This is a genomic window from Aeromonas sp. ASNIH1, assembly GCF_002934285.1.
In the GTDB taxonomy this organism is placed as follows: Bacteria; Pseudomonadota; Gammaproteobacteria; order Enterobacterales; family Aeromonadaceae; genus Aeromonas; species Aeromonas caviae.
Window position 1 is genome coordinate 621,078 of the sequence record NZ_CP026228.1, and the last position, 56,423, is coordinate 677,500.

At 61.8% G+C, this 56,423-nt stretch carries 47 protein-coding genes, 2 rRNA genes, 2 pseudogenes and 1 riboswitch (2 of these 52 cut by a window edge); of the genes and pseudogenes, 21 read left to right on the top strand and 30 right to left on the bottom strand.

Translation table 11 applies throughout. From position 1 onward, the window contains the following. Nucleotides 1-755, top strand: the 3' portion of a protein-coding gene (gene queG, locus C2U37_RS02990; protein ID WP_104451794.1) for a tRNA epoxyqueuosine(34) reductase QueG. Its footprint begins 400 nt before the window's first position; 755 of the gene's 1,155 nt are visible here — the last part of the coding sequence; its start codon lies beyond the left edge, outside the window; its stop codon occupies nt 753-755. A gap of 83 nt (nt 756-838) precedes the next feature. Then, nucleotides 839-1,582 (top strand): polyphosphate--glucose phosphotransferase, encoded by a 744-nt coding sequence (gene ppgK, locus C2U37_RS02995; protein ID WP_010673187.1) that lies wholly within the window; start codon nt 839-841, stop codon nt 1,580-1,582. Nucleotides 1,583-1,634: 52 nt separating this feature from the next. On the opposite strand, the gene C2U37_RS03000 is transcribed toward ppgK, so the two are convergent. Continuing rightward, nucleotides 1,635-2,090, bottom strand: coding sequence for a hypothetical protein (locus C2U37_RS03000; protein WP_010673186.1), 456 nt, complete (start codon nt 2,088-2,090; stop codon nt 1,635-1,637). A 472-nt stretch (nt 2,091-2,562) separates the two neighbouring features. On the opposite strand from C2U37_RS03000, the gene metN reads away from it, so the two are divergent. The 4 genes from metN to rfaH all read left to right on the top strand — a co-directional run bounded on the left by metN (nt 2,563) and on the right by rfaH (nt 5,655). After that, nucleotides 2,563-3,606, top strand: a complete 1,044-nt coding sequence (metN, locus tag C2U37_RS03005; protein ID WP_104451795.1) for a methionine ABC transporter ATP-binding protein MetN — start codon at nt 2,563-2,565, stop codon at nt 3,604-3,606. Continuing rightward, complete coding sequence (locus tag C2U37_RS03010) at nt 3,587-4,240, top strand: methionine ABC transporter permease (RefSeq protein ID WP_029313844.1); 654 nt, start codon at nt 3,587-3,589, stop codon at nt 4,238-4,240. The genes metN and C2U37_RS03010 overlap by 20 nt, the downstream gene beginning before the upstream one ends. 26 nt (nt 4,241-4,266) lie before the next feature. Then, nucleotides 4,267-5,067, top strand: coding sequence for a methionine ABC transporter substrate-binding lipoprotein MetQ (gene metQ / locus C2U37_RS03015; RefSeq protein WP_010673183.1), 801 nt, complete (start codon nt 4,267-4,269; stop codon nt 5,065-5,067). A 99-nt stretch (nt 5,068-5,166) separates the two neighbouring features. Continuing rightward, a complete protein-coding gene (gene rfaH, locus C2U37_RS03020) occupies nt 5,167-5,655 on the top strand; it encodes a transcription/translation regulatory transformer protein RfaH (protein WP_104451796.1) in 489 nt (162 codons plus the stop codon). A gap of 167 nt (nt 5,656-5,822) precedes the next feature. On the opposite strand, the gene C2U37_RS03025 is transcribed toward rfaH, so the two are convergent. The 6 genes from C2U37_RS03025 to arcB form a co-directional block, all read right to left on the bottom strand. After that, entirely contained in the window at nt 5,823-7,799 is a 1,977-nt protein-coding gene (locus C2U37_RS03025) for a methyl-accepting chemotaxis protein (protein ID WP_104451797.1), read from the bottom strand. A 37-nt stretch (nt 7,800-7,836) separates the two neighbouring features. Continuing rightward, nucleotides 7,837-9,048 (bottom strand): EAL domain-containing response regulator, encoded by a 1,212-nt coding sequence (locus tag C2U37_RS03030; RefSeq protein WP_029313841.1) that lies wholly within the window; start codon nt 9,046-9,048, stop codon nt 7,837-7,839. Continuing rightward, nucleotides 9,041-13,315, bottom strand: coding sequence for a transporter substrate-binding domain-containing protein (locus tag C2U37_RS03035; protein WP_199770502.1), 4,275 nt, complete (start codon nt 13,313-13,315; stop codon nt 9,041-9,043). The genes C2U37_RS03030 and C2U37_RS03035 overlap by 8 nt, the downstream gene beginning before the upstream one ends. A gap of 144 nt (nt 13,316-13,459) precedes the next feature. After that, nucleotides 13,460-13,663: a hypothetical protein gene (locus C2U37_RS03040; RefSeq protein ID WP_080768051.1), complete on the bottom strand. Its 204-nt coding sequence runs from the start codon at nt 13,661-13,663 to the stop codon at nt 13,460-13,462. 293 nt (nt 13,664-13,956) lie between these two features. Further along, nucleotides 13,957-15,333, bottom strand: a complete 1,377-nt coding sequence (gene dgt, locus C2U37_RS03045) for a dGTPase (protein WP_041211123.1) — start codon at nt 15,331-15,333, stop codon at nt 13,957-13,959. Nucleotides 15,334-15,362: 29 nt separating this feature from the next. Beyond that, a complete protein-coding gene (gene arcB / locus C2U37_RS03050; protein ID WP_039040952.1) occupies nt 15,363-17,675 on the bottom strand; it encodes an aerobic respiration two-component sensor histidine kinase ArcB in 2,313 nt (770 codons plus the stop codon). Nucleotides 17,676-17,877: 202 nt separating this feature from the next. Between arcB and C2U37_RS03055 the strand changes: the two genes are divergently transcribed. After that, a complete protein-coding gene (locus C2U37_RS03055; RefSeq protein WP_042881204.1) occupies nt 17,878-18,876 on the top strand; it encodes a DUF2860 family protein in 999 nt (332 codons plus the stop codon). Between the two features lie 61 nt (nt 18,877-18,937). On the opposite strand, the gene C2U37_RS03060 is transcribed toward C2U37_RS03055, so the two are convergent. The 4 genes from C2U37_RS03060 to C2U37_RS03075 all read right to left on the bottom strand — a co-directional run bounded on the left by C2U37_RS03060 (nt 18,938) and on the right by C2U37_RS03075 (nt 21,868). After that, entirely contained in the window at nt 18,938-19,630 is a 693-nt protein-coding gene (locus C2U37_RS03060) for a DUF3334 family protein (protein WP_029313837.1), read from the bottom strand. A 118-nt stretch (nt 19,631-19,748) separates the two neighbouring features. Further along, nucleotides 19,749-20,195, bottom strand: a complete 447-nt coding sequence (locus C2U37_RS03065) for an HIT domain-containing protein (protein ID WP_039040966.1) — start codon at nt 20,193-20,195, stop codon at nt 19,749-19,751. Between the two features lie 72 nt (nt 20,196-20,267). Then, entirely contained in the window at nt 20,268-20,891 is a 624-nt protein-coding gene (locus tag C2U37_RS03070) for a DUF2057 domain-containing protein (protein ID WP_104451798.1), read from the bottom strand. 74 nt (nt 20,892-20,965) lie between these two features. Then, nucleotides 20,966-21,868, bottom strand: coding sequence for a LysR family transcriptional regulator (locus C2U37_RS03075; RefSeq protein WP_042016837.1), 903 nt, complete (start codon nt 21,866-21,868; stop codon nt 20,966-20,968). A 97-nt stretch (nt 21,869-21,965) separates the two neighbouring features. Here C2U37_RS03075 and C2U37_RS03080 point away from each other — a divergent pair, with 97 nt between their 5' ends. After that, nucleotides 21,966-22,568 (top strand): short chain dehydrogenase, encoded by a 603-nt coding sequence (locus C2U37_RS03080; RefSeq protein ID WP_042016682.1) that lies wholly within the window; start codon nt 21,966-21,968, stop codon nt 22,566-22,568. Between the two features lie 123 nt (nt 22,569-22,691). Here the strand turns inward: C2U37_RS03080 and C2U37_RS03085 are convergent, their stop codons facing one another. The 3 genes from C2U37_RS03085 to dapA form a co-directional block, all read right to left on the bottom strand. After that, a complete protein-coding gene (locus C2U37_RS03085) occupies nt 22,692-23,795 on the bottom strand; it encodes a phosphoribosylaminoimidazolesuccinocarboxamide synthase (RefSeq protein WP_039040947.1) in 1,104 nt (367 codons plus the stop codon). Nucleotides 23,796-23,964: 169 nt separating this feature from the next. Then, nucleotides 23,965-25,083 carry an outer membrane protein assembly factor BamC gene (bamC, locus tag C2U37_RS03090; RefSeq protein ID WP_029313833.1) on the bottom strand — a complete coding sequence of 373 codons (1,119 nt, stop codon included), beginning with the start codon at nt 25,081-25,083 and terminating at the stop codon, nt 23,965-23,967. After that, nucleotides 25,076-25,963 (bottom strand): 4-hydroxy-tetrahydrodipicolinate synthase, encoded by an 888-nt coding sequence (gene dapA / locus C2U37_RS03095; RefSeq protein WP_029313831.1) that lies wholly within the window; start codon nt 25,961-25,963, stop codon nt 25,076-25,078. The genes bamC and dapA overlap by 8 nt, the downstream gene beginning before the upstream one ends. A gap of 188 nt (nt 25,964-26,151) precedes the next feature. Here dapA and C2U37_RS03100 point away from each other — a divergent pair, with 188 nt between their 5' ends. The 3 genes from C2U37_RS03100 (at nt 26,152) to C2U37_RS03110 (ending at nt 27,868) form a co-directional block, all read left to right on the top strand. Beyond that, on the top strand, nt 26,152-26,685 hold the full coding sequence (locus tag C2U37_RS03100) for a glycine cleavage system protein R (protein WP_010673166.1): 534 nt from the start codon (nt 26,152-26,154) through the stop codon (nt 26,683-26,685). A 23-nt stretch (nt 26,686-26,708) separates the two neighbouring features. Then, the gene (gene bcp, locus C2U37_RS03105) at nt 26,709-27,173 is read left to right on the top strand and encodes a thioredoxin-dependent thiol peroxidase (protein ID WP_010673165.1); all 465 of its coding nucleotides are present in this window, start codon (nt 26,709-26,711) and stop codon (nt 27,171-27,173) included. Nucleotides 27,174-27,367: 194 nt separating this feature from the next. Beyond that, a complete protein-coding gene (locus C2U37_RS03110) occupies nt 27,368-27,868 on the top strand; it encodes a YfbU family protein (protein ID WP_039040945.1) in 501 nt (166 codons plus the stop codon). 52 nt (nt 27,869-27,920) lie between these two features. Here C2U37_RS03110 and yfbV read toward each other — a convergent pair whose 3' ends face one another. Further along, nucleotides 27,921-28,361: a terminus macrodomain insulation protein YfbV gene (yfbV, locus tag C2U37_RS03115; protein ID WP_029313829.1), complete on the bottom strand. Its 441-nt coding sequence runs from the start codon at nt 28,359-28,361 to the stop codon at nt 27,921-27,923. A 301-nt stretch (nt 28,362-28,662) separates the two neighbouring features. Here yfbV and C2U37_RS03120 point away from each other — a divergent pair, with 301 nt between their 5' ends. Then, nucleotides 28,663-29,865 (top strand): acetate kinase, encoded by a 1,203-nt coding sequence (locus C2U37_RS03120; protein ID WP_104451799.1) that lies wholly within the window; start codon nt 28,663-28,665, stop codon nt 29,863-29,865. A gap of 70 nt (nt 29,866-29,935) precedes the next feature. Further along, nucleotides 29,936-32,089: a phosphate acetyltransferase gene (gene pta, locus C2U37_RS03125; RefSeq protein WP_104451800.1), complete on the top strand. Its 2,154-nt coding sequence runs from the start codon at nt 29,936-29,938 to the stop codon at nt 32,087-32,089. Nucleotides 32,090-32,567: 478 nt separating this feature from the next. Here pta and ilvN read toward each other — a convergent pair whose 3' ends face one another. From ilvN to C2U37_RS03155, 6 genes are all read right to left on the bottom strand, one after another. Then, entirely contained in the window at nt 32,568-33,062 is a 495-nt protein-coding gene (gene ilvN / locus C2U37_RS03130; protein ID WP_010673160.1) for an acetolactate synthase small subunit, read from the bottom strand. Then, the gene (locus C2U37_RS03135) at nt 33,062-34,780 is read right to left on the bottom strand and encodes an acetolactate synthase 3 large subunit (protein WP_010673159.1); all 1,719 of its coding nucleotides are present in this window, start codon (nt 34,778-34,780) and stop codon (nt 33,062-33,064) included. The genes ilvN and C2U37_RS03135 overlap by 1 nt, the downstream gene beginning before the upstream one ends. Before the next feature lie 390 nt (nt 34,781-35,170). Beyond that, nucleotides 35,171-35,323: a hypothetical protein gene (locus tag C2U37_RS03140; protein ID WP_010673158.1), complete on the bottom strand. Its 153-nt coding sequence runs from the start codon at nt 35,321-35,323 to the stop codon at nt 35,171-35,173. A gap of 35 nt (nt 35,324-35,358) precedes the next feature. Further along, nucleotides 35,359-36,468 (bottom strand): MJ1255/VC2487 family glycosyltransferase, encoded by a 1,110-nt coding sequence (locus C2U37_RS03145; RefSeq protein ID WP_029313827.1) that lies wholly within the window; start codon nt 36,466-36,468, stop codon nt 35,359-35,361. Then, the gene (locus tag C2U37_RS03150) at nt 36,465-36,968 is read right to left on the bottom strand and encodes a phosphatase PAP2 family protein (protein ID WP_104451801.1); all 504 of its coding nucleotides are present in this window, start codon (nt 36,966-36,968) and stop codon (nt 36,465-36,467) included. Before C2U37_RS03150 ends, C2U37_RS03145 begins: the two co-directional genes overlap by 4 nt. Nucleotides 36,969-37,093: 125 nt before the next feature. Next, nucleotides 37,094-37,717 (bottom strand): TetR/AcrR family transcriptional regulator, encoded by a 624-nt coding sequence (locus tag C2U37_RS03155; protein WP_010673155.1) that lies wholly within the window; start codon nt 37,715-37,717, stop codon nt 37,094-37,096. A gap of 405 nt (nt 37,718-38,122) precedes the next feature. Between C2U37_RS03155 and leuA the strand changes: the two genes are divergently transcribed. From leuA to C2U37_RS03180, 5 genes are all read left to right on the top strand, one after another. Then, a complete protein-coding gene (leuA, locus tag C2U37_RS03160) occupies nt 38,123-39,685 on the top strand; it encodes a 2-isopropylmalate synthase (RefSeq protein WP_010673154.1) in 1,563 nt (520 codons plus the stop codon). A 111-nt stretch (nt 39,686-39,796) separates the two neighbouring features. Beyond that, a complete protein-coding gene (gene leuB / locus C2U37_RS03165; RefSeq protein ID WP_041211114.1) occupies nt 39,797-40,882 on the top strand; it encodes a 3-isopropylmalate dehydrogenase in 1,086 nt (361 codons plus the stop codon). 32 nt (nt 40,883-40,914) lie between these two features. Then, on the top strand, nt 40,915-42,312 hold the full coding sequence (leuC, locus tag C2U37_RS03170; RefSeq protein WP_041211113.1) for a 3-isopropylmalate dehydratase large subunit: 1,398 nt from the start codon (nt 40,915-40,917) through the stop codon (nt 42,310-42,312). A gap of 12 nt (nt 42,313-42,324) precedes the next feature. Then, complete coding sequence (gene leuD / locus C2U37_RS03175; protein WP_104451802.1) at nt 42,325-42,924, top strand: 3-isopropylmalate dehydratase small subunit; 600 nt, start codon at nt 42,325-42,327, stop codon at nt 42,922-42,924. Nucleotides 42,925-43,036: 112 nt separating this feature from the next. Then, nucleotides 43,037-43,966 carry a hypothetical protein gene (locus C2U37_RS03180; protein ID WP_042016676.1) on the top strand — a complete coding sequence of 310 codons (930 nt, stop codon included), beginning with the start codon at nt 43,037-43,039 and terminating at the stop codon, nt 43,964-43,966. Nucleotides 43,967-44,017: 51 nt separating this feature from the next. On the opposite strand, the gene C2U37_RS03185 is transcribed toward C2U37_RS03180, so the two are convergent. Then, the gene (locus tag C2U37_RS03185; protein WP_039041182.1) at nt 44,018-44,308 is read right to left on the bottom strand and encodes a PilZ domain-containing protein; all 291 of its coding nucleotides are present in this window, start codon (nt 44,306-44,308) and stop codon (nt 44,018-44,020) included. Between the two features lie 91 nt (nt 44,309-44,399). Further along, nucleotides 44,400-44,490, top strand: a riboswitch (TPP riboswitch). Nucleotides 44,491-44,573: 83 nt separating this feature from the next. On the opposite strand from C2U37_RS03185, the gene thiB reads away from it, so the two are divergent. From thiB to thiQ, 3 genes are all read left to right on the top strand, one after another. Next, nucleotides 44,574-45,554 carry a thiamine ABC transporter substrate binding subunit gene (gene thiB, locus C2U37_RS03190; protein WP_042016675.1) on the top strand — a complete coding sequence of 327 codons (981 nt, stop codon included), beginning with the start codon at nt 44,574-44,576 and terminating at the stop codon, nt 45,552-45,554. Next, nucleotides 45,530-47,158 carry a thiamine/thiamine pyrophosphate ABC transporter permease gene (thiP, locus tag C2U37_RS03195; RefSeq protein WP_104451803.1) on the top strand — a complete coding sequence of 543 codons (1,629 nt, stop codon included), beginning with the start codon at nt 45,530-45,532 and terminating at the stop codon, nt 47,156-47,158. Before thiB ends, thiP begins: the two co-directional genes overlap by 25 nt. Before the next feature lie 63 nt (nt 47,159-47,221). Further along, on the top strand, nt 47,222-47,926 hold the full coding sequence (gene thiQ / locus C2U37_RS03200; RefSeq protein WP_104451804.1) for a thiamine ABC transporter ATP-binding protein: 705 nt from the start codon (nt 47,222-47,224) through the stop codon (nt 47,924-47,926). Between the two features lie 69 nt (nt 47,927-47,995). Here thiQ and C2U37_RS03205 read toward each other — a convergent pair whose 3' ends face one another. The 8 genes and pseudogenes from C2U37_RS03205 to C2U37_RS03240 form a co-directional block, all read right to left on the bottom strand. After that, nucleotides 47,996-49,366 (bottom strand): PhoH family protein, encoded by a 1,371-nt coding sequence (locus tag C2U37_RS03205; RefSeq protein WP_010673145.1) that lies wholly within the window; start codon nt 49,364-49,366, stop codon nt 47,996-47,998. Between the two features lie 206 nt (nt 49,367-49,572). Continuing rightward, complete coding sequence (locus tag C2U37_RS03210; protein WP_042078268.1) at nt 49,573-50,256, bottom strand: TSCPD domain-containing protein; 684 nt, start codon at nt 50,254-50,256, stop codon at nt 49,573-49,575. Between the two features lie 9 nt (nt 50,257-50,265). Next, nucleotides 50,266-51,912: pseudogene (locus C2U37_RS03215) on the bottom strand (adenosylcobalamin-dependent ribonucleoside-diphosphate reductase); the annotation flags it as partial. Between the two features lie 32 nt (nt 51,913-51,944). Next, a complete protein-coding gene (locus tag C2U37_RS03220; RefSeq protein WP_043171239.1) occupies nt 51,945-52,892 on the bottom strand; it encodes an IS30-like element ISAs2 family transposase in 948 nt (315 codons plus the stop codon). A gap of 104 nt (nt 52,893-52,996) precedes the next feature. Then, nucleotides 52,997-53,500, bottom strand: a pseudogene (locus C2U37_RS03225) (ribonucleotide reductase N-terminal alpha domain-containing protein); the annotation flags it as partial. A 204-nt stretch (nt 53,501-53,704) separates the two neighbouring features. After that, entirely contained in the window at nt 53,705-54,157 is a 453-nt protein-coding gene (locus tag C2U37_RS03230; RefSeq protein ID WP_029313820.1) for a pullulanase, read from the bottom strand. Nucleotides 54,158-54,466: 309 nt separating this feature from the next. Beyond that, nucleotides 54,467-54,581: ribosomal RNA gene (gene rrf, locus C2U37_RS03235) — 5S ribosomal RNA — on the bottom strand. Nucleotides 54,582-54,705: 124 nt separating this feature from the next. Then, nucleotides 54,706-56,423: ribosomal RNA gene (locus C2U37_RS03240) — 23S ribosomal RNA — on the bottom strand (it continues 1,171 nt past the right edge of the window).

Sequence of the window (56,423 nt, forward strand, 5' to 3'; positions counted from 1 at the left end):
CGGCGGGACAAACCCTGGGCGAGTGGCGCCCCTTCGTCGACTCGGCCCCTATTCTGGAAAGGCCGCTGGCGGCCAAGGCCGGCCTTGGCTGGGTGGGCAAGCACTCGCTCCTGCTCAACGAGTCCGCCGGTTCCTTCTTCTTTCTGGGGGAATTGCTCATCGCCCTGCCGCTGCCCGTGGATGCCCCGGTGGAGAAGGGGCTGTGTGGCAAGTGCGTGGCCTGCATCAACATCTGCCCCACCGGTGCCATCATCGCCCCCTATGTGGTAGACGGACGGCGCTGCATCTCCTATCTCACCATCGAGAATGACGGCCCCATTCCCGAGGAGTTCAGGCCGCTCATGGGCAATCGCATCTATGGCTGTGACGACTGCCAGCTCATCTGCCCCTGGAACCGCTATGCCAATGCCAGCCCGGAGCCCGACTTCAGCCCGCGCCCCAATCTGCACCGCCCGCCCCTCTTGACCTTGTGGGGCTGGAGCGAGGCCGAATTTCTCAAGCACACGGAAGGCAGCCCCATCCGCCGCATCGGCTATCAGCGCTGGCGCCGCAACCTGGCGGTGGCCCTTGGCAACGGACCGGCCAGCAGCGAGGTCCTGGCCGCCCTGCAACAGGCGCTGCCTGAGGCGGCGCCCATGGTGGCCGAGCATATCGAGTGGGCGCAGGCGACCCTGGCCAGGCGTCAGCAGGAAGAGAATAAAAAGACGCGATTGCTGATCCGCTGCATCGAAAAAGGTCTGCCGGATCACGCATAAGTGATCTGGCACTTGCCGGATCGCAGCCATTTTTTCATGCTCTGCCGACCATTGAACATCGGCACAATAAAAGGAAGATTCTGATGCAGATGCTGGGAGTAGATATTGGGGGGTCCGGGATCAAGGGCTGCCTGGTCGACACCGAAACCGGGGAGCTGATTGGCGAACGCCACCGCATCGCCACACCGCAACCGGCAACCCCGGCCGCCGTGGCACACACCCTCAAGGCGCTGGTCGAGCACTTCCAATGGAAGGGGCCCGTGGGGTGCGGTTTTCCCGCCACCATCCACAACGGCATCGCCAAGAATGCCTCCAACATCGACAAGAGCTGGATTGAGACCGATGCCGCCCACCTGTTTGCCGATGTGACCGGCCTGCCCTGCCATGTCCTGAACGACGCCGATGCGGCCGGTCTGGCGGAGATGCGCTTTGGCACCGGGCAGGATCGCCAGGGGGTCATCATTCTCATCACCGTCGGCACCGGCATCGGTACCGCCGTCTTCGTCAATGGCCAGTTGCTGCCCAATACCGAGCTGGGCCACCTGATGCTGGAAGGCATGGTGGCCGAACACTATTGCTCCGATGCGGTGCGCAAGCGCGAGGATCTCTCCTGGGGCCGCTGGGGCAAACGTTTCAACAAATACCTGGCTCGCCTGGAGTTTCTGTTCTCCCCCGACCTCTTCATCCTGGGGGGCGGCAGCGCCGCCAAGCTCGACAAGTTCATCGACAAGATTGAGACCCGGGCTCCCCTGGTGGCGGCCGCGAACCTCAACCAGGCCGGCATCATAGGCGCCGCCCTCTATGGCGCGGCCCGGCAAGGGGGCTGACCGCCAGCAACATCAGAAGACCCGGCCCGTGCCGGGTCTCTCTCATCCGGGCTCAGAGATCGTCGAGGCGATGAGCACCGTGTACCAGACGGGTCAGGCGGGATTGGGCCATGGAGGCCAGGGCTTTCAGCAGCGCCGCCGTGTCGGGCGTGGGGCACTCCCGGGCCAGACGTTCCAGCTCGCCGATGAGCCTCTCCTCCTGGCGTGACACCAGGGCCACTATCTCCGCGGGCTGGGTTGTGGCGGGCAGCGCCAGACGATCCCCCTCGGCCAGCAGATCCTCGCCAAATCCCTGATCCAGCCAGGTCTCCTTCACCGCGCTTCCCATCTGCTCGCGATAATCGTGCAGATGAGCCGCCGCGGCATCCTCCCGCCCTTGCAGATAGGCCAGCAACATCCTGCTGCGCTCAGCATCCACCCGGGGGATCTGGCGCCCGTAAATGTGCCCTTGCCGATGATGAAGCTCCTCGAGATAGAGCATCAGGTCCTTGATCTGTTGGAATCGCATCTCGCCTCCCTCCTGGCATCTACCTGCAGCCAGTATAGGGAGCTGGCAAGTCGACACGGCCACGAACTGGTCATTTATTGTTCTGCATCAAGGAGATGGAAAAGAAAACAGAAAAAGAGACGGCAGGAGGAAGGGGAAACCGGCAGCGATGCTGCCCGGACGACCGGGCACCTTGTCCGAAGGGGAGACATCAAATCGACGACATAAAAGATATTTACCAGCTTATATTCGGACTAGAGTCACCAAATCGGGATCTTATATTGATACTGGTGGTGATACCTCCACACCATAGTCAAATGGCGGGAATCCTTATCCATTTTTTAGACGTCTAGACGTAAAAACATGCGTTGACACAGCCATCCGGACATCTTAGCATCATCCTCCATGATGACAGAGCTACCCAGTGAAACCTCTGCCCAATTTACCCGCCTGTAGCGCCCTGTGCTTTAAGGCTGTTAGCACGGAAGAATCCATGATTAAGTTGATCGGTCTCAACAAAGTCTACGGTAAAGGCAGTGATGCCGTGCACGCCCTGCGTGACGTGAGCCTGCATGTGCCCCAAGGCAAGATCTTCGGGGTGATCGGTGCCTCCGGTGCCGGCAAGAGTACCCTCATCCGCTGCGTCAACCTGCTGGAGCGCCCCACCGAGGGGCAGGTCATCGTCGATGGCCAGGACCTGGTCGCCCTCAGCGAGCGGGATCTGACTCAGGCTCGCCGCCAGATCGGCATGATCTTCCAGCACTTCAACCTGCTGGCCTCTCGCACCGTCTCCGCCAACATCGCCTTCCCGCTGGAGCTGGCGGGCTGGAGCAAGGACAAGATCCAGAGCCGGGTCAGCGAACTGCTGGCCCTGGTCGGGCTGGAAGCCCGTGCCCACGCCTATCCGTCCGAGCTCTCCGGCGGGCAGAAGCAGCGCGTCGCCATCGCCCGCGCCCTGGCACCGGCTCCCAAGGTCCTGCTGTGTGACGAGGCCACCTCGGCCCTCGACCCGCAGACCACCCGCTCGATCCTGACCCTGCTCAAGGAGATCAACGTCAAGCTGGGGCTCACCATACTGCTCATCACCCACGAAATGGACGTGGTGAAGGGGATCTGCGACGAAGTGGCCATCATCAGCGACGGCCGTCTCATCGAGCAGGGGGAAGTGGCCTGGTTCTTCAGCAATGCCAAGACCCAGCTGGCTCGGGATTTCATCCACTCCACCATCCACCTGGAAGTGCCCCAGGAGTATCAGGATCGGATGAGTAGCGACCGGGTGCCCGGCAGCTATCCCCTGGTGAAGCTCGGCTTTACCGGGACCACGGTGGATTCGCCGCTGATTTCCGAGGCGAGCCGCCGTTTCAACATCGACATCAGCATCCTGAGCGCAGACATCGAATACGCCGGTGGCGTCAAGTTCGGCTTCCTGCTGGCGGAACTGTTCGGGGACGAGACCCAGTGCGAGGCCACCCAGCAGTTCCTCATCGACAACCACATTCAGCTGGAGGTAATGGGTTATGTCCGAAGCAATGATTAATCTGCTGATTTCGGCTCTGGGCGACACCCTCATCATGGTGTTTGCCTCCGCCCTGTTCGGCTGCCTGCTCGGCCTGCCGCTCGGCGTGGCACTGCACGTGACCAAGGCGGGCCAGATCCTGGCCAATCCGCTGCTCAACAAGGTCCTGGGCGTCATCGTCAACGTCGGCCGCTCGGTGCCCTTCATCATTCTGCTGGTCGCCATCATTCCGTTGACCCGCTTCATCGTCGGCACCAGCATCGGCACCATCGCCGCCATCGTGCCGCTGACCGTGGGCTGCATTCCCTTCATCGCCCGCCTGGTGGAAGGGGCCCTGATGGAGGTGCCTGACGGCCTGCTGGAAGCGGCCAAGGCCATGGGGGCCAAGCCCCTGCAAATCATCGCCAAGGTGTTGCTGCCCGAGGCCCTGCCGGGGATCCTCAACAGCGTCATCATCACCCTCGTCACCCTGGTGAACTACTCCGCCATGGCAGGTGCCATCGGAGGCGGTGGTCTCGGTGATGTGGGTATTCGCTACGGCTACCAGCGTTTCGATCCCACCGTCATGCTGGTCACCGTGGTCATTCTGGTGGTGCTGGTTCAACTCATCCAGAGCGCGGGTGAGCGCCTGGTCAAACAATGTGATCATCGTTAATCGTCGATTTCTGACAGGAGGTTTTTATGAAATTGGGCATCAAATCCGCAGCAGCTGCGCTGCTGGCAACCCTGGTACTGGTCGGCTGCGGCCAGAAGGAAGAGAACAAGACCCTGAAGGTGGGCGCCATCGCCGGTCCCGAGACCGAGCTGGTTGAGACCGCGGCCAAGGTTGCCAAGGAAAAATACGGCCTGACCGTCGAAGTGGTCACCTTCTCCGACTACGTCACCCCGAACGTGGCCCTGAACGACGGCAGCGTCGACGTCAACGCCTTCCAGCACAAGCCCTACCTGGATGCCCAGATCCGTGATCGCGGCTTCAAGCTGGTGCCGGTCGGCAACACCTTCGTCTACCCGATCGCCGGTTACTCCAAGAAGGTCAAGGCCCTGTCCGAGCTGAAAGACGGTGCCCAGATCGCGGTGCCGAACGATCCGACCAACCTGGGTCGTTCCCTGATCCTGCTGGAGAAGCAGGGCCTGCTGAAGCTTAAAGAGGGTGCCGGTCTGGAAGCGACTGTACTGGACATCGCCAGCAACCCGCGTAACTTCAAGATCGTCGAGCTGGAAGCCGCACAACTGCCGCGCTCCCTGGAAGACGTGGACTTGGCCATCATCAACAACACCTTCGCTGGTCAGATTGGTCTGACCCCGACCGAGAATGGCCTGTTTGTCGAAGACAAGGAGTCCCCCTACGTCAACCTGATCGTTGCTCGCGAGAACAACAAGGACGACGAGAAGGTCAAGGAGTTCGTCCAGTCCTTCCAGACCGACGAGGTCTTCAAGAAGGGGACCGAGCTGTTCAAGGGCGGTCTGGTGAAAGGTTGGTAATCACTCACTCTGGAAAAAAAAGGCCACGTCAAGCGTGGCCTTTTTTTTTACCCCCGTTATGATAGCCGCAAGCACGGCAACACGAAAAACAGAACAACAATGAAGAAATGGTATCTGGCCTACTGCAAACCCAAGGAAGAGGCCCGCGCCCGCGCCCATCTGGCAGCCCAGGGCGTTGAATCCTATTACCCCATGGTCGAGATTGAAAAACTGCGGCGAGGCAAGCGCGAGCCCATGTTCCCCAACTATCTCTTCATCTACGTGGATCTGGAAGAGGTCACCCCGGTCACCCTGAAATCGACCCGGGGCATCAGTCGCATCATCCACTTCGGCAAGGAGTGGACCCCCGTCAGCAGCCAGCTGATCTACCGGCTCATGAGCCGGGACGACAGCGACGAGGCGCGCGCCAGCTATGCCCGTCTGCCGACCCAGGGAGACAAGGTACTTATCGAATCCGGCCCCCTCGCCGGGTTTGAAGCCATCTATCTGGAGCCGGATGGCGAAAAGCGGGCCATCCTGCTGGTCAACCTGCTCAACCAGGAGACCTGCAGCAGCTTCGAAAACCAGGCCTTCCGCCGCCTGGAGTGACCCGTCCTGTCGGCAGAAAGAGCCACAGGGCAGTACACAAGACACCATCCCTCTGCTCCCGATCGGTCAGGACCGCACCTGCGACGTGCATCCTTCCACCACCAGGTTATCGGGCCGAAAAAAACGGGGCAGACCCAGAGGTCTGCCCCGTTTTTCTCTCCCTTGCGTCAGGCATCCAGTTCGAAGCGGCTGATGGCCGATGTCAGTCTCCCGGTCTCCCGGGTCAGGCGGGCGGCGATCTGCTCCCCCTGCTGGCCATGCTCGCTGGACTGATGGCTGAGCCCGGCAATCTCCTCCAACGTGCCCGCCACCTCCTGCGCCGCCCTTGACTGCTGCTCGGTGGCGGTGGCGATGGCGGCAAGCTGGCCGCTGAGATCCTGCACCAGCGTCGCCATCGACTCCAGGGTTTCGGTCACCGAGGCCACGGCGCCGCGCCCCTGCTCCACCAGCAGGGTACCGCTGCCCACGGTATCCGCGGTCTCCCGGGTTTGCTGCTGGATGCTGGCAATGGTCTGGTTGATCTCCATGGTCGATGCGCTGGTGCGGCTGGCCAACTGCCTCACTTCATCGGCCACCACGGCAAATCCCCGTCCCTGCTCACCGGCTCGCGCCGCCTCGATGGCCGCATTGAGTGCCAGCAGATTGGTCTGCTCGGCGATGGTGGCGATCACTTCGGTGACCCTCCCCACCTGCTCGCTCTGGCTGCTGAGCTGCGTCATCGCCTGGTTTGCCTGGGCAATCATGGCACCAATCTGCGCCATGGTGGTCCCCATGCGGGCGAGGGCCTGCTCTCCCTCCCTTGCCTGTTGCTCGGTCTGGCGAGCCGCTCCCGCCGCGTCCGCAATGTTGCCCGCCACATCCCGGGTACTGACCGACATCTGCTCGATGGCGGCTGCCACCGCATCGAGCCGCTGATTCTGGCTCGCCAGATCATCCACGATGGCATTGGTGGTCTGGCCCACCTCACGGCCAGCCCCTTCCACCTGACCGACCGCCCCCTGGATCTCCCCCACCAGCTCGCGCAACTGTGCCGACATCCGGTTGATGGAGCCCGTGAGCCCTCCCAGCTCATCCTGACGAAGCACGGGCAAGGGGGTGACGGGGAGGCGGCCATCGGCCACCAGGCCCGCCCGTTTCACCAGGCTGGCGATGTCCCGGGTCAGGCGCCGGCTGAACAGCAGGGCCACCAGGGTGCCCAGCAGGATGACACTGGTGGTGGCGAGCAGCAGGGTGCGGTGAATGGTCTGACTGGCGGCCGCCATCTCCCCAGCCATCTTGTCCACCTCGGCACGGGTATGGGTCACCTGGGTCGCCAGCTGATCCGCCAGCCGGGTCAGGGCGGGCTCTATCTCGGTGGCCATCAGGTGGTTAGCCCTGTCCCAGTCCGGGGCCTGGCGCTTCTCGATCACCTGGCCGACCAGCTCGGCAAAGGGGGCTGACATCTCTTCAAAGAGCGTCCAGAGCCCCTTTTGTGCCTCGGTGAAGTTGGCCTCTTGCTGTTTCAGCTCGGCCACCCGCTGCTGGTGAAACTGGTAGTAGTCCCGGTACTTGTCCAGGTACTCCTTCTCCCCCGAGATGAGGAAATCCCGCAGGGCGGAGAGCGCATTGCCCAGGCTGTTGTAGGCATCCCCCACCTGCTTGAGCAGCAGGCGCCTGTCACCGGGCAACGTCGCCTGGGGCGTCGCCACCTCTTCATTGGCAAAAGACTGCAACTGATCGAGGGCCGACTCCGCCAGGGGGCCGGCCTCCAGCAGCATCAGGGTGTGGGCGGGCAGGTTCTCTTCGGTGTGAGCCAGGGCCCACACCTGTGACTGTGCCCCCTTGAAATCCTTGAGTGCCCGGGTCAGGTCGGGAGTGAAACGCTGGCGCTCGATGGCGTGCCAGGCCTCTTCCCACTCCTGCTTGATGCGATCACCCTGTGCCGGATCCTTGCCGAGGATGAGATAGGCCCGCAGGGATGAAACGGTGGCAATCAGGGCTTTCTGGCTCGCCTCGTCCCGCTGCAGGGCGGGCAGGGCCTGGGCCAGCAAGGCATCTTGCGAGCCTTCGATCCGGCCGAGCTGATGATAGACAAGGGCGGAGGAGAGAATGATGAGCAGGTTGATAAAACAGAAGCTCAACAACAACTTGCTTGATATTTTCATGGCCATCCTTGGAATTCGTCGGGCATCCTGCCCGGGATTAGCGTCTGATGAGCGCGGGCAAACGAGCCTGCCAACCCTGATGCCATCCCAGCAGCTCCTCGCGGGGCATGGGACGGGCGGAGAAGAAGCCCTGGCATTGATCGCACCCCAGCTTCGCCAGCAATTGCCAGGTCGCCTCATCTTCGACCCCCTCGGCCACCGATTTCAAGCCCAACTTGCGAGCCAGCTCGATGCTGGACTCGATGATGGCTAGGCGAGAGGGATCTTCATAGCAGCGATCCACGAAGGATCTGTCCAGTTTCAACTCGGTAAAGGGGAGCAGGGCGAGCTGCTGCATGGAGGAGTAGCCGGTCCCGAAATCATCGATGGAGAGACCAAAACCGTGCATCCGCAAGCGGGTCAGCACCTCCAGCGACTTGCCGAGATCCTTGACGAAAGCGCTCTCGGTTACTTCGAGGGTGATGAGCTCGGGGTTGATGCTCCAGCGCTGGCAGTGGCTGAGCAGGGTGTTGCACAGATCCCCCTCAATGAGGGAGGTGGTGGAGAGGTTCATCGACAGGTTCAGGGAGAGCCCTGTCTTCTCCCACAGGTGGCCGTCCCGCAGCGCCTTGCCGATGATCACCTCGGTGAGCGGGTCGATGAGCCCGTTGTGCTCCGCCAGCGGGATGAAACGGGCCGGCGAGATGAGGCCATATTCGGGGTGCTGCCAGCGGGCAAGCGCTTCCATGCCGAGCCACTCCCCGTTGTGAAAACCCACCTTGGGTTGATACCAGGGCAGCAACTGGTCCTGATCCAGCGCCCGGCGCAGCTCATCCAGGGTCAGGTGATAACCATCCTCCTCCTGGCTGCGCACCTGCTGGGGCCGCCAGGCACCGATGAGCTGCGCGATCTGCTGGGGAGACGCGGGTTTCTCGATGCGCCCCAGCACCTGCAGGCCATAGGCCCGGCTCATGCGCAGCACGGCATCGACCACGTCATCCTCCAGGGCGCTGCACAGCACAATGCCGCCGCGGAACCCGCCAAGGGAGAGGCGGCGCAGCAGCGCCATGCCATCCATGCCCGGCATGCGCAGATCACAGAACAGGATGTCGACCCTGTGGTGCTGGCACTGTGCAAGCGCCTCCTCCCCGTCCTGCGCCTCCAGCAGGTTGCCGTAGCCCAGTCCGCGGATCTGGTGCATCAGGGCCTTGCGCTGGAAGTTGTGATCCTCCACCACCATGATCGCCAACTCATGCCGTGCGCTATTCATCGAGCCATAACCCCGTTTCACCTCTGATAGAGTCCATCAATGCCTGTACCGCCCTGGCCAGGTCATCGAGCTTGTCCAGTTGTTTCAATCTGGCCGCCGCCTCCAGCCGGGCCGCCTCCTCTGCCAATGCCTGCTGTCCTACCATGCGCGCGGCCCCCTTGATGCGATGTGCCGTCTCCACCAGCGCCTGGGTATCCTGGCTGGCCAGCGCCAGCCTCATGTCCTCGCCATCCTGCTCGTTGGCTTCCAGGTATTCGCTGGCCATGCTGCGTGCCACCGCCTCATCCCCGAACAGGGTCAACCAGCTTATGCCTGGCAGCTGAACCCTGGCTTGCCGGGGCGCCTCCGAGGCGAGCTGTTCTTCCTGAGTCGGCAACCAGCGTCCCAGGGTCTGGCTCAGGGCATCCAGGCTGTAGGGCTTGAACAGCATGTCGTTCATGCCGGCATCACGCATCTGTTGGCTCGCCTCCTCAGAGGTATCGGCCGTCACCCCGATAATGGGAGCACTGTCCCCGGCATCCCGCAAGGCTCGCGTGAGGGCATAGCCATCCATCACCGGCATGTGGCAGTCGGTCAGCAGCAGGGCGAAGTCCTGCCCCTGCCAGGCGCGCAGCGCCTCCTCGCCATCTTCCACCACCTCGGACTCGAGCCCCAGGATAGCGAGCTGTCTCGTCAGCAATGCCCGGTTGACGGGGTGATCATCGGCCACCAGCACCCGCCCCTTGAGCTTCTCCCCCTCCATCCCCTTCGACTGGCTCGCCTGCTGGTTGAACAGTGACTGGCAGGTTTCCAGCAACAGATCCGGGTAGAGAGGCGATTGTCCCAGTCGCCACCAGGCGTCGCCACCCATGCGCCCCCGCAGGGCCTCATGGGGAGAGAGTACTATGCCCTTGAGGTTCGAACGCTGCAAACAGGCCAGCCAGTCACTGCCAAGGGCCTGCTCCAGGTGATTCTCCTGCGCCAACAGATGCCCCTCGAGGGGCTGCTGCCAATGGTGTGCCTCCATGCGTACCAGTCTGGCGCCCAGCCTGGCCATCACCGATTCCAGCCCCTCATCCTCCCCAAACCACCACCATACCTGGCCGGTCAGGGGGGGCGCTTCCCACTGGCACTCGGCCAGAGGCAACGTGAAAGTCACGCAGGTGCCCATTCCGGGGGTACTCTCCAGGGTCAGGCTCCCCCCCATTTTCTGGGTGAGTTGATGACAGATGGCAAGCCCAAGCCCGGTGCCGCCAAATCGGCGGTTGGTGTCGGACTCCACCTGCTTGAACGGGATGAAGAGGGTGCGCTGCTGCTCCAGGGCGATGCCGATCCCGGTATCCCGGACCCGGAAGGCCAGCCGGTCGTCTTCATAATCCACCTGGATGGCGATCGCCCCCGCCTCGGTGAACTTCACCGCGTTGTTCAACAGATTGGAGATCACCTGCCCCACCCTTATCCCGTCGATGCAGGCCAGATCCGGCACCGTCTTTCCCCACCGCAGCGTCACGTTGAGCCCTTTGCCATAGGCCAGGGCCGCATGTCCCCGGATGACATCGCAAATCACCGAGGTCAGGCGGCAGTGATGGGGGTGCAGTTGCAACTGCCCGGCTTCCATCTTGGAGAAGTCCAGGATGTCGTTCACCAGATAGAGCAGGTGGTTGGTGGAGGTCGAGATATTGCGCAACATGTAGCGCTGATCGTCATCCAGCGGGCTCATTTGCAGCAGCTCCAGCATGCCGTGCATGCCGGAGATGGGAGTGCGAAGCTCATGACTCATGGTGGCGAGGAAGCGGCTGCGCGCCTGGGTCGCCTCCTCCGCCACCCGCCTGGCCTGGCGCAGCTCCAGCTCCTGGCGCTTGAGCTTGGTGATGTCCTGCACCACGCCGTTCAATATGACCCCTTCAAGCCCCTCCTGGTGAACGAAATGACCACGGATCTGCAAATAGCCCGCCTCCCCCTGGCGCCGGATCTCCACCTCGAGATCCAGCGGCTGCATGCTCAGGGCATGACGATCCACCGTGGCCACGAAGTCCTGGTGCGCCTTGCCTGTCAGCCCCAGGATGGAGGCACCGGTGACCGCCATGCCGACCAGGTCCTCTTCCACCCCCACCATCTCCCTGACCCCTTGCGAGGTGTAGAGGAAGTGCCCCTTGCCCGGCCCAAGCCAGTGATACTGATAGACCAGACCCGGCATGCTGTCGGTGATCTGGGTCAGCCGGGTCTGCGCCTCCTGGGCCGCAAACCGCGCCTGCTCCAGCTCGGTCACGTCGGTCAGCACGGTCAGGATCCCGAGCCGCTTGTCATCGGGCCCCGCAAAGAGCCGCTTGGTGTAGATCATCTGGTGCAGGCGATCGTCATCAAACCGGATCTCGCCCCGTCCATGAAGCTCCTCTCCGCTCTCCCAGACGCTGGCATCCTCCTCCATCACCCTGGCACGGATCGACTCGGGCAATCGATCCTGGAGCAACCGCTCATAGGAGCCCGTCAGGTTCTCCCCGCCGAGAAACATCTGCCGGTACGCCCGGTTCGTCATTGCCACTTCATAGCGCTCGTTGGTCAGCACCACCTGGTTGGGCAGGGCATCCAGCATCATCTGGACAAACATCAACTGCTCTTCGAGCCGCCGCTCGGCCTCCCGCCGCTGGCTGATCTGGCGGCGCAACGTCCGGTTCCAGCCCATGAACAGCAAGAGGCAGAGCAGGAAAATGCCGCCGCCAAGGGAGGACCAGAGCAGCACCGTCTTCGGATCCAGTCCCGTCTGTATGGTCAGGGAGAGCCACTTTTTCTCCAGGGCGGAGAGCTCGTCGGGGGGAATGGCGATCAACACCTTGGTGAGGATCTGCTGCAGCATGGGGTCCTGCAACTGGGTCGCCATGGCGATGGGTACCCGCAGGTCGCTGCCGGAGAAGACCACCTGGTAGCGGTCGCTGAATCCCTTTTGCAGCGACTGCTCCAGGGTGGTGGTGCTCATCAGCACATAGTCGACCTTCTGCTGGTCCAGCAGGGGCAGCAATTCGGCATCGCTGGCCACCGGCACGGCGATGGCCCCCACCTCGCTCAGCAAGACCTGCTCCACCGAGCCCCCCACCATGCCCACCCTGTGCCCTTTCAGTGCCCTGGCGGCGGTGAGCTCGGCCATCCCCTGCCTCGCCACGACCACCCGGTTGATCGACGCGTAGTTGGGGGTAAACCGGGCAAACTGCTGACGCTCCGCGGTGGGAGTCATGGCCGGGATGAGATCCAGCTTGCGATCCTGGAAGAGCGCCATGCTCTGGGCCCAGCTCCGGGTCGGCACCAGGGTGAACTGGAGCCCGGCACGCTGGCTCATCAGTGTCAGCAGATCGGCAATGAGCCCCTTGAGCCGCCCCCTGTCGTCCACCTCGCTCATCCCGGGCCAATCCGGGGCAACCCCGTAGCGGATGACCGGATGTGCTTGCAACCACGCCTGCTCCTGCGGATTGAAGACGATCTCCCTGCTCCTTTTCACCAGGGCATAGTCGAGGATGTCCCCCGCCTCCAGAATGGCGCGACGCTCCAAGGGAGAGATATCCTCGAGGGCCCGCTCCAGCAGTCCCTGCAAGACATCATTCCCGGGCGCCACGGCCATGGCGAGGGAGGTATCCCTCATCCAGTCGATCCTGGCCAGCGCCATGCCCGCCATGGCTTGCAGCCTGTTCAGCATGGGCAGCTCGGCCAGATAGGCATCCGCCTTGCCCTCCTTGAGCATGAAGATCGCCTCGTCACGGCTGTCGGCCGTGATCAGATTCGAGATCCCCAGGCGCAGCAGCTCATCGCAGGCGCTGACACCGAAGACGCAGACCCAGCGCACCCCATAGGCCTCCTCCAGAGAGAGGCTCTCCCGTCCCCCCGTCAACAGCACGGCCCGGGGCAGTGCCATCAGCTCGGAGGTAAATTGCATCTGCAGGGTGCGGGTCGGGCTCGGAGCCACCCCGATCAACATGTCGACCTTGCCATCCAGCAAGGCCTGCTGGACCGCCGCATTGTTGGCATAGGCACGGTAGCGAAGGCTCACCCCCAGCCTGGCTGCAATCTGGGAGGCGAACTCATCCAGGGGGCCGGTGAAGTTGCCGCGCCCATCGGTATAGACATAGGGTGGCCAGGCCGCCGAAGGCATGCCGACGACCAGTTCATCATGGGTGGCAAGCCAGTGCAGTTCGTCCAGGGTGAAGTTGCTCTGGTCCAGTTGCGCCGGCGCAGCCGCAACCATCAGGCTCCAGAAAGCCAGACCACATAGCAGGATGAGACGACAGCAGCGGCGGAACATTATCAACTCCCATACGAAACGGAGGGGGATCATAGAGTGTTTGGCGCAATGTGCGACAACTAAATTGAGACAATGCTCATCAGGAAAGAAAAATGGCAGGCCCAGGCCTGCCATCCACCAGGTCGGGGGCCATGCCCCCTCCCATCAGGTTATTCGGTTCCCGAGCCGGAAACCGGTTTGAAACTCCCGCTCACGGATGTGGGCGATCTGCACATTTTGCCCTTCCAGCCCGATGTCTTTGAGCAGGGCTGGCGAAAGGTGCAGGTAGCTGACGCGACGCTCCAGCCGGGTGATCCTTTTTTGAACCAGGGTCTCTACGTGGCGCAGCAGGGCGAGTTCGATAGACATAATATTCTCCAGTTGAACGTGCGGTTCCCCCGGAGAGAGGTGATCACCCTGCGGGACAACCGCGGGTGATGAAAAAAGCAGGTGTTACCTGTCCCCTCCACGCGGCAAATAAAGAGCACGAGTCTTCGCGCTGCCAGAGCAGCGATCGAACGCAACGTTGAACATGGAATGTTGCATGGTCGTCTCCTTACCGTGTGAAAGTTGAACAAGTTGCCGCAGTGTAAAAAAACACCGAATTTTACGCAATATCTCTCCCACCCATATGGGTGGAATGCGGCCAAAAAGAGGTTCAGTCAAATCCCTGACAACAGCCGGAACTCCTCCAGCGCATAGGTATCCGTCATGCCGCTCACATAGTCGAGCAGCAGCCGCACCCGGTAGTACCACTCCTGCTCGCTCTCCTTTTCGAAACGGGGATCCCGGCTCGCCACCGCCAGTCGATACGCCTTGAGGTGGCGGGCAGAGAGGCGGTGGAACAGCCGTCGGGCAAAGAAGAGCTCGCTCCCGCCGTTGCCTGCGAGCAGCCGCTCGAACTGGCTGGCGGGCAGGGCCAGCAGGCAGGCGTAGGTGGAGAGCACTCCGCGCAGGGCGGCATAGCCTTCCAGCTCCAGCGCCTCCACCTCCGGGCGCATGAACACCAGCTCGCGAGCCACCCGCTTGAGGGTATCGAGTACCCGGGCTGCCGGAGCCTGGCCGTGCAGCAGCGCCTGGGGATAGGCCCCGCTCAGGATCTGATCGTGCTCGGCCACATAGGTATGGGCGGCAAGCGCCACCAGATCCCGGGTCAGATGCTGGCGAAAATGGGGGAAGAACCCCCGACCGGAGGCAAGCGCCTCATCGAGCAGGTCGGCCATGTAACCGCCCTCGTCCGCCTCGCGCAGGGCTGTCAGCAGCTCGCTCTGGGTGAGGATGCGCCTGTCCACCGCATCCTCGAGATCGGCGATGCAGTAAGAGATGTCGTCCGCCGCCTCCATGATGTAGACCAGCGGATGACGGCACCCCTCGGCCAGCCCCAGGCTCTGGCCGAGGGCACGATAGAGGGGTTGTTCGCTGAAGAAGATGCCGCGCTTGCTGGTCCAGCCGTGGTGCTGACCATAGCCCTGGGGATGGTGCAGGCCCGGCAGGGGCTGCTGCGGGTATTTGCACAGCGCCGCCAGCTGCCCCAGGGTGAGGTTCAGCTCATGGAGGCTGTGCACCAGTCGCAGGCTCTGGGCATTGCCGTCAAACACCAGCAGATCCTGGCGAAGGGTTGCCCACTGGGGGCTCGGCAACTGGTCGTGGGCACGGGCGAAGAGGCCGTCCAGCTCCTGGGCAAGCCACTGACTCATCACCTGCTCGCCGAAATGGCCAAACGGCGGGTTGCCGACATCGTGCAACAGGCAGGACATCTCCACCAGATTGATGAAGGCCCCCTCGCACACCACTCCGGCTGGCAACGCCGCCAGGATGCGGCGACTGATCTGGCGACCGGTCTCCTGTACCTCCAACGAATGGGTGAGACGGCTGCGCACCGAGGCTTTCACATCGAGCGGGAAGACCTGGGTCTTCTGCTGCAACCGACGCACCGGCGCCGCCTGCACGATGCGGGTGCGGTCCTGCTCCGTCGCCTCCAGCAGGTCTTCGTCTCCCCAGGGGTGAATGCGCTCGGGGGGGATCAAACGGTCATACATGTCGTGGCTCCTTGCCTGAGGCGTCGTGTCTACGAGAGCAGCCAGCGCCGCAGGCGGGCGATGTCACCCGGGTATTCCCGGCGCAGGGTTTCAATCCAGTCTTCCACGTTCTCCCACCAGGCGGGGTGATCCGGGCTCTGGATAAGCTGGGCCGTCTGCTGCAACCGGCGCAGGCCGATGGAGCCCGCCGCCCCCTTGATCTTGTGGGCCTCCTCCACCACACCGGCCTGATCCCTGGCAATCATGTTGGAGTCGAGCACCGCCATGTAGTCCGGCATCATCTTCTCGAACAGCTCGACGCTGGAGAGCAGCACCGGCTTGCCGACCGTGCTGGCGTAATCGGTGAGGAAGGGCAGATCCAGCAGGGCATCCTGATGGTGGACATCGTCCTGCTCGTCCGCCTCGTCCCCGGCGAGATCCGCAAACAGGTGGCCTATCACCTCCCGCACCGCCTTGGAGCCCAGCGGCTTGTTGATCACATCCTGCATGCCGTGATCCCGGTAGTACTGGCGATCGCCGGTGGCGTTGGCGGTGAGCGCCACCATGGGGGGCAGGCTGTCGCCGTAGCGCGCGAGCAGTTGCTCCGCCACATCGAACCCCGTCATGTCCGGCAGCTGGATGTCGAGCAGGATCAAGTCGAAATCATCCGGGTTGGCCATGGCCAGCGCCTCTGCACCATCCCGCGCCACCTTGACCTGATGGCCGAGCTTGTTCAGCAGGGCGCAGGCCACAGTCACGTTGAGCTCCACATCCTCCACCAGCAGGATGTCGAGGGAGGGCATCTCGGGCTCCGGGGCCGCGGCCTTGGGCTCGACGCAGTCCACCTCCAGCTCGGCGGTGAAGCAGGCGCCTTCGCCCGGGTCGCTGTCCACATAGAGTTGACCGCCCATGGCCTGCACCAGCTGGCGGGAGACCGCAAGGCCTATGCCAGTGCCGGTGGCGTGCTTCTTGCCCTGCACCTGATAGTACATGGCGAAGATCTTCTCCTGCTGGGCGCGGGGAATGCCCACCCCGGTGTCTTCCACCTCGAAGTGCAGCGCCAGCTTGCCCGGTTCATCAGCGGCGTGGGCGAGACAGCGTATGGTGACGCCCCCTTCATCGGTGAACTTGACCGCATTGCCCACCAGGTTCCACAGCACCTGGCGCAGCCGGGTGCCGTCCGCCATCACGAACTGGGGCATGTCGCCGTCCCGGTCGAAGTGCAGGTAGAGCCCCTTCTGCTCCGCCTGAATGCGCGACAGCGTCTCCAGCTCGTCGAGGAAGGCGGGCAAATCCAGCGGAGCCGGCGCAATCTCCAGCCGACGACGGTCGAGCTTGTCCAGATCGATGATGTCGTTGAAGATGTTGCCGAGCGTCACCGCGCTCAGGTGGATGGTCTTGAGCTGCTGCTGCTGTCTGGCATCGAGGGGCGTATCCATCAGCATCCGGCTCAGGCCCACGATGCCATTGAGCGGGGTGCGCAGCTCGTGGCTGATGGTGGAGATGAAGGTGGTCTTGTCCCGACTCGCCTTCTCCAGCTTGTCCTGGTACTGCTTGCGCTCGGTGATGTCGCGACCAAAGCCGAGCAGGCCGAGCCGCTTGCCGAAGCGGTCGAAGAAGGGCACCTTGCGCAGCTCGAAGTAGGCCTTGCGGCCATCGGGATACTCCAGCCACTGCTCATAGGTGAGCGGCTCGTTCTGGGCGAAGACCTGCTTGTCGGTCTCCACCACCTTGCTGGCGATGTCGTGCTTGTAGACATCGAACGGGGTCAGGCCGATGAGTTCCGCTTCCACCTTGCCGGTGAGCTCCTCCATGGCGCGGTTGCAACCGGAGAACTGCTCGTCCTCGTTGCGGTAATAGACCAGATCGGGGGAGCAGTCGATGAAGGAGCGCAAGAGGGCGGTACGCTCCCCCAGATGCAGCTGGGCCTTCTCCCGCTGGAACACTTCGTTCTCGAGATCCTCGATGGCTTGCTGGCGCAGGGTCTCGGCCCGGTTGGTCTCGGCGATCTGGGCGTTGAGCCGGCTGATGTTCTCCTGCAACTGGCTGTTGAGCTCGAGATCCCGCTCGCGCATGTCTTGCAACTTGCGCACCATCCGGGTCAGCCGCTGGCGGGAGTCCTCCAGCTGATCCACCACGATGGAGAGAAAATAGACGGCCCAGGGGGTCACCAGCAGACCGAAGAAGACAGAGCGCACCAGGTCGACGATGTCCACGGTGCCGCGCAAAAACAGGGTCACCCCCATCTGGATCGAAACGGCCAGCACTATGATGGCGGTGGCCAGGAACATGCTGAAGCGCACCAGTCCCAGCTTGGTCATCAGGTCGACGTAATATTGCGCCCAGGATTTGATCTGCTTCATCTCGTTGTTTTCTCCCCTTTTCTTGCGCAAACAGGATACCAGTACGGCGCCATGAACTCTTGTCCGTCGCGTATTCAATTATTGATTAACGTCACACTCCGGCTGGGGTAGCATGCCTGCCATGCCTCAGTCAGCACCGGTTCCACCGGAATACCGGGGCACACTGTCACCCTTCTCATTCGTTATGTCAGGAGCATACCCGATGCGAAATCATGTTCTGTTGAGCCTTGGCCTGCTGGTCGCCACCACCGCCCACGCCGATCTGGGGGAGATCCCCCGCCAGACCGGCTGGTCCGGTTTTCTGCTGGGCGGGGTCAATGCCGGCAGCCACAAGTCCAACTTCTATGCCGGTGACGACAGCAACAGCCGTATCGATGATCTGGGCTCCCCCGGCCGCGAAAGCGGTCTGAGCCCGCTGCTCAATGCCGATATCCGCTACACCTTCGCCGATACCCGCACCCAGGTCTTCCTCGGCAACCTCATCCAGGACGCGGTGCGCTTCGACTTTACCCAGCAACTCGGTCTGCGCCAGGAGATGGGTGACAAGGGTATCGTCGCCACCTCCCTGGTGTTCAACCTCATGCCGGTGGAAGTGTGGAGCGATCCCTTCGCCACCGGCGTGGACCGCAGCGCCACCGATCTCACCTCGAAAGGGGTGCGCTTTGCCTGGGACAGGATCTGGGGCAGCAACGTCTACGCCACCCTGACCAGCCGGGAAGTGGAGCTCGACGAGGAGCGCAGCGGCCAGCAATATGACCTGACCCACGGCACCCACTACGCCTCCATGCTGAGCCGCAACGGCAAGGTCCACGACCTGGCTGTCTCCTACCAGTACCACTTCGGCGGCGACCAGCTGCTGGAGCCCGCCTTCCTCTACAAGGAGGCCCGCCTGGACGGGAGTGCGGAGAGCTTCAAGAACACCGGTCTGCAGCTGACCTATGCCAAGCGCGCCTCCCAGTGGTCCATCGTGAGCAACCTCTACGCCGGCAAGCGCAAGTATGACGAGGCGAATCCCCTGTTCGGCCAGCGCGCCGATGCCAGCGAGTTCGCCCTCAATGGCACCTTCTTCTGGCACAACCTGTTCGGCATCAAACCCCTTGCCGCCACCTTCACCGCAGCCTACTCCAGCGCCGACTCCGACATCGACTTCTACGATGCCGAGGCGCTTCGCTTCAGTACCGGGCTGCTTTACAACTTCTGACCCGCCCCAAGCAAGAAGGCCACCCCCGGGGTGGCCTCTTTATTTGCACAACCCTCGACCATCAGATGCCGAGGGAATCCAGCAGATCGTCGTGCTCGTTGCTCGCCGGCGCGGCCGCCGGTGCCGGTTTGGCTGATTGCTTGGCCTGGGCGATCAGCTCGTCGGGATCCACCTCCTCCTGCACGCCGCCATCATGGATCCGGATAAACTCCGTCTTGTCCATGGCCAGCTCCAGATAGAAGATGTTGTTGCTGGCGGTGAAGAAGGTCACCCGGCGGGTCTCGGGATTGTCGAGGTTGGTGTCGACGCTCAGCATCACCTGCTTGTTGAGCGCAAGCATCTTGGGCTGGTTCTGGGTGATGTGGGTCTGCAGCTCGCGCCCCACCTTGGTGGTGAAGCTGCCGACGATCTGGTTCATCAGCTCGCCCATGACGTTGCTCACCTCGTCCGAGGTGTGGGAGATGGCAAGATCCTCCTTGGAGAGCCCCATGCTCAGCATGTAGCTCTGGTAGAGCTCCATGGCCGCGGCGGCGGAGAAGTTGATCACCACCAGCCCGGAGAAGCCGCCGTCAAACAGCACGAAACAGCCGATGTCAGGCTTGAGGCAGGTCTTGCTGATCCGCTGCACCATGCCGGAGAAGCGCACCTGGGTCTGGGTCGCCGCACTCAATACGCTCGTCACCGAATTGCACAGGCTCAGCAGTACGTCCTCTGTGGTCAATACGGCATCATCCTCGGATCTTGTCACTATCATGGAACCTTCCTGCTGATCGAAATAATGGGGCTGTCACTCGTGTCGCCCATGTCACCATGCACCGACGCGATACGCTAACAGATTGCGTGATCCCGGTGCCCAAAGCGCGAGCCACCTCTCACTTGACTGGATTATCAGTCAGAAATGGCTGAAATCCATCCAGGGTAGCCAGACGGGTTTGCCAACTGGCAGCCGCCCCTTGCAAGGCCTGCTCCTCATAGGGAATGGCGGGACAGGCACCCCAGATGGGACCGGGCCAGGCCGCATCCGAGCTGAAGCGGGCCACGTGGTGCAGGTGTAACTGAGGCACCAGATTGCCGAGGGCCGCCACGTTGATCTTGTCCGGGCCGAGTGCCCGCTCCATCAGGGTGGCGACGGCGCAGGACTCCTGCATCAACTGCTGTTGCTGCTCGGGGGCCAGATGATGGATCTCCCGCAGGTTGGCGACCCGGGGCACCAGAATCAGCCAGGGATACTGGCTGTCTTTGGCCAGCAGGACGCGGCACAGGGGCAGATCCCCGAGTATCCGGGTATCCGCCTGAAGGCGGGGGTGCAATTCAAACATGGGGCCTCGCTGATCAACATGGGCACATCGGGAATCAAAGATGTGCCCACGTTACTGCAACGGGGAGCAAACTTAAAGGCGTGGCACGGCCCAACCGATGAAGCGCTTGCGAAGCGCGGGGTCCGCCTGCAGGAAAAGCTGTTGCAACTGCCCTTCCAGGGCGCTGGACGGCACGGAGGAGACCCGGGGCGTCGCCACGGCGGCCGCAGCTACATCCGCCGCACCGGCGAGCACGGCAGGCCCCTCGCCACGGTTGTACTCCATCAGCCTGGCATGCCAGTCCATGCCGATCTGCATCCCCTGCACCATCAGCGTATCCTGGCGCACCTCGAGGGGCTGCCCCCCCGCAACCAGGCCCAGGACAGGGGCCCTGGCGTAGCGTTCCATCCCGGCCTCGTCCGCAGGCACGGGAGCCTGCAGGCGCACCGACTGCCCGCGTGCCTCATAGCGAAGCACCTGGGGCTCGGAGCGAACCTGGCGATCGTTGTCGCTGCTGTTGCGACTCGGGATCACCCCCTCGTAGCGCACCAGCAGTTGCTGCTCTCCGTCGGCCAGCACGGCATGCTGCTCGTCCTGCACCTTGCCTGCGCTCACCGCCAGGATCTGGAAATCCCGGGGCACCTCGACCCTGACCTCGGCCTGCACACCGCCGCAGCACAGCAGCGCAACCCCTGCCCAACCCTGATGACGCTTCATTCCCTGACTCTCCTTTCGCGATGAAGGGCGCAGGGTAGCAGCCCCAGATGACAGAAAAATAACGGGATGCAGGCTCACCCCAGCAGATAATGGGGCCGCTCGGCAAACCACTGGGCCAGCACCTGCTTGAACAGCCGGATCTTGCGCGGCACCCGGCGCTGCTGGGCGTGCAGCACATGGATCGGGTGCAGGCCGGTCTGCCACTCCGTCAGCACGGCCACCAGCTCCCCTCGGGCCAGGCTGGCCTCCACCAGCATCAACGGGCACTTGGCAAAGCCCATGCCCGCCCGGGCCAGTTGCAGCAGGGTGCTGTAGTGGTTGGCCCGCACTCGCCCCTGCACCAGGATGTGCGCCTCCTCCTCCCCCTGGCGAAAATGCCACTGCTCCCAGTCCGGGTTGTGGCCCTGCAGCAGGCAGGAGCGCCCCCCCAGCTCATAGGGAGTGGCGGGGATCCCCTCTCGCGCCAGCAGGGCGGGGCTTGCCACCACCACATCCTTGAGCCTGCCGAGCGGCAGGGCCACCAGGTTGTCGGGGATCAGCTCCATGGCCCGCAGAGCGATGTCATTCTCCCCCTGGCTCATGTCGATCATGGCATTGGTGAAGTTGAGCTCGACCTGGACGCCGGGGCAGAGCTCGGCAAAACGGGCGAGCAGCTCGCTCACCATGCGGTCCCCCGTGCTGACCGGGCAGGTGAAGCGCAGGCGGCCGCTGTCCTCCTCGGTCAGGGCGCGGATCCCCTCCTCCGCCTCCCGGGCCAGGGCGAAGATCTCACCGGCCTGCTGGTGAAGCACCCGCCCCGCCTCGGTCAGGCTGAGTCTGCGGGTCGTGCGCTGGAGCAGCTGGGCATTGAGGGCGGACTCCAGGGCGCTGACATGGCGACTCAGCATCCCCTTGCTCACCCCCAGGGCATCGGCAGCGGCGGAGAAACTACCCCGTTGCACCACTTCATAGAAACTGGCCAGGTGGGTGATATCCATCGTTAGCACCAATATGGAAACAATGGGTTCATCATAAGCGCTTTTTCTCCCTTTTTATCCCGCTATCATCAACTCATCTCAACCAGGAGCGATAGATATGAAGATTGTGATTGTGGGTGCCTCCGGCACCATTGGCGCCGCCGTCAGCGAACTGCTTGCCCAGGATCACCAGGTGATCCGGGTCGGTCACAGCCAGGGGGATGCCAGAGTGGACATGCGCGACCCCGCCTCCATCCGGGCGCTCTTCGAGCAGATCGGGTCCTTCGATGCCCTGGTGGTCGCCAGCGGCAGCGTCGCCTTCAATGCCCTGACCGAGATGACGGACGAGCAGTGGCAGGTGGGGCTTCAGAGCAAGCTGATGGGCCAGATCAACCTGACCCGGGCCGCCATTGCCCACCTGAGCGACCGTGGCTCCATCACCCTCATCAGCGGCATTCTGAGCGAGGAGCCCATCCACTGGGGGGTGAGCGCCACCACCATCAACGGTGCCATCGAGCACTTCGTGAAAGGGGCCGCCTGCGAGCTGCCAAGGGGCATTCGCATCAACGTGGTCAGCCCCACCGTGCTGGAAGAGTCCATGAGCAAGTATGCCGACTTCTTCCCGGGCTTCGTGCCGGTACCCGCCGCCCGGGTGGCCCAGGCCTACAAGAAATCGGTACTGGGGGTACAGACCGGCCAGATCTTCCGGGTCAATGGCTGAGCGCTCCGGACAACCCAATGAAAACGGGCCCCGTCATGGGGCCCGTTTTGTCATCTGCGTTGCAAGCACCTCCCCTGCCACCGGCAAACGTTTGTGCGCCTGCGGCAAAAAAAGCGGTCGGCCTCAGTCGATCAGGCCGTACTGCTCCCGCAGTACCTCGATGATCTCCTGCTTCGGATTGGCACTGCGTACCAGCGGCTGACCGATGATCTTCTCGGCGATCCCCACATAGGTGCGGGAGATATCCATCATCACCTCGGTGGGCAGCTTGTTGTCACGGGCCAGGGCGAAGCGCTCGGGCATGCGGTTTTTGTTGAGCAGGATGTCCGGATCCGGGAAATGGTTCAGCAGCCACTGGCGGAAGCCCTCTTTGGACTTCTCGATGATCTCGCCGCCGCGAAGGGCTGCGCCGTCCCAGATGCGTGAGCTGTCGGGGGTGCCCACTTCATCCATGTAGATGAGCTTCTCGCGACCGGCGGCATCGGTCACGTAACCGAACTCGAACTTGGTGTCGACGAAGACCTGATCCAGGGCAGCCAGCGCCTCGCTGATGACGTTGAAGCCCTCTTTGAGCAGCGCCTCGTAGCGGTCGATGTCCGCCGGGGAGCGGAAGCCGAAGGCCTGATGGTGGCGCTCGATGTCGCCGCGGGAGACGTTGACGTCGTCCGCTTCCGGCACGCCATCCAGCCCCTTGAGGATCCCCTTGGTGGACGGGGTGATGAGGATCTCGGGCAGCTTCTGATCCTTCTTGAGCCCTTCCGGCAGGGTAATGCCGCAGAATTCCCGCTCACCATCCTTGTAGGCACGCCACATGGAGCCGGTGATGTACTGGCGGGCAATGGCCTCGATCATCACGGGACGGGCTTTTTGCACGATCCAGACGAAGGGGTGCGGGATGTCCAGGATGTGGCTGTCCGCCAGCCCCTGCTCCTTGAACAGCTTGAACCAGTGGCTGGAGATGGCATTGAGCGCCGCGCCCTTGCCCGGCACGCCGTTCAGACCGTCCACCCCTTGCCAGATGCAGTCGAAAGCCGAGATGCGATCACTGATCACCATGAGGGCCAGGGGCGTATCGGCCGGCACATCATAGCCTTTCTCCCGAATGAGCCGGGCACTGTCTGCCGGGGTCAACCAGTAGACGCTGCGCACTTTGCCGGAATGGACAGGTTTATCGGTACGGATCGGCAAATCGTCGTTCACCGCCAATACTTGATCTGCAAGACTCATGGCTAATAACACTTCCTGTTGTGGGACTAGTTAGGCAGGGGCACCAGACCCCTGTCTGTGGGGGATTCACATCATCAGGTACTCAGGCCCGGGGCAACCGGCTCGGCACGCGGGCCCTGCGGCAACCCGGACATAACAAAACAGGGGCGCGAGGCCCCTGTTTCCATGCTTACTTCGCCCCCTGATCGGCCAAGCCCTTGGCAAAGGCCTCGGACAGGCTGATGTACATCTGGGAGATGACACCGGATGCGACAGGCTTCTTGTCCTTGTCGAACAGGGTGATGGAGGTCTTGCCGCCCGTCATCTCGCCGAGCTGGAAGCGATACTTGTCTTCCTCGAGCTTGAAGGGCTCCGCTCCCTTGGCCTTCCAGAACTCGCTGTCCGGCTCATCGTACTCCACGTCGATCCAGCCCAGGGACTGCTGGGTATCCTTGATGGTGAAACCATAGGCAGGCAGCACCTGATTGAGGCGGCGCCACACCTGGTCAAACGACCCTTCGGCAATCCAGGCGCTCAGCTCGTTGTTGTCCAGACCCAGCTCCAGCCCCATGCCATCGCTGGACTTGTGCTGTTCACGGGCCTTGAGCTGCTTGTCGTAATAGAGGGAGAACTGGTTCAGGGCGCGGGTAGCATAACGCTGGGCGTCCGCCGGCGTCAGCACAGTGCTGGTCTCGCCGTCGATGGTCTCTTCGTGATCCAGCACCCGTACCGACATCTTGATGGCGTGACGCTGCACATCGTTGCGCAGGGTGAACTGGTAACGCTGACGGATCTTGAAGTCATCGTCATCTTCCGCCCAGCCATCGAGCACCGCCGAGTTGTCAAACCAGCCGGTCTGCAAGACGCCGTCCTGCTGGTCCAGCTTCTCGGTGGTGACCTTGTGTTCGGCCAGGAAGTTCATCAGGAAGGCCCAGGTATCGCGCTCCACGCTCTGGGAGGTGCTGAGGGCATAGAAGGCGACGGTCGGCTCGCTGGCATTGGCCACCACCTGGCTGCCGGGCACCACTGTGAGCAACTGGGCAGGCGGACGCACGTCCACCTTGGCCCCGAGGGCGCCCTCACGGCTGCTCTCGGGCAGGGCCGGAATGTCGAAATTGCTGTTAAAGGCGGGGGTACTCAACCCGGCGGGCACAAGGAAGGCGCGGCCTTCGAGGCGGCTCTCTTCATACTCGAAGCCACGGTTGGCCATTTTGCGTTCCTGGGGTGAGCTGCAGGCAGCCAGCACGGCCACCGTCGCGACACTCAGTACCAGGCGCACTGCATTTCCCTTTCCATTTGCTTTAAACACTCGCCATCAACTCCGCAGTCGTCAGTGCTCGCGCCATCGCCGCTTCCCCCTCGGGGGTGAGATCGGTCAGGGGCAGACGCAAGGTCGCCGTCGCCATCAATCCCAGCCGGGCACAGGCCCATTTCACCGGGATGGGACTCGGTTCACAGAACAGAGTCTGATGCAACGGCATCAATCGATTGTTGATGTCATGAGCCTGCCCGGCATCACCGGCCAGGGCAGCACGACACATGTCGGCCATCTGGGGCGCCGCAATATTGGTGGTGACCGAAATGACACCATCGCCCCCTTGCAGCATAAAATCACATCCGCTGGCGTCATCGCCACTATAAAGCGCAAAATCCGGCCCGCACAGTTCGCGCAGCAGCGGGGTACGGCCAAGATCGCCAGTCGCTTCTTTCAAACCTATGATGCCGGGCACCTTGGCCAGACGGGCCACCGTCTCGGGTTTGAGGTCACAGCAGGTGCGACCGGGCACATTATAGAGAATTTGAGGCAGACCACTAGCCTCGGCGATCGCACAATAGTGACGATAGAGGCCTTCCTGAGTGGGTTTGTTGTAATAGGGGGTCACCGAGAGACCCGCCACCACGCCCATGGTGGCGAAACGCCGGGAGAGGGCGATGGCGTGAGCAGTATTGTTGGAGCCGCAGCCCGCGATGACGGGAATGCGTCCGGCGGCGTATTCCACCGTCTTCTCAACCACGGCGATATGTTCCTGCTCGCTCAGGGTGACCGACTCTCCCGTGGTTCCCACGGCGACGATGGCGCTGGTCCCGGCATCCACATGATATTCCACCAGCGCTGCCAGACTGACCCAATCGATGTCGCCCGAGGGCAGCATGGGGGTAACGAGCGCAACAATACTACCGCGTAACATGGATAATTCTCCCGATTTTCAGGGGCGTAATGGTAAAGCTGCCCCTTTTGAAAAACAAGGGAGGCACGGGACAAGCCGTGTTACCATCCGGCACAAAACGTATGAATGCACGAGCGCACAAGAGGCCTCCCGGCAGGGTGCCGGCACCCGCGGTCAACGCATTCTCAATAATGGACGAGAGACGATTTATGACTCACTACCTGGTCGTAACGGCCATCGGCACGGACAGGCCTGGCATCGTCAATGAGGTGACCCGTCACGTCAGTGGCTGCGGTTGCAACATTGTCGACAGCCGTCTTGGCATCTTCGGCAACGAATTCACCTTCATCATGCTGCTGTCCGGTGACTGGAACAGCCTGATGCAACTGGAAATCAGCCTCCCACTGCGCAGCCAGGAGTGGGATCTCATCACCATGATGAAACGCACCGAGCGCCACCACTCCCTGCAATATGACATCAGCGCCAGCGCAGAGGTGCTGATCCGGGATCAGCCGGGCATCGTAAGTCAGTGCACCCAGTTCTTCAGCGATCACGGCTGGGACATCCAGGCCATGCAGACCATCACCCTGGAACAGCAACCCTTCAACCTGCTCAAGGCGAACTTTCAGTTGAATCTCTCCAAGCAGGGAGAAGAGCCCGGCTCGAAGACAGCCTTCGCCGATTTCTGTCGTGGACTGGGCGCCGAATCGTTCGAATTCATCGTCAATCACAAGTACGCCTGACGGCGTTTATCCGAGGAGACCCCATGTCACCACTAGAAGCTGGTACCCAGGCCCCCGATTTCTCCCTCTCCGATCAGGACGGCAATCAGGTTCGCCTCGCCGACCTGCGCGGCAAGAAGGTGCTGATCTATTTCTACCCCAAGGCGATGACCCCGGGTTGCACCACCCAGGCCTGCGGTCTGCGCGACGTCAATAGCGAGCTGGCTGCCCTCAATGTGGTGGTGCTCGGCATCAGCCCGGACAGCGCCAAGCGCCTGAAAAAGTTCGAGGAGCGCGACAACCTCAACTTCCGCCTGCTGGCCGATGAGGATCACGCGGTGGCCGATGCCTTTGGCGTCTGGGGCCCGAAGAAGTTCATGGGCAAGGAGTATGACGGCATCCATCGCCTGAGTTTCCTCATCGACGAAGAGGGCAAGGTTGCCCATCGCTTCGACAAGTTCAAGACCAGCGATCACCATCAGGTGGTGCTCGACCTCGTCAAGGGCTAAGCCACCAGCGGCATTGTTGCAGGGCTCGCCATGGCGGGCCCTCCTCGTTTCACCACGGCATCAGTCCCACTCTCTGGCGGCCCACCAGGGCACCTCTTCCCCCCTTTTCTCGCCAACCTCCCCTCTCAGATCAAAAAATTCATCCTGGATATGGGTTAACGTGACCCCAGATTCATTTTCCAGCGAGACAGCCCATGAACATGAGCCACACCGAACGCCTGATCCTGAGCAACCAGTACGAGATCCTGGCCAAACTCAATCCGGAAAAGGCGGCGTTTTACCAGCGTGCCAGCACCATAGTCGAGCGCGGCTACTGCCTGCAGATCCTCGAGCTGGAGAAGAGCTTCGGCCATCTGGATCTCGCCACCTGCCAGGAGGTGCTGGACACTCTGGAGCTGCACCATGCACTGGCCATCTCCTGGGGTAACCTGGATGCCAGCGCCCGGGCCGATGTCAACGAGAGCCGCCTTGCCTTCAACGGCTACAGCCGCAGCCAGGAGCGGGAACTGGCGGATTACGTCTGCTTCCTGCTGGAAGTGGACAAGCGCTTCCCCGAACTGCCCTGCCCCTGCGATGAGCTCTCCAGCGACATCGCCATGCGGGACAAGTACCAGCGCATGCTGGCGGTCTGGCGTCAGTGCCCCCGTCAGTACAAGCTCTCCATCCAGGAGATCAGCAAGGTGCTGGCCGCCTGAATGTGAAAAAGGCGCCTGAGGGCGCCTTTGTCGTCAGTCTGACTTCGGAAAGTCATTCGTAGAGGAAGGATTTGTCCAGCTGCTTGAAGGCGGCGTTGAGGGTATCGGCCAGCTCTTCGTAGCGGGGACGGGCCACCAGCTGACGTTGACCGCCCTGCTCGTTCATCTTGCCGTTTATCTCCCGATACCAGGTGGCGAGGGAGGGGGGCAGCCGGGTATCGGCGCGCTGGCCGAGCCAGTAGTACCCTTGCAGCGGCAGGCTGAGCAGGAAGAGCACGGACGCCATCACGGAGGGCCAGTAATGAAGCTCGCCAAACTGGAACTGCACCATGACGCTGAGCACCGCCAGTGCCGGGATCACCTTGAGGGCGAATTCGGTGGCCTTGATCACCCGATTCTCCGGGAACATGGAATTAAGCTCGGGACGGCGCGGCCAAAGAGTCATATAATGACGGCCTTGCTGTAATTTAGTTCCAAAAATGTTCATGCTCATGCTACCTCCGAGCTCTTTTCGAACGCATTAACGGCAAAACCTCGACAATATTTGAGAGGCAATAACAAAGGTTGAGGATGACTTTGTTATTTTTCAACAATCAGGTTATCCTTTGTACGCCCATTTTTACGCAGGGGCACGGCCACTGACCAGTCAGGGACGTCTGAATTTCGGGTCTTGTATCACTATACAAGGGGCAAGCAACAGATTGCCAACCCTCATAAGGATAAGTTGATAGTTTTTGGACGCACCGCGTCCGGCGCATCCTCCAACCCAACCCAATCTGCGATAGGATTTATTCATGAGTAAGCTGGTTCTTGTTCTTAACTGTGGCAGCTCGTCCCTGAAGTTTGCTGTCATTGACGCAACCACCGGTGATGACCTGCTGTCCGGCCTGGCCGAATGCTTCAACCTCGACGACGCCCGCATCAAGTGGAAGCTGAACGGCGAGAAAGGCAACGCTGATCTGGGTGCCGGTGCCGCTCACCAGGAAGCGCTGGACTTCATCGTTCACAAGATCCTGCCGCTCAACCCGGAACTGTCCAAGAACCTGATCGCCATCGGCCACCGCGTGGTACACGGCGGCGAGCGTTTCACCTCCTCCGTTCGCATCTGTGATGACGTCATTGCCGGCATCGAAGCCGCCATTCCTTACGCACCGCTGCACAACCCGGCTCACCTGATCGGTATCCGTGCCGCCCTGAAGGTCTTCCCGGAACTGGCCGAGAAGAACATCGCCGTGTTCGATACCGCCTTCCACCAGACCATGCCGGAAGAAGCCTTCCTGTACGCCCTGCCGTACAAGCTCTACAAAGAGAACGGCATCCGTCGCTACGGCGCCCACGGCACCAGCCACTACTACATCAGCCTGGAAGCGGCCAAGCAGCTGAACAAGCCGGTGGAAGAGCTCAACATCATCAACTGCCACCTGGGCAACGGCGGCTCCGTCTGCGCCATCAAGAACGGCCAGTCCGTCGACACCTCCATGGGCCTGACCCCGCTGGAAGGCCTGGTGATGGGTACCCGTTCCGGTGACATCGATCCGGCTATCATCTTCTTCCTGCACGACAAGTTGGGCATGAGCGTTGCCGAGATCAACACCATGCTGACCAAGGAATCCGGCCTGCAGGGTCTGACCGAAGTCACCTCCGACTGCCGTTTCGTTGAAGACAACTACGACAGCAAGGAAGAAGCCAAGCGCGCCATGGACGTGTACTGCTACCGTCTGGCCAAGTACATCGGTGCCTACGCCGCCGCCATGGACGGTCGTCTGGATGCTGTGGTCTTCACCGGCGGCATCGGCGAGAACTCCGCCCCGATCCGTGAGATCACCCTGAACAAGCTGGGCCTGCTGGGCTTTGACGTCGACCACGACGCCAACCTGAAGGCTCGCTTCGGCAAGGGCGGCGAGATCACCAAGGCTGGTTCTACCAAGGCCCTGGTTATCCCGACCAACGAAGAGTGGGTCATCGCCCACGACGCGCTGGAACTGGTCGGCGCATAAATTAGCTGTAGAGCAAGGCCGCCCCAGGGCGGCCTTTTCCTGATCCCAAAAAATGAACAAGGGGTAATAAGTGGCACGCACTATTATGCTCATCCCGGTCGGCACTGGTGTCGGCGTAACCTCCGTGAGTCTTGGCGTCGTTCGCGCCATGGAACGTCACGGTGTCAATGTCAGCTTCTTCAAACCGGTCGCCCAGCCGCGTCCGGGTGAAACCGGTACCGAGCGCTCCACCGCCGTGATCCGCGCCGCTGCCAACATCAACCCGCCCGAGCCGTTCGCCCTCTCCTACGCCGAGAACATGATCACCTCCAGCAACACCGACATCCTGCTGGAAGAGATCGTGGCCCGCTTCGAAGAGCACGTGAAGACCAGCGGTGCCGAAGTGGTGGTGATCGAGGGCCTGGTTCCGACCGACAAGCAACCCTTTGCCAACAAGCTGAACTACGACGTCGCCAAGGCGCTGGACGCCGACATGGTGTTCGTAACCCATCCGGGCAACGACTCCAGCCAGAAGCTCAAAGAGCGCATCGAGCTGGCCTGCTCCAACTTCGGTGGCGTCAACAACCCGCGCATCGTGGGCTGCGTCATCAACAAGGTGGGTGCCCCGGTTGACGAGCACGGCGTGACCCGTCCCGACCTGACCGAGATGTTCGAAGCGCACCACCACGGCGCCGATACCGGCCACAACCTGGAAGTGCTGCAGGTCTTCGGCAAGAGTCCGCTGCGCATCCTCGGCTGCATCCCCTGGAACACCCAGCTGATCGCACCGCGCGCCAAGGATCTCGCCAAGCACCTGGCCGCCAAGATCATCAACAAGGGTGAGCTGGAAAGCCGCCGCCTGCAGACCGTGACCTTCTGCGCCCGCTCAATCCACAACATGATCGAGCACTTCCGTCCGGGCAGCCTGCTGGTGACCTCCGGCGACCGCTCCGACGTCATCGTCTCCGCCTGCCTCTCCGCCATGAACGGCGTCAAGCTGGGTGCCCTGCTGCTGACCGGCAACTACCACCCGGAACCGCAGGTGATGGCACTGTGCCAACAGGCCATGGCCACCGGTCTGCCGATCATGATCACCGGCACCAACACCTGGCAGACCGCCGTCAGCCTGCAGAACTTCAACGTCGACATCCCGGAAGATGACCGCGAGCGTATCGAGCTGGTGCAGGACTACGTTGCTGGTCACATCGACAAGCACTGGATCGAGTCTCTCTCCGCCAAGTCCACCCGTTCCCGTCGCCTGAGCCCGCCGGCTTTCCGCTACCAGCTGACCGAGCTGGCCCGTCAGGCCAACAAGCGCGTCGTGCTGCCGGAAGGGGAAGAGCCGCGGACCATCAAGGCGGCCGCCATCTGTGCCGAGCGCGGTATCGCCCGTCCGGTGCTGCTGGGCAACCCGGACGAGATCCGCCGCGTCGCTGAGCAGCAGGGCGTGATCCTGACCGACCGCGTCGAGATCATCGATCCCGTTGCCGTACGCGAGCGCTATGTGGCTCGTCTGGTCGAGCTGCGCAAGAACAAGGGCATGACCGAAGTGGTTGCCCGCGAGCAGCTGGAAGACAACGTGGTACTGGGTACCATGATGCTGGAGCGCAATGAAGTTGACGGTCTGGTATCCGGCGCCGTGCACACCACTGCCAACACCATCCGTCCGCCGATGCAGATCATCAAGACCGCCCCGGGCTCTTCCCTGATCTCCTCCATCTTCTTCATGCTGCTGCCGGACCAAGTGTTGGTCTACGGTGACTGCGCCATCAACCCGGATCCCACCGCCGAGCAACTGGCCGAGATCGCCATCCAGTCCGCCGACTCCGCTGCCGCCTTCGGCATCGAGCCGCGCGTGGCCATGATCTCCTACTCCACCGGCACCTCCGGCGCCGGCGCCGATGTAGAGAAAGTGCGTGAAGCCACCGAGCTGGCCAAGGCCAAGCGTCCCGACCTCATCATCGACGGCCCGCTTCAGTACGATGCGGCCATCATGGAGAACGTCGCCAAGTCCAAGGCACCGAACTCCCCGGTTGCCGGCAAGGCCACCGTGTTCGTCTTCCCGGATCTCAACACCGGCAACACCACCTACAAGGCGGTACAGCGCTCCGCCGAGCTGGTCTCCATCGGCCCCATGCTGCAAGGCATGCGCAAGCCGGTCAACGACCTCTCCCGTGGCGCCCTGGTGGACGACATCGTCTACACCATCGCCCTGACCGGCATCCAGGCAGCCCAGACCGAGTAATCGACCCGCAGTCCGATGCAATGAAAAACCCGCCGAGAGGCGGGTTTTTTTATGGCTCGCGCCCAGAAATGTTGATCCGCAAGATCAGATCGGGATCCCGTCCGGATCCACGGACAGATCCGCGTTCCGCCCTTGGCAAGGCACGAGGGATAAGCAAACGCTCACACCCTCGCCAGGGGATTGCACAAATGCGATCCAGCCAGGATCAAATTGAAATATCCCTTTAAGATCATGCGACTAACGCCAGACACACCGCTAATCTACAGAGTTTTCCACAGCTTTTGTGGATAGTTTACCGATCATTTGAAAGAAAATGACAGGTGAAGACCTTCCCTTCCCCCTTCTCTTTCACCCCCTCGATCGCCCCCTGATGCTGTGGACTGCATCCCTACCGGCGCCCCCACTTGCCCGCAACGCTGCCAGACACGAAAAAGGGCTCCGAAGAGCCCTTGAACAGCAATTTTCTCATCCGGCCACATCAGGGACGCAGGGATTTGTCCGCCCGGGAGATGCCACAGACACCGGAGCGCACCACTTCGATGATCTCGTTGGTCTGGGCAGCCGTCTTGATGAAGGCGTCCAGCTTTTCGCTGGTCCCGACGAGCTGCACCGTGTAGAGCTCGGGGGTGACGTCGACGATCTGGCCACGGAAGATGTCCGCCAGCCGCTTCAGTTCGTCACGGGCACCACCGGCGGCGCGCGCCTTGACCAGCGCGATCTCCCGCTCGATGTGCTCACCCTCGCTCAGGTCACACACCTTGAGCACGTCCACCAGCTTGTGCAGCTGCTTCTGGATCTGCTCCAGCACCCGCTCATCCCCCATGGTGACGATAGTCATGCGGGACAGGGTGGGATCCTCGGTAGGGGCCACCGTCAGGGTCTCGATGTTGTAGCCGCGCTGGGAGAAGAGGCCCACCACACGGCTCAGGGCACCGGATTCGTTCTCCAGCAGAACGGAAATTATATGTCTCATCAGGTTCTCTCCGTCTTGCTCAGCCACATCTCGTCCATGGCGCCAAATTTGATCTGCATCGGATAGACGTGCTCGTCCGGATCGACCGAGATGTCCATGAACACCAGTCTGTCCTTCATGGCAAAGGCCTTCTCCATGGCGCTCTCCAGCTCCGCCGGATCGCTCACCGCGATGCCGACGTGGCCATAGGCTTCCGCCAGCTTGACGAAGTCAGGCAGGGATTCCATGTAGGAGTGGCTGTGGCGGCCACCGTAGAACATCTTCTGCCACTGCTTGACCATGCCCAGCGCACGGTTGTTGATGGAGATGATCTTGATGGGCACCCCGTACTGCATGCAGGTAGAGAGCTCCTGGATGTTCATCTGCACCGAGCCGTCGCCGGTGACGCAGCAGACCACGGCTTCCGGGTTGGCAAACTGGGCCCCCATGGCGGCGGGAATGCCAAAGCCCATGGTGCCGAGACCGCCGGAGTTGATCCACTGGCGCGGTTTGGCAAACGGGTAGTAGAGGGCGGCAAACATCTGGTGCTGACCCACGTCGGAGGCGACGAACGCCTCCCCCTTGGTCACCTTGTAGAGAGTCTCGATGACCTGCTGCGGCTTGATCAGGGTGGGATGGGTCTCGTAGGCCAGGCAGTTGCGGGAGCGCCACTGGTTGATCTGCTCCCACCAGTCCGCCAGCGCCTGCTTGTCGTTGTCAAAGCCGCACTCGCGGATCACTTCCAGCATCTGTTCCAGCACGGTTTCCACCGAGCCGACGATGGGCACATGGGCCTGTACCGTCTTGGAGATGGAGGTGGGGTCGATGTCGATGTGGACTATGGTGGCGTTGGGGCAGAACTTGGCTACGTTGTTGGTCACGCGATCATCGAAGCGGGCACCCACTGCGAAGATGAGATCCGCGTTGTGCATGCTCTTGTTCGCTTCGAAGGTACCGTGCATCCCCAACATACCGATAAACTGCGGATGGGTGCCGGAGAAGGCGCCCAGCCCCATGAGCGTGGTAGTCACCGGCAGGTTCAGCAGCTCCGCCAGCTTGGTCACCAGGTGATCCGCATTGGCGTTGATGGCGCCGCCACCCACGTACATGACTGGGCGGCTCGCCTCGGTCAGCAGCTTGGCAGCCCGCTTGATCTGGCCCTTGTGTCCGGCCTTGGTCGGATTGTAGGAGCGCAGGGAAACGGACTCGGGATACTGATAGGGGAACTTCTCTTTCGGATTCTGCACGTCTTTGGGCAGATCCACCACCACGGGCCCCGGGCGGCCACTGGCGGCAATGTAATAGGCCTTCTTGATGGCCTCGGGAATGTCGCTTGCTTTCTTGCACAGGAAGCTGTGCTTCACCACCGGGCGGGAGATGCCGATCATGTCGGTCTCCTGGAACGCATCCTCCCCGATCATGCTGGTCGGCACCTGGCCGGACAGGATCACCAGGGGAATGGAATCCATGTAGGCGGTGGCGATCCCCGTGATGCAGTTGGTGGCGCCGGGACCCGAGGTCACCAGCACAGTGCCCACCTTGCCGGTGGAGCGGGCGTAACCGTCCGCCATGTGCACTGCGGCCTGCTCATGCCGCACCAGGACATGCTCCATCTTGCCGTTTTCGAAGAGAGCGTCATAGATGTCGAGCACTGAGCCACCAGGGTAGCCGAAAACGTGTTCCACTCCCTGATCTTCCAGCGCTCTAACCACCATCTGGGCGCCTGATAACATCTCCATGATAAAGCCCTCCAGGCTTTGCTCCGTTAAGCGAAAGCTATCGACAGTCCGCTGCTTCCCGGCAGCGCCGATCCGAGTCTTGTTGTTGTCTGCAGGCAGATCAGGCGAGTTCGGAGCCGTCGATAGTAGAAAAATAGGGGTTTTCCATCATTCACCCGAAAAGCGGGTGAAAAACCAACTTAACCCGCCCGTGAACGCTTGTCCACGGCTTTGTCTGGCCATAACAGTCATAAATTTCAAACAGCTATTAACATTCAGTGACTTGGCCACCAGACGGGCAACAAAGAGGGGCCCTGGGGGGAACAACCAGCGGATCATGCTGCCCGCGTCGGTCAGGAACAAAATAAACGGCCCACCCCGAGGGGGTGGGCCGTCAAAAACTGGCTGGTTTCACTGCTCGTCTTCGGGTTCTGCCAGCCAGATCTGCTGATCCGGATCCGTCTCTTCGCAGACCGAAATGCTGACACCCATGTCGAGCAGCTCATGCAGGGTGAGATTGTCTGCCAGAGTCATGGTGTCGCCGTTTTCATTGGTAAAGCGCATGGTGTCCGTCCTCTCCGTGGTGGGATCGACTCAGTTTAGTCAAAGGCGCTGAGTTGGGATAACCAGGGACGCTCCTGGCCGGTGCGGCTGGCAAGCTCCCCCAGGCTGTCACACACCTCCTCCGGAAAGAGAGTCCTGCCCCAGAGGCGGCGGGAGAGCGCCCCCACCTCCTCCCCGGCCCCGGCCAGCAACCAGTCGGCCAGCTCTCCTGCCACATCGGGATAGCGTACCCTGCCAGGAGAAGGGGCCTCCAGCCAGCTTCGCACCGCATTGGCATCCAGGCTGTCCATCAACTGGGCCAGCCCCATCAGTTCCAGGGTCCTGCCGTTGGTCAACTGCTCGAACTGGCCACCCAGGGGTTTGACCAGCAGCTTCTTGCCAAGGGAGAGCGCCTCGGAGGCAAGCTCGAATCCCGCATTGCTGATGACCCCGCGACAACCGGCCAGCGCCAGCTTGAACCCCTCTCTGGCCTGAGGTTCAAAGCGGATGTTGCGCCACTCGCTGCGCTTGCGCACCTCGGGATGGAAGCAGATGAACGACTGCGTGCTGAAACGCGACAACAGGGCCGCGATCGTCTCTGTCTGCTCGAATGGCAGATAGACCAGGATCTGCTGGTTGTCCGGCACCGGCTCAAGGGGATCGACGATGGGAGGCAGCAGGGGCTGGCCGAAATGGAACCAGTGCAGCCCCAGGGACTGGCGTACCGGCGCAAAATGGCGCATCAGCTGACGGTTGAAGCCGCTCTCCCCCCAGCGCGGGATCGGCCAGTCGAAGCTCGCCTGATGGCTGATGGTGAGGCTGGGTTTGCCCCAGCGGCGAGCTGCATGGGCACTGAGCGGCTCGAAGTCGCTGATGACCAGATCGTACTCGCGACAATCGAGGGCACGCAGATCTTGCCAGAAACGCAGGGGAGAGAGTCCCTTGAGGGTGCGCCAGCCCGAGATGCGCCCCTGATGGCTGGCGAAAGTGATACCGGGGAAGGTGCGATAATCCCCGAACTCCCCCATCTCGAAGTAGCCGTCGGCGGCGCGCCCGCTGAACAGATAGTCCACCGCCACGCCCCTGCTCTTCAATGCGCGCGCCAGGGTCCGGCTACGACTGATGTGGCCGTTGCCGGTCCCCTGAACGCCGAACAGTATCCTCATCCCTGGCTCCAACCCAGCGCCCAGAGGGCGCAACCACCGCCAAGCAGCGCCCCGGCCACCAGATCACTCAGATAATGTACCCCGAGCAGCAGGCGGGACGCCCCCACCAGCGCGGCCCAGACAAACAGCAGCGGTGCCCAGAGCGGGAAACTGGCGGCCACTACGGTCGCCATCAGAAAGGCGGCCGCAGTATGGCCAGAGGGCAGGCTGTAACGATCCGACGGGGTGATGAAGACAGGCAGCCCTGCCGGGCGCTGGCGTTTGAGGGCATTCTTGAGCTGCAGGTAGAGCGGCAACTCGAGGGCAAACGCCCAGAGCGCCACCCTGACCGCCTCCTGCCCGGCGCTCCCCTGCCACCAGAGCAGGCAGGCCGCCACGGCATAGAGGGGGCCGTCACCGGTACGGGAGACAAGCCGGCTTATCCTGGCCTGCGGCTGATTGTAGGGGTGGAGCAGGCAGACACGGCACACCCGCAGGTCCCATTGCTGGATCTTGTTCATCACGGCCCTCCCTTGCATCCTGAGTGCAGGCTAGGAGGGCGGCATGACACTTCGTTGACGCCCAGATAACAGATTGATGAAAAAAAGGGCCCAGGGGCCCTTTTTCATCCGTCATCCCGAAAAAGTCAGTTCAGGGCACCGCGCAGGCCGTTTTCCATCAGGCGGCAGTTGTGGGCCGCGAGGCGGCTCATGAAGTGCTCGTCCACCGTCAGACCAAACACCTGTTCGTAGAGATCCTTCATCACGAACGGCTGCCACATCATGCTGAGGAAGGAGATCTTCAGCATCTCGGGGTCCAGGTTGTCCGCCAGCTGGCCGTTGGAACGCATGGATTCGAGCAGGGCATCGAACTGGGGAAGTTGGCGATCCAGCAGGCGGCTCAGAACAAAATCACGCCCCGGGCTCTTTTCAGTGGACAATGCGCTGGAGATGGCGGAGGTCAGCTCGCTGTTGGGCGCCATCACCTGATAGTAGGTATTGAGCAGATCGGTCAGGCTGCGGTTGCTGCTCTCGTCGTGCCAGGCTTGCTCGAGGGGCTCGGCCACATCCCCCAGCACCGCCTTGTAGAGGCCTTCCTTGCTGCCGAAGTAGTAGTGGATCATCGCCAGATTGGAGCCTGCCAGCTCGGCAATCTCGCGGGTCGTCACCTTGCTGTAGGGGGTGTTGAGAAAACGTTCGCGTGCGGCGGCAAGCAGCTTGTCACGAATGTCGGAACGTCCGACTGGACGGCCAGGTCTGCGTTTTTCCATGGAATACCTCAGATAATTCAGCAAGGGCTGATAAGTCGATCTGATTGTGCGGGTGATCGAGTACAGCAGGAATGACCAGATAATCAGGCATGAACCGAATATGGGACAAGAGAATTTGCACTCCTTTACAATCCGATTAAATAAACCAGTGGATTGAACCTGTCCATTCCGGTTGACACAGCATAAAAATCTCGTTATTGGTAGTAGCGTTATCGACTGGAAGGATTGAGACATCATGCGTATTGCCGCTCCGCTACTACTGCTCTCCCTAATCGCGACTCCTCGCGCGGGATCCTTGTAGCCGGGCTAAGGCATAGCCGGAATTTACAGAAACCCGTGCACCCCGCACGGGTTTTTTTATGCCATGCAGGATGCACGCAGCGAACTTAGGAAGAGGGAAGTCACATGTCAGATCGGGTCATCATATTCGACACCACCTTGCGTGATGGTGAGCAGGCGCTGTCGGCCAGCTTGACGGTCAAGGAGAAGCTGCAGATCGCCCAGGCGCTGGAGCGGCTCGGTGTCGATATCATGGAAGTGGGTTTCCCCGTCTCCTCCCCCGGCGATTTTCAATCGGTTCAGACCATCGCCCGTCACATCAAGAACAGCCGGGTCTGCGCCCTGGCTCGCGCCCTGCAAAAAGACATCGATGCCGCCGGCGAAGCCTTGAAAGTGGCAGAGGCATTTCGCATCCATACCTTCATCTCCACCTCCTCCATCCACGTGGAGAGCAAGCTGAAAAAGAGCTTCGAAGACGTGCTGGAGATGGGGGTCGGCGCCATCAAGCACGCCTTGCGCTACACCGATGACGTGGAGTTCTCCTGCGAGGATGCGGGCCGCACCCCGATAGACAACCTGTGCCGCATGGTGGAAGCCGCCATCAAGGCCGGCGCCCGCACCATCAACATTCCTGACACCGTGGGCTACACGGTGCCGACCGAATTCTCCGGCATCATCCACACCCTGTTCAACCGGGTACCCAACATCGACAAGGCCATCATCTCGGTGCACTGCCACGACGATCTGGGCCTCTCGGTGGCCAACTCCATCAGTGCCGTGCAGATGGGGGCCCGCCAGATCGAGTGCACCATCAACGGCATCGGCGAGCGTGCTGGCAACTGCTCTCTGGAAGAGGTCGCGATGATCCTGAAGACCCGCGCCGACCTGCTCGGGGTACACACCAACATTCGCCACAGCGAGATCCATCGCACCAGCACCCTCGTCAGTCAAATCTGCAACATGCCGGTGCAGCCCAACAAGGCCATCGTCGGCGCCAACGCCTTCTCCCACAGCTCAGGCATCCATCAGGACGGCGTGCTCAAGGCGAAGAACACCTATGAAATCATCACCCCCGAGAGCATCGGTCTCACCCAGAACAACCTCAACATGACCTCCCGCTCCGGCCGCCACGTCATCAAGCACCGGATGGAGTCCATGGGCTACGCCGAGAGCAGCTACGACCTCGACGATCTCTACGCCAAGTTCCTCACCCTGGCCGACAAGAAGGGCCAGGTGTTCGACTACGACCTGGAGGCTCTCGCCTTCTTCAGCCAGATCCACGAGGAGCCCGAGCACTTCAAGCTGGAGTACCTCGGCGTGCAGAGCGGCAGCTCGGTGCTCGCCACCGCCTCGGTCAAGCTCAAGGTAGGCCAGGATCTGGTGTGCGAGGCCGCCACCGGCAACGGCCCTGTGGACGCGGTCTACCAGTGCATCAACCGCATCACCGGCTACGAGATCCGCATCGACAAATACGAACTCAAGGGCAAGGGCGAGGGCAAGAACGCCCTCGGCCAGGTGGACATCGTCGCCGAATACAAGGGGCGCAAGTTCCACGGCATGGGGCTGGCCACCGACATCATCGAATCCTCGGCCCAGGCCCTGGTCCACGTGATCAACAGTATCTGGCGCGCGGATCAGGTGGCCGAGCAGATGGAGCGCAACCACACCATCAAATCGGAAACCGTCTGAGCCCGCCGCCGGACAAGATGACAGCATGACATGGGGAGGACCGGGGCCAGGGCAGTGGCCCGGACCGGCCTCCCGGATGAAACGGAATCACACTATCAAGACGGAGAGAGTATGAGCAGTTATCGGATCGCAGTATTGCCGGGTGACGGCATTGGCCCGGAAGTGATGGCAGAGGCCATCAAGGTACTGGAAAAGGTGCAGACCAAATTCGGCTTCTCCCTCGACTATGACCGTCACGACGTCGGCGGCATCGCCATCGACAACCACGGCACACCGCTGCCCCAGAGCACGATCAAAGGCTGCGAAGCGGCCGATGCGGTGCTGTTCGGATCGGTGGGTGGCCCCAAGTGGGAGCACCTGCCGCCCAACGATCAGCCGGAGCGCGGTGCCCTGCTGCCCCTGCGTGCCCACTTCAAACTGTTCTGCAACCTGCGCCCGGCCCGCATCTACACCGGTCTGGAGCAGTTCTCCCCGCTGCGTGCCGACATCTCCGATCGCGGTTTTGACATCGCCTGCGTGCGCGAGCTGACCGGCGGCATCTATTTCGGCCAGCCCAAGGGGCGTGAAGGGGAAGGCGCCACCGAGAAGGCCTTCGACACCGAGGTGTACCACCGCTTCGAGATCGAGCGCATCGCCAAGATCGCCTTTGAATCGGCCCGGGTGCGCAAGGCCAGGGTCACCTCCATCGACAAGGCCAACGTGCTCGCCTCCTCCATCCTGTGGCGCGAGGTGGTGACCGAGGTCGCCAAGTCCTACCCGGACGTGGCCCTGAACCACATGTACATCGACAACGCCACCATGCAGCTCATCAAGGATCCGTCCCAGTTCGACGTGCTGCTCTGCTCCAACCTGTTCGGTGACATCCTCTCCGACGAGTGCGCCATGATCACTGGCTCCATGGGCCTGCTCCCCTCCGCCAGCCTCAACGAATCCGGCTTCGGTCTGTTCGAGCCGGCCGGTGGCTCGGCCCCGGATATCGCCGGCAAGGGGATTGCGAATCCCATCGCCCAGATCCTCTCCGCCGCCCTGATGCTGCGTTACAGTCTCGGCCAGGAAGCCGCCGCCCAGGCCATAGAGCAGGCTGTGGCCCAGACCCTGGCAGAAGGCTATTTCACCGCCGACCTGCATCAGGCCAGCGCCACACACCCGGTGCAGAGCACGGCCGACATGGGCAGCCAGATCGCCGCGCGCATCTGATCCCACGGCATCGATAACAAGGAAACCGAGCAATGTCCAAGACCCTCTATCAGAAAGTGTTCGACGCACACGTGGTGCGGGAAGTGGAAGGGGAAACCCCTCTCATCTACATCGACCGTCACCTGGTGCATGAAGTGACCAGCCCCCAGGCATTCGACGGCCTGCGCGCCATGAACCGCCAGCTGCGTCGCCCGGATCTGACCTGGGCCACCATGGATCACAACGTCTCCACCACCACCAAGGACATCGCCGCCTCCGGCGAGATGGCCCGCATCCAGATGGAGACGCTCGCCGCCAACTGCAAGGCGTTCGGGGTTCGTCTCTATGACTTGAACCACAAGTACCAGGGCATCGTCCACGTGATGGGCCCCGAGCTCGGCATCACATTGCCCGGCACCACCATCGTCTGCGGTGACTCACACACCGCCACCCACGGTGCCTTCGGGTCGCTCGCATTCGGTATCGGCACCTCCGAAGTGGAACACGTAATGGCCACCCAGACCCTGAAACAGGGCCGCGCCAGGACCATGCGTATCTCTGTCAACGGCAAGCTGGCCGCAGGCATCAGCGCCAAAGACGTGGTGCTCGCCATCATCGGCAAGGTAGGTCACGCAGGCGGGACCGGCTACGTGGTGGAGTTCGCCGGTGAAGCCATCGAGGGGCTCACCATGGAAGGGCGCATGACGGTGTGCAACATGGCCATCGAGCTCGGCGCCAAAGCGGGCATGATTGCCCCCGACCAGACCACCATCGACTACATCCGTGGCAAGGAGTTCGCTCCCAAGGGGGAGGCGCTGGAACAGGCCATCGCCTACTGGCTGACCCTCAAGAGCGACGAAGGTGCCCACTTCGACGCCGAAGTGGTGCTCGACGCCGCCGACATCGCCCCGCAAGTGACCTGGGGAACCAACCCGGGCCAGGTGATTGCCGTCAATGAGCCCATCCCTGCACCGGAATCCTTCGCCGATCCGGTGGAGCAGCAGTCCGCCCGCAAGGCCCTCGCCTACATGGACCTGCAACCGGGCCAGAAGCTCTCCGACGTGGCCATCGACAAGGTGTTCATCGGTTCGTGCACCAACAGCCGCATCGAGGATCTGCGCGCGGCTGCCGCCATCGCCCGCGGTCGCAAGGTGGCCGCCGGGGTACAGGCCCTGGTGGTGCCGGGCTCCGAGCAGGTGAAGGCCCAGGCCGAGGCCGAGGGGCTGGACAAGATCTTCATCGAGGCAGGCTTTGAGTGGCGTTTGCCCGGCTGCTCCATGTGTCTGGCCATGAACAACGACCGGCTGCAACCGGGGGAGCGCTGCGCCTCCACCAGCAACCGCAACTTCGAGGGGCGTCAGGGTCGTGCCGGTCGCACCCACCTGGTGAGCCCGGCCATGGCCGCCGCCGCCGCCGTCACCGGCCGCTTCGCCGACATTCGCGCACTGTAAGAGGAAACAGCGATGACAGGATTCAAACAGCATAAAGGGATCGTCGTTCCCCTCGACAGCGCCAACGTCGACACCGACGCCATCATTCCCAAGCAGTTCCTGCAGAAGGTGAACCGCATCGGCTTTGGCAAGCACCTGTTCCACGACTGGCGCTTCCTGGACGATGCAGGCCAGCAGCCGAACCCGGCGTTCGTACTGAACCAGCCCCGCTACGCGGGGGCCAGCATCCTGTTGGCGCGGGAGAACTTCGGCTGCGGCTCGAGTCGCGAGCACGCCCCCTGGGCGCTGGCGGACTACGGCTTCAAGACCATGATCGCCCCGAGCTTTGCCGACATCTTCTACGGCAACGCCATCAACAACGGCATGGTGCCGGTTCGTCTGAAGGAGGAGGAGGTCGACGCCCTGTTCCAACTGGTCGCCGCCCAGCCGGGCATCGAGATCGAAGTGGATCTGGAGGCCAACCAGGTGCGTGCAGGCAGCCTCACGTTCGGCTTCGAAATCGACGAGTTCCGTCGCTACTGTCTGCTCAACGGGCTGGATGCCATCGGTCTGACCCTGCAGCACGAGGCCGCCATCAGCGCCTTCGAGGCGAAGCAGCCAAGCTGGATTTGACGAGCCTGCGACAAGAAAGCGAGTAGAATCAACAGGGAGCCGAGGCTCCCTGTTTTATTGTCGGGTCGCTGTACAAAGCCCGCCACCTCTGCATGTCCGACAGGAGACACCTATGTCCGCAAGGGGCGCCCTTTCATTGCTCTGCCTGCTGCTCAGCCTCCCGGCCCTGGGCGGACAGACCTCTTTCACCAACAGTGGCGGTCAGCTCAATGTCGGCTGGCAGGACAGAGAGGGCAAGGCGCAGCAGCTCAGCTACCGGCTGGAGGCGGGCAAGCTGCCCCCTCTCATCGCTTACCGTCCGGCCAGGATGCAGGAAGACGTACTGCAAAGCCTGCTGCAACAGGCCCCCCTGGCGTTCCCCGAGGTGCAGTTCTCCCTCGTTCGCCCCGCCATGAGCCTCAGCATCAAGAGCCGCAACGCCGACAAGGCGCGGGAAGCCTCCCAATGGGTCAAGCCCGAGCAGGCCAAACTGGAGGCCGCCTGGCTCACGCAGCACTACTTCCAGCCCTTCACTGCCCCCGACGGCGCTCCCGCCATCAAGCAGGATCATGTGCGCATCGCCCTGGAGAGCCGGGACGAACTAGCCCCGTTGATGGAGCAGCTCAAGCAGGAAGGGGCCACCGAGACCGAGGCGCGCCAGAAGACGGTGGCCCACATGCTCGACTTCATCCAGGCCATCCCCTATCAACTGCTCGACAGCCAGTCGGGCCGCTCTGGCAAGGGGTTTCTGAGCCCGCGCCAGGTGCTGGAGCAGAACCGGGGGGATTGCGACAGCAAGGTGACCCTGATGGCCGCCCTGCTGGCCCAGGGGTATCCCGATCTCAAGCAGGCCATGGTGTTCGTGCCGGGACATGCCCTGCTGGGGGTGGCCCTGCCAGCCAAACCGGGGGAGGCCACCTTGAGCCGGGCGGGGGAGACCTACCTCCTGATGGAGCCGACCGGCCCGGCACAGCTGCCCATGGGCCAGCTCGCGCCCACCAGCAAGACGCTGGTCGACAGCGGCCAGTTGAGCGTGCAGCCGGTGCAGGATGAGGGGAAATGAGACAGGCCAGCCCATGGCTGGCCTGTCTCGAGGAGGACGGGCGCCCGGGTCTCAGGTGAGGGAGAGAAACTCCAGCGCCAGCAGGAGACCGTCTTCTTCCTCCAGCACCCGCACGATGCGGGCCTGGGCCTCGAAGGGAGGCAGAAGATTGCTGCTGGTCGCCAGGCTCACCCGGATGGGCTGGGCCAGATCGAACGCGTGCTTGTTCACCTCGACGCCCATGCCGTTGGCGCTGAGATCCCGGCAGACCCCCTCCAGCACCTGCTGATGCTGGAACAGGGTGACGGGGGCATTGATGACCATGCGCTGGAAGGCACGTCTTTCCTTGGTGCTGGTGATCACTGGGGACTTCCTCCTTGGTGGTGGCTCGCACGATGCGGCCCGTGAAACATAGTGCTGGCCTCCCCCCAGGAACGCCAATACAATGCGATGCGTTGCTCAAACGGGGTGCGGTTTACCGCTGAGATTATACCCGTGAACCTGATCCAGATAATGCTGGCGGAGGAATTTGAGGCATGGCGCGCGTTTTTTGTGCCCTCATCCGCCGGCGCTCACCACACGCGAGGTGCCATTGATGAGCACCCCGATACCCACAGGAGTGCCATTGATGAAGACCCTGCTGCTGATCGCCACCAGCCTGCTCTCTGCCCAGGCGTTTGCCGCCGACACCCTCACCGTCTACACCTACGGCTCCTTCGCCGCCGAATGGGGGCCGGGTCCCAAGATCAAGCAGGCCTTCGAGAAGGAGTGCGGCTGCACCCTCAATCTGGTACCCCTCGAGGATGGCGTCGCCATCCTCAACCGGCTGCGGCTGGAAGGCCAGCACAGCAAGGCCGACATGGTGCTGGGGCTGGACGATGCCCTCATCAGCGAAGCCAAGCAGAGCGGCCTGTTCGCCCCCCATTCCACCAGGCTCGATGGCCTCAAGGTACCGGGTGGCTGGCAGGACGACACCTTTGTCCCCTATGACTACGGCTACTTCGCCTTCGTCTATGACAGCAACAAGCTCAAGCAGCCCCCCAAGAGCCTGAAGGAGCTGGTGGCGCGCCCCGATATCAAGGTGATCTATCAAGATCCCCGCACCTCCACCCCGGGTCAGGGCCTGATGCTCTGGATGAAGTCGGTCTACGGGGATGAGGCACCGACCGCCTGGGCGCAACTGGCCAAAAAGACGGTCACCGTCACCAAGGGGTGGTCAGAGGCCTACGGCATGTTTCTCGACGGCGAGGCGGACATGGTGCTCTCCTACACCACCTCCCCCGCCTATCATCTGATTGCCGAGAGCAAACCCCAGTACCGGGCAGCCGCGTTCGAGGAGGGTCACTACCGCCAGGTGGAAGTAGCGGCCAAGCTCAAGGGCGCCACACAGGGCAAACTGGCTGACCAGTTCCTGCAATTCATGGTGAGCCCCGCCTTCCAGAACGAGATCCCCGGCGGCAACTGGATGTATCCGGTGACAGACGTGGCGCTGCCCAAGGGGTTCGAACAGATGATCACCGTAGCTAAGCCACTCACCTTCAGCTCTGACGAGGTAGCCGCCAACCGCAAGGGGTGGATCCGCGAATGGCTGCAAGCCGTCACCCAGTGAGTTCAGGTCGTCGCACCCTCTGGTGGCTGCCCGGCAGTGCAGCCACCCTGGTCATCCTGCTGCTCTCCATTGGGCCGCTGGTCGCCCTGTTGTGGCAGGCGGGGGCCCTCTCCCCCCGCGCCCTGCTAGGCGATCCCTACCTGCGCCACGTGCTGGGTTTCAGCCTCTGGCAGGCACTGCTCTCCACCCTGCTGAGCCTGGGGCTTGCCATCCCGGTGGCCAGAGCCCTGGCGCGGCGCCGTTTTCGCGGCCGCCGCCTGCTGCTGAAATTGTTCGGCCTCTCCCTGGTACTGCCCGTCATCATCGCCATCTTCGGCATGGTGGCGGTACACGGCCGCCAGGGGTGGCTGCCGCAACTGCTGCACGGCCTGGGCCTGGACCCCGGCAACTATCTGTACGGCCTGTTCGGCATACTGCTGGCCCACGTCTTCTTCAACATGCCGCTGGCCGCACGTCTCATCCTCCAGAGCATAGAGAGCATCCCCGAGTCCTCCTGGCGCCTCGCCAGCCAGCTCGGCATGCGCTCCTCCCATATCTTCCGCCTGCTGGAGTGGCCGCTCATCCGCGCCATACTGCCGGGGCTGGCCAGCCTCATCTTCATGCTCTGTTTCACCAGCTTCACCACAGTGCTGGCGCTCGGTGGCGGCCCCAAGTCCACCACCCTAGAGGTGGCCGTCTACCAGGCCCTGCGCTTTGACTTCGATCTCGCCACCGCCGGCGGACTCGCCCTGGTGCAGCTGCTGCTGACCCTGGTCCTGCTCCTGCTGCAGCACAAGTTGCAGACCACACCGGCCAGCCGGATCGAGAGTCGCCGCCCCTGTCTGAGGCCGGATCGCCGCCAGGCGGGCACCCTCTGGGTGGATCTGGCCGCGCTCGGCCTCGGCCTCGCCATCTTCCTGCCGCCGCTGCTGGCCATCGTCGTCGCCGGGTTCAATCCCGGCCTGCTGACGGCGCTGGGGTCACACCAGCTGTGGCAGGCGGGGGGCCAGTCGCTCATGATCGCCCTCGCCGCCGGCTCCCTGGCGACCCTGCTCGGCGCCGGCCTGCTGCTCACCAGCCGTCACCTGAGGGTGCGGGATCGCAAGCGGCGGGCCGCCGCCCTGTGGGAGGCCAGCGGCTCCATGATCCTGATGATCCCGGCGGTGGTGCTCTCCACGGGCCTCTTTATCCTGTTTATGCCGTTCACCGATGTCTTCGCCCTGGGGCCCTGGCTGGTGGTGCTGGTCAACGCCCTGATGGCGCTGCCCTATGTACTGCGCACCCTCAGCGCCCCCATGCAGCTGGTGGTGCGCCAGTACGATCGGCTGGCGGACAGCCTGGGGGTGCGCGGCCTGCATCGCCTGCGTCTGGTAGAGTGGCCCCTGCTGCGCCGTCCGCTGGCGCTCGCCATGGCCCTCTCGATGATACTGTCTCTCGGGGATCTAGGCGCCATCGCCATGTTCGGCAGCCAGACCCTCACCACCCTGCCCTGGCTGCTCTACCAGCAGCTCGGCAGCTACCGGCTGACCGAGGCGGCCGCCACCGCCCTGCTGCTGCTCACCCTCTGCTTCTCCCTGTTCTGGCTGGTGGAGCGGGGGCTAGGAGGAAGAAATGTCGATCATTGATACCCAGTCCCGTGTTCCCATGTCTTACGTTCTGGCTGGTGGAACGAAAGACGGGAGGAAAGCATGCTGATCATTGACGAGCTGATCACCAGCTACCCGGATTGGCGGGTCAGCTTTACCGCCACCCTGCCCAGGGGAGAGATCACCGCCCTCATCGGTCCGAGCGGCGCCGGCAAGTCCACCCTGCTCGGCATGATAGCGGGCTTCGTCCCGGTGGAATCCGGCACCCTCGCCTTCGACGGTCAGGATCTGCTGCCGCTCGGCCCCGCCGAGCGCCCGGTCACCACCCTGTTCCAGGATCACAACCTCTTCCTGCATCTGTCGGTATTCGACAATATCGCCATCGGCCTGCACCCCGGCCTGCGGCTGAGTGCCGCCCAGCGGGCACAGGTGATCGATGCGGCCGGACGGGTCGGTCTTGGCGAGATGCTGAGCCGCCTGCCTGAGCAACTCTCCGGTGGCCAGCAACAGCGGGTCGGGCTCGCCCGCGCCCTGGTGCGGGGCAAGCCCCTGCTGCTGCTGGACGAGCCCTTCTCGGCGCTCGATCCCGCCCTGCGCCGGGAGATGCTGGCGGAAGTCGCCCGTCTCGCCTGCGAGCAGGGCATCACGGTGCTGATGGTGTCCCACAACCCTGAGGATGCCCAGCTGATTGCCGATCAGGTGCTGTTCGTGGACGAGGGGCGCATCGCCCTGCAAGGCAAACCCGAGATCCTGCAAAGCAGCGATCACCCGGGGCTGCTGCGCTACCTGGGTCGCGCGCAGGGATAACGAGGCCAAGGGGATCAAAAAAGGGGAAGCCGGACGGCTTCCCCTTTCTCATGCAGAGATTACGTTATATCAGAGATTTTCCTCGGCGAAGGAGGCGAGCCGGCTGCGCACCACCCCGTTCAGGAAGATGTTGGCACTGCCGTCGAAGTCCTTGAAACGCTCGACTATGTAGGTGAGACCCGAGGTCACCGGGCTCAGGTAGTTGGAGTCGATCTGGGCCAGGTTGCCGGAGCAGACGATCTTGGTCCCCTCGCCGCAGCGGGTGATGATGGTCTTGATCTGGGACGCGGTCAGGTTCTGGCACTCGTCCAGCAGCACGAAGGTGTTCTGGATGCTGCGCCCGCGCATGAAGTTGACCGATTTGAACTGGATATTGGCCTTCTCCATGATGTAACTCAGGGACCCGCTCATGTTCTCGTCCTGCTTGTGCAGCACTTCCAGGGTGTCGGTCACCGCCGCCAGCCAGGGCATCATCTTCTCCTCCTCGGTGCCGGGCAGGAAGCCGATACTCTCGGCGATCTCCGGGGTATTTCGGGTGACGATCACCTTCTCGTAGATCCCCTTCTCGATCACCAGCTCCAGCGCGGCCGCCATGGCGAGCAGGGTCTTGCCGCAGCCTGCCGGGCCGGTCAGGATCACCAGATCGATGTGCGGATCCAGCAGGGCATCCAGCGCCATGCCCTGATAGACGTTCTTGGGGTGCACCCCCCAGGCCTTGCGGGACATCAACCGCTCGCGGCCGAGATCTTTCAGGCGGATCTTGTTGCCGTCGTGGCTCAGCACCCTGGCTGCGAAGAAGTTCTCCTCGTCCAGCAGGTACTGGTTGACGTGCACGCCCTCCAACAGATTGGCGTCGATGACGTGGACCGTATCGCGGCCATGGGTTTCGCTGTCGCACTCGCCGACCCGCTCCCAGAAGCTGCCAGGCACCACCTGGAAACCCTTGGCGAGAAGGCGGATGTCATCGATGAGCTGGTCGCTGCGGTAATCCTCCACATGGGCAAGACCTGCTCCCTTGGCCTTGAGGCGCATGTTGATGTCTTTGGTGACCAGCACCACCTGACGCTTCATCTCGTGCTTTTGCAGGTAGAGGGCGGCGTTGATGATGCGGTTGTCCGCCTCCTTGTCGGTGAACACCTCGGCATCCTGGGGCAGATGGTGATCGCTGAAGATGGAGATACGGCCGCTCGCCTCGCCGGCCAGTGCCACTCCTTGCACTATCTGCTCCGGAGTCGCATCGCGGAAGACATCTTCCAGGGCACGGATGGCGATGCGGGCATCACGGCTGACGTCCTTCTGGCGATCCTTGATGTTGTCGAGCTCTTCCAGCACCGTCATGGGGATGAGCACGTCGTGCTCTTTGAAGGAGTAGATGGCGAGGGGTTCGTGAAGCAGAACGTTGGTATCCAGGATAAACAGCTTTCGGTCCGTGTTGTCCATAAGCATCCTCCTTGGCACTGAAGGTGCCACGTGTGTGAATCTCAGATGTCATTGAAACCACACGGCCGTGACAGTTTTATTACCCCCAACGCTACGCCCGAATTTACCAGCACGCAACAAATCGCTGCCGCCATAGGCGTCGTTCGAACATAAAATCAGCAATGAAAAGGCCGGCATTGCGCCGGCCTTCTCTCGCTGTCAGCGGCTCAACCGCACTTGGAATCGCCGCAGTTGAGGCAGGTCATGCAACCATCCTTCAGCACCAGCGCCTTGGTGTGGCACTTGTAGCAGAGCGCCGCACCGGGCGGGAAACCGCTCCCCGCCTGCTGCTCGTCGGCCTGTTGCTGGGCTTTCAACTCAGCCTGTTTTTCGGCGAGAAACGCCTGCTGGTGCTCGTCCAGCCCGGGCACCTTGAGCATGCCGATCTCGGTGAGATGGGTTTCGATCACGTTGCCAATCTCGGCAATCAGCGACGGCACGTACTTGCCCTTGTTCCAGTAGCCCCCCTTGGGATCGAACACGGACCTCAGCTCCTCCACCAGGAAGGTGACATCCCCCCCCTTGCGAAACACCGCCGAGATGATGCGGGTCAGCGCCACTATCCACTGGTAGTGTTCCAGGCTCTTGGAGTTGATGAAGATCTCGAACGGGCGGCGCGTCTCGTGAACCGTGCCCTCGTTGAGAATGATGTCGTTGATGGTGATAAACAGCGAGTGCTCGGAGACATGCTCCGGCGTCTTCAGCTTGTAGGTGGTGCCCATCAGCCGCTCAGGGCGCAGCACCGTCTCGTGCATATGCACCACGTCATCCTCGGGGGCCGGCGCTTCTTGCGGCTCATCCCGGGTTTTCACCTTGTAGGCGACGATTTTCCTGTCGATCTTCTTGACCATGATCTGTTCTCAGAATTTGCCGTAATAGCCTTCTTTCAAGGCGTCGTAGAGGTTGGCGGCGGTGTGCAGCTCGCCATCGTATTCGATCTCTTCGTTCCCTTTCGCCGTGATGACGGAGCCATCCTCCAGGGTGAACTCGTACTGAGTGTTCTCCAGATCCTGCTCCTTCACCAGCACCCCCTGGAAGGCCTCGGGGTTGAAGCGGAAGGTGGTGCAGCCCTTGAGGCCGGAGTCCGAGGCATAGAGGTAGATATCCTTGAACTGCTCGAACGGAAAATCGGTCGGCACGTTGGCGGTCTTGGAGATGGAGGAGTCGATCCAGCGCTGGGCCGCCGCCTGGATATCCACGTGCCCGGTCGGCGTGACGTCGTCCGCGGTGATGAAGTAATCCGGCAGGCGGCTACCCTCCTCCTCGGCATAGGGCATGGCGGCCGGGTTCACCAGCTCCCTATAGGCCAGCAGCTCGAAGGAGTAGACATCCACGCTCTCCTTGCTCTTCTTGCCCGGTTTAATGACATTGCGGCTGTAGTGGTGGGCAAAGCTCGGCTCGATGCCGTTGCTGGCGTTGTTGGCGAGCGACAGGGAGATGGTACCGGTCGGCGCTATGCTGCTGTGGTGGGTGAAGCGTCCACCCACCTCGGCCAGCTCGGCTACCAGAGCGGGATCCACCTCGGCCACCTGCTGCATGTAGCGGCTGTAGCGGGCATGCAACACCTTGCCCTTCACCTTGTCGCCGAGCTTGATGCCATCTGCCGCCATTTCGGGGCGCAGACGCAGCATCTTGCCGGTGACTTCGAACTCCTGCTCCATGATGGGGGCCGGCCCCTTCTCCTTCGCCAGACGCAGAGACTCCTGCCAGCCGGTCATCGCCAGCTCCTGGGAGACCTGTTCGGTGAAGGCGACGGAGGCCGCAGAGCCGTACTTGATGCGCAGCATGGTGAGGGTCGAGCCCAGCCCCAGGAAGCCCATGCCGTGGCGACGCTTGGCGGTGATCTCCTCGCGCTGCTTGGCCAGCGGCAGCTGGTTTATCTCCACCACGTTGTCGAGCATACGGGTGAAGATGGCCACCACCTTGCGAAACGCGGGCCAGTCGAAGGCGGCCTGCTCGGTGAAGGGATCGCGCACGAAGGTGGTCAGGTTGACCGAGCCCAGCAGACAGGCCCCATAGGGCGGCAGAGGCTGTTCACCGCAGGGGTTGGTGGCACGGATCTCTTCGCAGAACCAGTTGTTGTTCATCTGGTTCACCTTGTCGATCAGGATGAAACCGGGCTCCGCATAGTCGTAGGTAGAGGTCATGATGACGTTCCACAGCTTGCGCGCGGGCAGGGTCTTGTAGACCTTGCAGGCCACCTGGCCCAGCTCGTTGATCACCACACCCTCCTTGTTGGGCCAGTCCGCCCAGACCACCCTCGCAGGGTCATCCAGCGCGATGCCATCCTGCTCCACCTCCTTGGCGGTGTAGGGGAAGATCAGTTGCCAGGGTGCATCCTCCTTCACCGCACTGACGAACTCTTCGGTGATGAGCAGGGAGAGGTTGAATTGACGCAGGCGACCATCCTCCCGCTTGGCCTGGATGAACTCGACGACATCGGGGTGACGGATATCCATGGTGCCCATCTGGGCGCCACGACGGCCACCGGCAGAGGAGACGGTAAAGCGCGAATTCAACTTCGAAGTGCGACACTCGCCTATGCCGCCTGACGGTACTCTTCGAATACCTTGACAGGCTGCCTGAATCCGAGACATTTCCGAGGTCGTAGGTTGAGCCACTGCTCCGCTCTCCTGACATCCTCGTCCGTGACCTCTCTCAGGTCTGTTCCCTTTGGGATAAACTGCCTCAACAGCCCATTGCTGTTCTCGTTCAGACCGCGCTCCCACGAAGAGTAAGGGTGCGCAAAGTAAGTCTCGGCACCCAGCGCTTCCTCTATCGCCTTGTGTTCGGCAAACTCGCCGCCGTTGTCAAAGGTGATAGTATGCACCTGCTCGATGTAGGGCGTTAACATCTCGATTATCGCATCCCGCACCACCCCAGCCTGTTTGCTCGCGACCCGCTTGACCAGATAGAGCCGGCTCTTGCGCTCCACCAGGGTGACCAGTGCACCTGTGCCTTGCTTGCCCAGCACCGTGTCCGCCTCCCAATCACCGAGCCGCTCCCGGCTATCGACGATAGCCGGCCGTTCATCAATAGAGCGGGCTTCCTTGATGGGAGAACGCAGGCTGCTCGCCCCCTTGCGGTAGCGCTTGTGGCCCTGGCGCAGATGGCGGTACAACTGGCCACCCCGGGCTTTGTCGGCGGCCACATGGCGGTATATCCACTCGTGACTCACCATGAGGCCTATCTGCTTGCCCACCGTGCTTATCTGCTCCGGGCTCCACCACCAGGCGAGTGTCAGCTCGACAAACTGGATGACATCGGCAGATAGCCGAGATTTGGCCGCACTGGCCCGTCGGTGGGTGGCGTGCTGATGCGCATTGTCTGGCTGGTAGCCCTGCGGCCCGGCGTTACGACGCAGCTCCCGGTAGAGGGTGGAGCGATGAACGCCAATGGCGCGTGCGGTGGCAAGGATGGACATCCCCTGTGCGCGAAGCACCGATAACTGGTATCGTTGCCCCTCGGTCAACTGCTGATAGCTCATGGTGATACTGCTTATACTTTGGCGAGCAGAAGGGTACCACCAATCAGCAGTTGGCCACCTCTCGCCATTCATCCATGAGTGTCGCACTTATTATCTGAATTCCCGAAGCACATCTTGTCGTAGATATCCATGAAGGAGAGCGGCCCCGAGGTATAGGCCCCCGCTCCCGAAACGAAGGCTCCACGCGGTCGCAGGGTCGAGAAGTCGTAACCGATGCCGCAACCCGCCTTCAGGGTCAGCCCCGCCTCGTGCACCTTGCCGAGGATATCGTCCATCGAATCCTCAATGGTGCCGGAGACGGTGCAGTTGATGGTGGAGGTCGCCGGCTTGTGCTCAAACGCCCCGGCGTTGGAGGTGATACGGCCCGCCGGAATGGCACCATTGCGCAGGGCCCACAGGAAGGGTTCATACCAGGTGTCGGGTTCGCGCTCCTGCGCAGCCAGCGCGCGAGCGACACGCTGGTAGGTCTCGTCGATGGAGCCGTCGATGGGGGCGCCATCCTTGCTCTTGAGACGATACTTGCTGTCCCAGATCTCGAGAGACGTCTCCTGCAGAGGGATCTGGCGGCTGGCGGTGACGCCCTCCAGTACCGGAATGGATTTAGCCATGGTCAATCAACCTCCTGTGAATGGGGCAATATCGTGACAAAAATACTACCAGTAGTGAATTTAAGGACTTAAAGCACAATATATTGTGATTTATCCGTCATGAAGGCGCCGATTCTATCCTAAAAAAATGCCCCGGCCAGCAGATTTCTGGGCCAGGGCATTTAACCGTTTCAATTTCCGAGAGATTTAAAGCGAGAGAGTATCTCAGGGTTTCTTGACGTATACGCTCGGTGTCTCACCCGCCATATTCAGATAGAACTCATAGACGCCATCCGCCTCGGGCGAGAACTTCATGTCCTCATACTTGGAGCACGGGTTGACCGGTACAGGTTCCCCGCCGAGCACGGCAACGCCATCGCTCGGGCTCTTGTAACCGAAGTTGGTGCCACAACTCCAGCCGGAGTCGGCAAACTTGAACTTGTAAGGAGCCCACTCTTTCTTGAGCGTCCCCTTGGCCATGTAGAGCTTGTCGGCAACCTTGACGACCTTGCTTTCGTCGGTGGCCATCCAGTCGTTCATCTCACCACGCAGGTAGATGGACTTGCCGCCGAAGTCGCTGTTGTCCGCCGCCGCCTGCTCTGCACCACCATTGGATGCGCAACCGCCTAATACCAGGGTTCCCGCCGCCAGCATCATCGTTACTGTTCTTTTGAACATGTGTCCATTCCTCAAATTATTGTGATTCCTTGGTCCATCGATGTGGACCCGGGAATTAAACCAGAGCAGGCATGACAAGAAAGGTAGAAGCATCACATTCTGTGCTTTTTATATCCAGAACGCAGGCTTTCGAAGAGATATTGAACAGATACAGGCCACAAACACGTCGATATTGGCTGGGATGATGAATGCGAGTATCAGAAAACACGGCGGGAAACAGCACCATAGTGCCCGCTTGCACTCCAGTGAGTGCTGAATTTCAGGCAATAAAAAACCCCGCTCGAGTGAGCGGGGTTTCTTGTATTGGGTGCCTGGCAGTGTCCTACTCTCGCATGGCGAATGCCACACTACCATCGGCGCTACAGCGTTTCACTTCTGAGTTCGGCATGGGGTCAGGTGGTTCCACTGCGCTATTGCCGCCAGGCAAAAATCTTCAATCTCGGAAAGCTGACGTGAGTAGTGATGTTGCACTTGGCTTGTCACTATCACTGAATTAGGTAAGTAGTCTCGCACTTGCTACAAGGCCAGAAACACTTCTTGGGTGTTGTATGGTTAAGCCTCACGGGTAATTAGTATGGGTTAGCTCAACGTATCGCTACGCTTACACACCCCACCTATCAACGTTGTGGTCTCCAACGGCCCTTTAGGACCCTCAAGGGGTCAGGGATGACTCATCTCAGGGCTCGCTTCCCGCTTAGATGCTTTCAGCGGTTATCGATTCCGAACTTAGCTACCGGGCAGTGCCACTGGCGTGACAACCCGAACACCAGAGGTTCGTTCACTCCGGTCCTCTCGTACTAGGAGCAACTCCCTTCAATCATCCAACGCCCACGGCAGATAGGGACCGAACTGTCTCACGACGTTCTGAACCCAGCTCGCGTACCACTTTAAATGGCGAACAGCCATACCCTTGGGACCGACTTCAGCCCCAGGATGTGATGAGCCGACATCGAGGTGCCAAACACCGCCGTCGATATGAACTCTTGGGCGGTATCAGCCTGTTATCCCCGGAGTACCTTTTATCCGTTGAGCGATGGCCCTTCCATTCAGAACCACCGGATCACTATGACCTACTTTCGTACCTGCTCGACCTGTCCGTCTCGCAGTTAAGCTGGCTTATGCCATTGCACTAACCTCCTGATGTCCGACCAGGATTAGCCAACCTTCGTGCTCCTCCGTTACTCTTTGGGAGGAGACCGCCCCAGTCAAACTACCCACCAGGCACTGTCCGCGAGCCCGATTCAGGGCCCTGCGTTAGAACATCAAACATACAAGGGTGGTATTTCAAGGACGGCTCCAGCGCAACTGGCGTCACGCCTTCAAAGCCTCCCACCTATCCTACACATGTAGGTTCAATGTTCAGTGCCAAGCTGTAGTAAAGGTTCACGGGGTCTTTCCGTCTAGCCGCGGGTACACCGCATCTTCACGGCGAATTCGATTTCACTGAGTCTCGGGTGGAGACAGCATGGCCATGGTTACACCATTCGTGCAGGTCGGAACTTACCCGACAAGGAATTTCGCTACCTTAGGACCGTTATAGTTACGGCCGCCGTTTACCGGGGCTTCGATCAAGAGCTTCGCTTGCGCTAACCCCATCAATTAACCTTCCGGCACCGGGCAGGTGTCACACCCTATACGTCCACTTTCGTGTTTGCAGAGTGCTGTGTTTTTGATAAACAGTCCCAGCCATCTGGTCACTGCGACTCCCGACAGCTCCATCCGCAAGGGACTTCACCATCAAGAGCGAACCTTCTCCCGAAGTTACGGTTCTATTTTGCCTAGTTCCTTCACCCGAGTTCTCTCAAGCGCCTTGGTATTCTCTACCCGACCACCTGTGTCGGTTTGGGGTACGATGACTTGTAATCTGAAGCTTAGAGGCTTTTCCTGGAAGCAGGGCATCAATGGCTTCCGCACCGTAGTGCGTTCGTCTCGTGTCTCAGTGTTGTGTCTCCGGATTTGCCTGGAAACACCACCTACGCACTTTCACCAGGACAACCGTCGCCTGGCCCACCTAGCCTTCTCCGTCCCCCCATCGCAATTACAAGTCGTGCAGGAATATTAACCTGCTTCCCATCGACTACGCCTTTCGGCCTCGCCTTAGGGGTCGACTCACCCTGCCCCGATTAACGTTGGACAGGAACCCTTGGTCTTCCGGCGAGGAGGCTTTTCACCCCCTTTATCGTTACTTACGTCAGCATTCGCACTTCTGATATCTCCAGCATGCCTCTCGACACACCTTCGCAGACTTACAGAACGCTCCCCTACC

Excerpts from the sequence above, each read along its gene's own strand:
- ppgK (WP_010673187.1), top strand. The coding sequence starts at position 839 with ATGCAGATGCTGGGAGTAGATATTGGGGGGTCCGGGATCAAGGGCTGC.
- C2U37_RS03000 (WP_010673186.1), bottom strand. The coding sequence starts at position 2,090 with ATGCGATTCCAACAGATCAAGGACCTGATGCTCTATCTCGAGGAGCTT.
- metN (WP_104451795.1), top strand. The coding sequence starts at position 2,563 with ATGATTAAGTTGATCGGTCTCAACAAAGTCTACGGTAAAGGCAGTGAT.
- C2U37_RS03010 (WP_029313844.1), top strand. The coding sequence starts at position 3,587 with ATGTCCGAAGCAATGATTAATCTGCTGATTTCGGCTCTGGGCGACACC.
- metQ (WP_010673183.1), top strand. The coding sequence starts at position 4,267 with ATGAAATTGGGCATCAAATCCGCAGCAGCTGCGCTGCTGGCAACCCTG.
- rfaH (WP_104451796.1), top strand. The coding sequence starts at position 5,167 with ATGAAGAAATGGTATCTGGCCTACTGCAAACCCAAGGAAGAGGCCCGC.
- C2U37_RS03025 (WP_104451797.1), bottom strand. The coding sequence starts at position 7,799 with ATGAAAATATCAAGCAAGTTGTTGTTGAGCTTCTGTTTTATCAACCTG.
- C2U37_RS03030 (WP_029313841.1), bottom strand. The coding sequence starts at position 9,048 with ATGAATAGCGCACGGCATGAGTTGGCGATCATGGTGGTGGAGGATCAC.
- C2U37_RS03035 (WP_199770502.1), bottom strand. The coding sequence starts at position 13,315 with ATGTTCCGCCGCTGCTGTCGTCTCATCCTGCTATGTGGTCTGGCTTTC.
- C2U37_RS03040 (WP_080768051.1), bottom strand. The coding sequence starts at position 13,663 with ATGTCTATCGAACTCGCCCTGCTGCGCCACGTAGAGACCCTGGTTCAA.
- dgt (WP_041211123.1), bottom strand. The coding sequence starts at position 15,333 with ATGTATGACCGTTTGATCCCCCCCGAGCGCATTCACCCCTGGGGAGAC.
- arcB (WP_039040952.1), bottom strand. The coding sequence starts at position 17,675 with ATGAAGCAGATCAAATCCTGGGCGCAATATTACGTCGACCTGATGACC.
- C2U37_RS03055 (WP_042881204.1), top strand. The coding sequence starts at position 17,878 with ATGCGAAATCATGTTCTGTTGAGCCTTGGCCTGCTGGTCGCCACCACC.
- C2U37_RS03060 (WP_029313837.1), bottom strand. The coding sequence starts at position 19,630 with ATGATAGTGACAAGATCCGAGGATGATGCCGTATTGACCACAGAGGAC.
- C2U37_RS03065 (WP_039040966.1), bottom strand. The coding sequence starts at position 20,195 with ATGTTTGAATTGCACCCCCGCCTTCAGGCGGATACCCGGATACTCGGG.
- C2U37_RS03070 (WP_104451798.1), bottom strand. The coding sequence starts at position 20,891 with ATGAAGCGTCATCAGGGTTGGGCAGGGGTTGCGCTGCTGTGCTGCGGC.
- C2U37_RS03075 (WP_042016837.1), bottom strand. The coding sequence starts at position 21,868 with ATGGATATCACCCACCTGGCCAGTTTCTATGAAGTGGTGCAACGGGGT.
- C2U37_RS03080 (WP_042016682.1), top strand. The coding sequence starts at position 21,966 with ATGAAGATTGTGATTGTGGGTGCCTCCGGCACCATTGGCGCCGCCGTC.
- C2U37_RS03085 (WP_039040947.1), bottom strand. The coding sequence starts at position 23,795 with ATGAGTCTTGCAGATCAAGTATTGGCGGTGAACGACGATTTGCCGATC.
- dapA (WP_029313831.1), bottom strand. The coding sequence starts at position 25,963 with ATGTTACGCGGTAGTATTGTTGCGCTCGTTACCCCCATGCTGCCCTCG.
- C2U37_RS03100 (WP_010673166.1), top strand. The coding sequence starts at position 26,152 with ATGACTCACTACCTGGTCGTAACGGCCATCGGCACGGACAGGCCTGGC.
- bcp (WP_010673165.1), top strand. The coding sequence starts at position 26,709 with ATGTCACCACTAGAAGCTGGTACCCAGGCCCCCGATTTCTCCCTCTCC.
- C2U37_RS03110 (WP_039040945.1), top strand. The coding sequence starts at position 27,368 with ATGAACATGAGCCACACCGAACGCCTGATCCTGAGCAACCAGTACGAG.
- yfbV (WP_029313829.1), bottom strand. The coding sequence starts at position 28,361 with ATGAGCATGAACATTTTTGGAACTAAATTACAGCAAGGCCGTCATTAT.
- C2U37_RS03120 (WP_104451799.1), top strand. The coding sequence starts at position 28,663 with ATGAGTAAGCTGGTTCTTGTTCTTAACTGTGGCAGCTCGTCCCTGAAG.
- ilvN (WP_010673160.1), bottom strand. The coding sequence starts at position 33,062 with ATGAGACATATAATTTCCGTTCTGCTGGAGAACGAATCCGGTGCCCTG.
- C2U37_RS03135 (WP_010673159.1), bottom strand. The coding sequence starts at position 34,780 with ATGGAGATGTTATCAGGCGCCCAGATGGTGGTTAGAGCGCTGGAAGAT.
- C2U37_RS03140 (WP_010673158.1), bottom strand. The coding sequence starts at position 35,323 with ATGCGCTTTACCAATGAAAACGGCGACACCATGACTCTGGCAGACAAT.
- C2U37_RS03145 (WP_029313827.1), bottom strand. The coding sequence starts at position 36,468 with ATGAGGATACTGTTCGGCGTTCAGGGGACCGGCAACGGCCACATCAGT.
- C2U37_RS03150 (WP_104451801.1), bottom strand. The coding sequence starts at position 36,968 with ATGAACAAGATCCAGCAATGGGACCTGCGGGTGTGCCGTGTCTGCCTG.
- C2U37_RS03155 (WP_010673155.1), bottom strand. The coding sequence starts at position 37,717 with ATGGAAAAACGCAGACCTGGCCGTCCAGTCGGACGTTCCGACATTCGT.
- leuA (WP_010673154.1), top strand. The coding sequence starts at position 38,123 with ATGTCAGATCGGGTCATCATATTCGACACCACCTTGCGTGATGGTGAG.
- leuB (WP_041211114.1), top strand. The coding sequence starts at position 39,797 with ATGAGCAGTTATCGGATCGCAGTATTGCCGGGTGACGGCATTGGCCCG.
- leuC (WP_041211113.1), top strand. The coding sequence starts at position 40,915 with ATGTCCAAGACCCTCTATCAGAAAGTGTTCGACGCACACGTGGTGCGG.
- leuD (WP_104451802.1), top strand. The coding sequence starts at position 42,325 with ATGACAGGATTCAAACAGCATAAAGGGATCGTCGTTCCCCTCGACAGC.
- C2U37_RS03180 (WP_042016676.1), top strand. The coding sequence starts at position 43,037 with ATGTCCGCAAGGGGCGCCCTTTCATTGCTCTGCCTGCTGCTCAGCCTC.
- thiB (WP_042016675.1), top strand. The coding sequence starts at position 44,574 with ATGAAGACCCTGCTGCTGATCGCCACCAGCCTGCTCTCTGCCCAGGCG.
- thiP (WP_104451803.1), top strand. The coding sequence starts at position 45,530 with ATGGCTGCAAGCCGTCACCCAGTGAGTTCAGGTCGTCGCACCCTCTGG.
- thiQ (WP_104451804.1), top strand. The coding sequence starts at position 47,222 with ATGCTGATCATTGACGAGCTGATCACCAGCTACCCGGATTGGCGGGTC.
- C2U37_RS03205 (WP_010673145.1), bottom strand. The coding sequence starts at position 49,366 with ATGGACAACACGGACCGAAAGCTGTTTATCCTGGATACCAACGTTCTG.
- C2U37_RS03210 (WP_042078268.1), bottom strand. The coding sequence starts at position 50,256 with ATGGTCAAGAAGATCGACAGGAAAATCGTCGCCTACAAGGTGAAAACC.
- C2U37_RS03220 (WP_043171239.1), bottom strand. The coding sequence starts at position 52,892 with ATGAGCTATCAGCAGTTGACCGAGGGGCAACGATACCAGTTATCGGTG.
- C2U37_RS03230 (WP_029313820.1), bottom strand. The coding sequence starts at position 54,157 with ATGTTCAAAAGAACAGTAACGATGATGCTGGCGGCGGGAACCCTGGTA.